General features: G+C 67.2%; 60 protein-coding genes (2 of these 60 running past the window's edge). 19 read left to right on the top strand and 41 right to left on the bottom strand.

All coding sequences use genetic code 11. The features are described from left to right. The 6 genes from SCA01S_RS13060 to trhO form a co-directional block, all read right to left on the bottom strand. Positions 1-277: the 5' portion of a UxaA family hydrolase gene (locus tag SCA01S_RS13060; protein WP_062786221.1), read on the bottom strand. 950 nt of this gene lie to the left of the window's left edge; only the first 277 of its 1,227 coding nucleotides appear in the window; it begins with the start codon at positions 275-277; its stop codon lies beyond the left edge, outside the window. Then, a complete protein-coding gene (locus SCA01S_RS13055) occupies positions 277-603 on the bottom strand; it encodes a UxaA family hydrolase (protein WP_062786218.1) in 327 nt (108 codons plus the stop codon). The genes SCA01S_RS13060 and SCA01S_RS13055 overlap by 1 nt, the downstream gene beginning before the upstream one ends. Further along, the gene (locus SCA01S_RS13050) at positions 584-1,408 is read right to left on the bottom strand and encodes an amidohydrolase family protein (RefSeq protein WP_062786216.1); all 825 of its coding nucleotides are present in this window, start codon (positions 1,406-1,408) and stop codon (positions 584-586) included. The genes SCA01S_RS13055 and SCA01S_RS13050 overlap by 20 nt, the downstream gene beginning before the upstream one ends. Then, positions 1,405-2,409, bottom strand: a complete 1,005-nt coding sequence (locus SCA01S_RS13045) for an aldo/keto reductase (protein WP_062786213.1) — start codon at positions 2,407-2,409, stop codon at positions 1,405-1,407. Before SCA01S_RS13045 ends, SCA01S_RS13050 begins: the two co-directional genes overlap by 4 nt. Positions 2,410-2,514: 105 nt before the next feature. Next, on the bottom strand, positions 2,515-3,324 hold the full coding sequence (locus tag SCA01S_RS13040; protein WP_028657493.1) for an IclR family transcriptional regulator: 810 nt from the start codon (positions 3,322-3,324) through the stop codon (positions 2,515-2,517). Positions 3,325-3,405: 81 nt separating this feature from the next. Continuing rightward, positions 3,406-4,266, bottom strand: a complete 861-nt coding sequence (gene trhO, locus SCA01S_RS13035; RefSeq protein WP_084390988.1) for an oxygen-dependent tRNA uridine(34) hydroxylase TrhO — start codon at positions 4,264-4,266, stop codon at positions 3,406-3,408. A 98-nt stretch (positions 4,267-4,364) separates the two neighbouring features. On the opposite strand from trhO, the gene SCA01S_RS13030 reads away from it, so the two are divergent. Further along, positions 4,365-5,339, top strand: a complete 975-nt coding sequence (locus SCA01S_RS13030; protein WP_062786210.1) for a glutaminase — start codon at positions 4,365-4,367, stop codon at positions 5,337-5,339. On the opposite strand, the gene SCA01S_RS13025 is transcribed toward SCA01S_RS13030, so the two are convergent. From SCA01S_RS13025 to SCA01S_RS13015, 3 genes are all read right to left on the bottom strand, one after another. Beyond that, positions 5,331-5,735 (bottom strand): hypothetical protein, encoded by a 405-nt coding sequence (locus tag SCA01S_RS13025; RefSeq protein WP_148291613.1) that lies wholly within the window; start codon positions 5,733-5,735, stop codon positions 5,331-5,333. The two genes, SCA01S_RS13030 and SCA01S_RS13025, sit on opposite strands and share 9 nt — an antisense overlap. Before the next feature lie 71 nt (positions 5,736-5,806). Next, complete coding sequence (locus SCA01S_RS13020; protein WP_062786207.1) at positions 5,807-7,000, bottom strand: CaiB/BaiF CoA transferase family protein; 1,194 nt, start codon at positions 6,998-7,000, stop codon at positions 5,807-5,809. Then, a complete protein-coding gene (locus tag SCA01S_RS13015; RefSeq protein ID WP_054130661.1) occupies positions 6,997-8,178 on the bottom strand; it encodes an acyl-CoA dehydrogenase in 1,182 nt (393 codons plus the stop codon). Before SCA01S_RS13015 ends, SCA01S_RS13020 begins: the two co-directional genes overlap by 4 nt. 103 nt (positions 8,179-8,281) lie before the next feature. Here SCA01S_RS13015 and SCA01S_RS22280 point away from each other — a divergent pair, with 103 nt between their 5' ends. Next, positions 8,282-8,488, top strand: coding sequence for a hypothetical protein (locus SCA01S_RS22280; protein ID WP_133816473.1), 207 nt, complete (start codon positions 8,282-8,284; stop codon positions 8,486-8,488). Positions 8,489-8,514: 26 nt separating this feature from the next. Here SCA01S_RS22280 and SCA01S_RS13010 read toward each other — a convergent pair whose 3' ends face one another. The 15 genes from SCA01S_RS13010 to hisB form a co-directional block, all read right to left on the bottom strand. Then, complete coding sequence (locus tag SCA01S_RS13010; protein ID WP_062786204.1) at positions 8,515-9,057, bottom strand: J domain-containing protein; 543 nt, start codon at positions 9,055-9,057, stop codon at positions 8,515-8,517. Between the two features lie 121 nt (positions 9,058-9,178). Continuing rightward, positions 9,179-9,700, bottom strand: a complete 522-nt coding sequence (gene pal / locus SCA01S_RS13005) for a peptidoglycan-associated lipoprotein Pal (RefSeq protein ID WP_054130901.1) — start codon at positions 9,698-9,700, stop codon at positions 9,179-9,181. An 88-nt stretch (positions 9,701-9,788) separates the two neighbouring features. After that, positions 9,789-11,192: a Tol-Pal system beta propeller repeat protein TolB gene (gene tolB, locus SCA01S_RS13000; protein WP_062786201.1), complete on the bottom strand. Its 1,404-nt coding sequence runs from the start codon at positions 11,190-11,192 to the stop codon at positions 9,789-9,791. Beyond that, a complete protein-coding gene (tolA, locus tag SCA01S_RS22275) occupies positions 11,189-12,190 on the bottom strand; it encodes a cell envelope integrity protein TolA (protein WP_171800875.1) in 1,002 nt (333 codons plus the stop codon). The genes tolB and tolA overlap by 4 nt, the downstream gene beginning before the upstream one ends. A gap of 44 nt (positions 12,191-12,234) precedes the next feature. Beyond that, a complete protein-coding gene (tolR, locus tag SCA01S_RS12990) occupies positions 12,235-12,750 on the bottom strand; it encodes a protein TolR (protein ID WP_054130665.1) in 516 nt (171 codons plus the stop codon). Positions 12,751-12,753: 3 nt separating this feature from the next. Continuing rightward, complete coding sequence (gene tolQ / locus SCA01S_RS12985; protein WP_062786195.1) at positions 12,754-13,464, bottom strand: protein TolQ; 711 nt, start codon at positions 13,462-13,464, stop codon at positions 12,754-12,756. Beyond that, positions 13,461-13,931 (bottom strand): tol-pal system-associated acyl-CoA thioesterase, encoded by a 471-nt coding sequence (ybgC, locus tag SCA01S_RS12980; RefSeq protein ID WP_054130667.1) that lies wholly within the window; start codon positions 13,929-13,931, stop codon positions 13,461-13,463. Before ybgC ends, tolQ begins: the two co-directional genes overlap by 4 nt. A 71-nt stretch (positions 13,932-14,002) precedes the next feature. Beyond that, positions 14,003-14,380, bottom strand: coding sequence for a histidine triad nucleotide-binding protein (locus tag SCA01S_RS12975; protein ID WP_054130668.1), 378 nt, complete (start codon positions 14,378-14,380; stop codon positions 14,003-14,005). A gap of 76 nt (positions 14,381-14,456) precedes the next feature. After that, on the bottom strand, positions 14,457-14,780 hold the full coding sequence (locus SCA01S_RS12970; protein WP_022675796.1) for a phosphoribosyl-ATP diphosphatase: 324 nt from the start codon (positions 14,778-14,780) through the stop codon (positions 14,457-14,459). A 134-nt stretch (positions 14,781-14,914) separates the two neighbouring features. Beyond that, positions 14,915-15,676, bottom strand: coding sequence for an imidazole glycerol phosphate synthase subunit HisF (gene hisF, locus SCA01S_RS12965; RefSeq protein ID WP_022675795.1), 762 nt, complete (start codon positions 15,674-15,676; stop codon positions 14,915-14,917). 30 nt (positions 15,677-15,706) lie between these two features. Further along, complete coding sequence (hisA, locus tag SCA01S_RS12960) at positions 15,707-16,432, bottom strand: 1-(5-phosphoribosyl)-5-[(5-phosphoribosylamino)methylideneamino]imidazole-4-carboxamide isomerase (RefSeq protein ID WP_062786192.1); 726 nt, start codon at positions 16,430-16,432, stop codon at positions 15,707-15,709. Between the two features lie 149 nt (positions 16,433-16,581). After that, the gene (locus SCA01S_RS12955; RefSeq protein WP_062786189.1) at positions 16,582-17,742 is read right to left on the bottom strand and encodes a glycoside hydrolase family 130 protein; all 1,161 of its coding nucleotides are present in this window, start codon (positions 17,740-17,742) and stop codon (positions 16,582-16,584) included. Beyond that, positions 17,739-18,518: an SDR family oxidoreductase gene (locus SCA01S_RS12950; RefSeq protein WP_054130670.1), complete on the bottom strand. Its 780-nt coding sequence runs from the start codon at positions 18,516-18,518 to the stop codon at positions 17,739-17,741. Before SCA01S_RS12950 ends, SCA01S_RS12955 begins: the two co-directional genes overlap by 4 nt. 118 nt (positions 18,519-18,636) lie before the next feature. After that, positions 18,637-19,266, bottom strand: coding sequence for an imidazole glycerol phosphate synthase subunit HisH (hisH, locus tag SCA01S_RS12945; protein ID WP_174544800.1), 630 nt, complete (start codon positions 19,264-19,266; stop codon positions 18,637-18,639). After that, positions 19,259-19,852 carry an imidazoleglycerol-phosphate dehydratase HisB gene (hisB, locus tag SCA01S_RS12940; protein ID WP_062786183.1) on the bottom strand — a complete coding sequence of 198 codons (594 nt, stop codon included), beginning with the start codon at positions 19,850-19,852 and terminating at the stop codon, positions 19,259-19,261. Before hisB ends, hisH begins: the two co-directional genes overlap by 8 nt. Before the next feature lie 83 nt (positions 19,853-19,935). Here hisB and SCA01S_RS12935 point away from each other — a divergent pair, with 83 nt between their 5' ends. The 6 genes from SCA01S_RS12935 to SCA01S_RS12910 all read left to right on the top strand — a co-directional run bounded on the left by SCA01S_RS12935 (position 19,936) and on the right by SCA01S_RS12910 (position 25,247). Then, positions 19,936-20,445, top strand: coding sequence for an SspB family protein (locus tag SCA01S_RS12935; protein ID WP_062786180.1), 510 nt, complete (start codon positions 19,936-19,938; stop codon positions 20,443-20,445). 78 nt (positions 20,446-20,523) lie between these two features. Next, positions 20,524-20,970, top strand: coding sequence for a hypothetical protein (locus SCA01S_RS12930; protein WP_062786177.1), 447 nt, complete (start codon positions 20,524-20,526; stop codon positions 20,968-20,970). 99 nt (positions 20,971-21,069) lie between these two features. After that, a complete protein-coding gene (gene gmk / locus SCA01S_RS12925; RefSeq protein ID WP_062786174.1) occupies positions 21,070-21,741 on the top strand; it encodes a guanylate kinase in 672 nt (223 codons plus the stop codon). A 4-nt stretch (positions 21,742-21,745) separates the two neighbouring features. Next, positions 21,746-22,615, top strand: a complete 870-nt coding sequence (locus SCA01S_RS12920; RefSeq protein ID WP_062786171.1) for a metallophosphoesterase — start codon at positions 21,746-21,748, stop codon at positions 22,613-22,615. Positions 22,616-22,688: 73 nt separating this feature from the next. Next, on the top strand, positions 22,689-23,780 hold the full coding sequence (locus tag SCA01S_RS12915) for a Zn-dependent alcohol dehydrogenase (protein WP_062786168.1): 1,092 nt from the start codon (positions 22,689-22,691) through the stop codon (positions 23,778-23,780). Between the two features lie 84 nt (positions 23,781-23,864). Further along, on the top strand, positions 23,865-25,247 hold the full coding sequence (locus tag SCA01S_RS12910; RefSeq protein ID WP_245652603.1) for an alginate export family protein: 1,383 nt from the start codon (positions 23,865-23,867) through the stop codon (positions 25,245-25,247). Positions 25,248-25,253: 6 nt separating this feature from the next. Here the strand turns inward: SCA01S_RS12910 and SCA01S_RS12905 are convergent, their stop codons facing one another. The 5 genes from SCA01S_RS12905 to SCA01S_RS12885 form a co-directional block, all read right to left on the bottom strand. Beyond that, the gene (locus SCA01S_RS12905) at positions 25,254-26,939 is read right to left on the bottom strand and encodes a S10 family peptidase (RefSeq protein ID WP_062786167.1); all 1,686 of its coding nucleotides are present in this window, start codon (positions 26,937-26,939) and stop codon (positions 25,254-25,256) included. Positions 26,940-27,105: 166 nt separating this feature from the next. Beyond that, the gene (locus SCA01S_RS12900) at positions 27,106-27,393 is read right to left on the bottom strand and encodes a hypothetical protein (RefSeq protein WP_022677432.1); all 288 of its coding nucleotides are present in this window, start codon (positions 27,391-27,393) and stop codon (positions 27,106-27,108) included. A 237-nt stretch (positions 27,394-27,630) separates the two neighbouring features. Continuing rightward, on the bottom strand, positions 27,631-29,004 hold the full coding sequence (locus tag SCA01S_RS12895) for a class II 3-deoxy-7-phosphoheptulonate synthase (RefSeq protein WP_054130678.1): 1,374 nt from the start codon (positions 29,002-29,004) through the stop codon (positions 27,631-27,633). Positions 29,005-29,176: 172 nt separating this feature from the next. After that, complete coding sequence (locus SCA01S_RS12890) at positions 29,177-32,080, bottom strand: M16 family metallopeptidase (RefSeq protein WP_062786165.1); 2,904 nt, start codon at positions 32,078-32,080, stop codon at positions 29,177-29,179. 82 nt (positions 32,081-32,162) lie between these two features. Continuing rightward, the gene (locus tag SCA01S_RS12885) at positions 32,163-32,804 is read right to left on the bottom strand and encodes an FKBP-type peptidyl-prolyl cis-trans isomerase (protein ID WP_167542900.1); all 642 of its coding nucleotides are present in this window, start codon (positions 32,802-32,804) and stop codon (positions 32,163-32,165) included. Positions 32,805-32,920: 116 nt separating this feature from the next. Here SCA01S_RS12885 and SCA01S_RS12880 point away from each other — a divergent pair, with 116 nt between their 5' ends. The 6 genes from SCA01S_RS12880 (at position 32,921) to SCA01S_RS12855 (ending at position 36,800) form a co-directional block, all read left to right on the top strand. Beyond that, a complete protein-coding gene (locus SCA01S_RS12880) occupies positions 32,921-33,496 on the top strand; it encodes a NifU family protein (RefSeq protein WP_062786162.1) in 576 nt (191 codons plus the stop codon). Positions 33,497-33,513: 17 nt separating this feature from the next. Next, positions 33,514-34,185, top strand: coding sequence for a tRNA (adenosine(37)-N6)-threonylcarbamoyltransferase complex dimerization subunit type 1 TsaB (tsaB, locus tag SCA01S_RS12875; RefSeq protein ID WP_054130681.1), 672 nt, complete (start codon positions 33,514-33,516; stop codon positions 34,183-34,185). Continuing rightward, the gene (locus SCA01S_RS12870; protein ID WP_245652601.1) at positions 34,185-34,649 is read left to right on the top strand and encodes a GNAT family N-acetyltransferase; all 465 of its coding nucleotides are present in this window, start codon (positions 34,185-34,187) and stop codon (positions 34,647-34,649) included. Before tsaB ends, SCA01S_RS12870 begins: the two co-directional genes overlap by 1 nt. A gap of 175 nt (positions 34,650-34,824) precedes the next feature. Next, entirely contained in the window at positions 34,825-35,280 is a 456-nt protein-coding gene (locus tag SCA01S_RS12865; RefSeq protein ID WP_022674704.1) for a Ros/MucR family transcriptional regulator, read from the top strand. 234 nt (positions 35,281-35,514) lie between these two features. Continuing rightward, positions 35,515-35,937, top strand: a complete 423-nt coding sequence (locus SCA01S_RS12860; protein WP_062786156.1) for a Fur family transcriptional regulator — start codon at positions 35,515-35,517, stop codon at positions 35,935-35,937. An 8-nt stretch (positions 35,938-35,945) separates the two neighbouring features. Next, a complete protein-coding gene (locus SCA01S_RS12855; protein WP_062786153.1) occupies positions 35,946-36,800 on the top strand; it encodes a lysophospholipid acyltransferase family protein in 855 nt (284 codons plus the stop codon). Here the strand turns inward: SCA01S_RS12855 and SCA01S_RS12850 are convergent. From SCA01S_RS12850 to SCA01S_RS12820, 7 genes are read right to left on the bottom strand one after another with little or no spacing between them, the layout of a single operon-like run. After that, the gene (locus SCA01S_RS12850; protein WP_062786150.1) at positions 36,797-37,255 is read right to left on the bottom strand and encodes a type II secretion system protein M; all 459 of its coding nucleotides are present in this window, start codon (positions 37,253-37,255) and stop codon (positions 36,797-36,799) included. The genes SCA01S_RS12855 and SCA01S_RS12850 overlap by 4 nt on opposite strands. Beyond that, a complete protein-coding gene (locus SCA01S_RS22270; RefSeq protein ID WP_062786147.1) occupies positions 37,252-38,334 on the bottom strand; it encodes a hypothetical protein in 1,083 nt (360 codons plus the stop codon). The genes SCA01S_RS12850 and SCA01S_RS22270 overlap by 4 nt, the downstream gene beginning before the upstream one ends. A gap of 1 nt (position 38,335) precedes the next feature. Continuing rightward, a complete protein-coding gene (gspG, locus tag SCA01S_RS12840; protein WP_062786144.1) occupies positions 38,336-38,794 on the bottom strand; it encodes a type II secretion system major pseudopilin GspG in 459 nt (152 codons plus the stop codon). 3 nt (positions 38,795-38,797) lie between these two features. After that, positions 38,798-40,006 carry a type II secretion system F family protein gene (locus tag SCA01S_RS12835; protein WP_062786141.1) on the bottom strand — a complete coding sequence of 403 codons (1,209 nt, stop codon included), beginning with the start codon at positions 40,004-40,006 and terminating at the stop codon, positions 38,798-38,800. Continuing rightward, positions 40,003-41,478: a GspE/PulE family protein gene (locus SCA01S_RS12830; protein WP_062786138.1), complete on the bottom strand. Its 1,476-nt coding sequence runs from the start codon at positions 41,476-41,478 to the stop codon at positions 40,003-40,005. The genes SCA01S_RS12835 and SCA01S_RS12830 overlap by 4 nt, the downstream gene beginning before the upstream one ends. Beyond that, positions 41,478-43,646: a type II secretion system secretin GspD gene (gspD, locus tag SCA01S_RS12825; protein WP_245652599.1), complete on the bottom strand. Its 2,169-nt coding sequence runs from the start codon at positions 43,644-43,646 to the stop codon at positions 41,478-41,480. Before gspD ends, SCA01S_RS12830 begins: the two co-directional genes overlap by 1 nt. A gap of 26 nt (positions 43,647-43,672) precedes the next feature. Next, positions 43,673-44,494: a type II secretion system protein N gene (locus tag SCA01S_RS12820; RefSeq protein WP_167542899.1), complete on the bottom strand. Its 822-nt coding sequence runs from the start codon at positions 44,492-44,494 to the stop codon at positions 43,673-43,675. A gap of 122 nt (positions 44,495-44,616) precedes the next feature. On the opposite strand from SCA01S_RS12820, the gene SCA01S_RS12815 reads away from it, so the two are divergent. Then, positions 44,617-45,102, top strand: coding sequence for an NUDIX domain-containing protein (locus SCA01S_RS12815; RefSeq protein ID WP_062786132.1), 486 nt, complete (start codon positions 44,617-44,619; stop codon positions 45,100-45,102). 3 nt (positions 45,103-45,105) lie between these two features. Here SCA01S_RS12815 and dinB read toward each other — a convergent pair whose 3' ends face one another. Then, positions 45,106-46,245: a DNA polymerase IV gene (dinB, locus tag SCA01S_RS12810; protein WP_062786414.1), complete on the bottom strand. Its 1,140-nt coding sequence runs from the start codon at positions 46,243-46,245 to the stop codon at positions 45,106-45,108. A gap of 93 nt (positions 46,246-46,338) precedes the next feature. Here dinB and SCA01S_RS12805 point away from each other — a divergent pair, with 93 nt between their 5' ends. Then, entirely contained in the window at positions 46,339-47,607 is a 1,269-nt protein-coding gene (locus SCA01S_RS12805) for a multidrug effflux MFS transporter (protein ID WP_054130690.1), read from the top strand. A 7-nt stretch (positions 47,608-47,614) separates the two neighbouring features. On the opposite strand, the gene SCA01S_RS12800 is transcribed toward SCA01S_RS12805, so the two are convergent. The 3 genes from SCA01S_RS12800 to apaG form a co-directional block, all read right to left on the bottom strand. Beyond that, positions 47,615-49,615 carry a putative bifunctional diguanylate cyclase/phosphodiesterase gene (locus tag SCA01S_RS12800; protein ID WP_245652598.1) on the bottom strand — a complete coding sequence of 667 codons (2,001 nt, stop codon included), beginning with the start codon at positions 49,613-49,615 and terminating at the stop codon, positions 47,615-47,617. Between the two features lie 149 nt (positions 49,616-49,764). Then, complete coding sequence (locus SCA01S_RS12795; protein ID WP_054130691.1) at positions 49,765-50,589, bottom strand: LysR family transcriptional regulator; 825 nt, start codon at positions 50,587-50,589, stop codon at positions 49,765-49,767. Positions 50,590-50,615: 26 nt separating this feature from the next. Further along, on the bottom strand, positions 50,616-51,014 hold the full coding sequence (gene apaG, locus SCA01S_RS12790) for a Co2+/Mg2+ efflux facilitator ApaG/CorD (protein ID WP_022676260.1): 399 nt from the start codon (positions 51,012-51,014) through the stop codon (positions 50,616-50,618). A 105-nt stretch (positions 51,015-51,119) separates the two neighbouring features. Between apaG and recO the strand changes: the two genes are divergently transcribed. Genes recO through SCA01S_RS12775 form a run of 3 tightly spaced genes read left to right on the top strand, consistent with a single transcriptional unit; the run spans position 51,120 to position 53,963 of the window. Continuing rightward, positions 51,120-51,758: a DNA repair protein RecO gene (gene recO / locus SCA01S_RS12785; RefSeq protein WP_062786409.1), complete on the top strand. Its 639-nt coding sequence runs from the start codon at positions 51,120-51,122 to the stop codon at positions 51,756-51,758. Between the two features lie 13 nt (positions 51,759-51,771). Next, complete coding sequence (gene leuB / locus SCA01S_RS12780; RefSeq protein WP_062786130.1) at positions 51,772-52,827, top strand: 3-isopropylmalate dehydrogenase; 1,056 nt, start codon at positions 51,772-51,774, stop codon at positions 52,825-52,827. A gap of 11 nt (positions 52,828-52,838) precedes the next feature. After that, a complete protein-coding gene (locus tag SCA01S_RS12775; protein WP_022676770.1) occupies positions 52,839-53,963 on the top strand; it encodes a glycosyltransferase in 1,125 nt (374 codons plus the stop codon). Positions 53,964-54,190: 227 nt separating this feature from the next. On the opposite strand, the gene SCA01S_RS12770 is transcribed toward SCA01S_RS12775, so the two are convergent. Further along, positions 54,191-54,733: the final stretch of a phospholipid carrier-dependent glycosyltransferase gene (locus SCA01S_RS12770; RefSeq protein ID WP_062786127.1), read on the bottom strand. 825 nt of this gene lie beyond the right edge of the window; only the last 543 of its 1,368 coding nucleotides appear in the window; its start codon lies off the right edge, out of view — the gene reads right to left on this strand; it ends in the stop codon at positions 54,191-54,193.

The following is a 54,733-nucleotide window of genomic DNA, read 5'->3' as shown; positions in this document are numbered from 1 at the left end:
CCAGAGTCTGGCGGTCAAAGCCTTCGCAGCCCAGCGAAATCACCAGCACGCCGCCCACATTGGGGTGGGTGGCGATCGCCGCCATCATCTGCGCGGCATAGCTGTTGGGATAGCAGCCGGGAAAGCCGGCCAGTTGCACATCGGGATCGTCGATCGCGCTGACGATGCGCCGCGCTACATGGTGGGCGCATTCCACCAGATAGGCGACCAGCACCACATTGCGCACGCCCTTGCGTCCATCGGCACGCAGGAAACCCTGGATGGGGTGATGCTGCATCACTTGCTGCCTTTCGTGCTGGCATCGCGGCCATGGGCGGGAATGTAATCGCTCGCCAGGTTGTGGGAATGAACGTGGCCGCCGCGCGGGGTCGCTGCCTTCATGCTGCCGATCGGCGCGCCATAGCGCAGCACCTTGTCGCCCACGGCCAGGTCATGGCGGGCAATCTTGTGGCCCAGCGGCACGGCCTGGGGCAACGGCATGGCCACGCCATCGATCGTCACGATCTCGCCGAGCGCGGCATCGCGAATACACACCAGCACATTGTCTGCCGGGTCCAGCAGCAGGAACGCCTCCTGCGCCGGCTCAACTTGTGGCGAGACCATAAAACCCAACCCCGTTGTGCAGGAAAACCTGCGCCTGTTCCGTTTCATTGAAACCCGAAAGCAGCCGGCGGCACTGCGCCAGCCAGTCGTGATAGTCCCCGGCCAGATGCAGCACCGGCCAGTCGCTGCCCCAGATCACGCGATCCGGGCCAAAGCAGGCCAGGATGTGATCGACATAGAGCGCGATCGTGGCGTCGTCGGTCTGGCCACCCGCCTCGGTCCACAGGCCAGACAGCTTGCACCAGACATTGCCATGGCCAGACAGCGCGGCCAGATCATTGGCCCAGGCAGCATAGCCATGGCTGGCAATATCGGGCTTGCCCGCATGATCGAGCGCGATGCGCAAAGCAGGATGGCACGCGGCCAGCTCGGCAATCACCGGCAGTTGCGGCGCCCGCACCAGCGCATCGAGGCACAGCCCATGCCGGGCCATGGCATCGAGGCCATCGCCCACCTCGCCCCGCAAGATCCAGCGTGGATCGTCGAGCCCCTGCAACATCGGGCGTAAACCCTTGAGCAGTGGCTCCTGCGCCAAGGCGGCAATCTGCGCAGGCGCATCGGGCGCAGCAAGATCGGCCCAGCCGACCACGCCACGCACCAGCGGATGATCCTGTGCCAGGCGCAGCAGCCACGCAGTTTCGGCGCGATCGGGCGCGGCTTGCACAAGTATCGTGCCCCAAACCGCTGCGTCTGCGGGAAAATCGGCCGGCAGAAAATCGCGATGGATCGGCGCGAGATCGGCCGTGGGCCAATCCGTGAATGGATTGGCCAGTGCCCAGAAATGCTGGTGGCCGTCCAGGATCATGCCAGAGCGCCCTGCCCGCGTTCGGCAACGGGCACTGGTGCTGCGGGATCGAGCAGCCCTTGCGCCACCAGCTCGGCCCACAGCGCCAGCGGGATCGGCGTTGCCGCCAGGGCAAGGGCGCTGTGCACCTCGGCCGCGCTGGCCAGGCCCGGCAGCACGGCGGCCACCGCCGGATGCGCCTGGGGAAAGGCCAGCGCGGCAGCGGCCAGGCTCACCCCGTGAGCCTCACAGACCGCTTCGATCCGCGTCACGCGGGCAATCACTTCCGGCGCCGCCGGGGCATAGTTGTAATAGAACGGGCCAGGGCCGCGCGTGCCGCTAGCCAGGATGCCGCTGTTGAATACCCCGCCCAGCAGCACTTTGGCGCCATGATCCAGGCATTGCGGCAGGAACGCGTGCAGAGCCTCCTGCTCCAGCAAGGTATAGCGGCCGGCCAGCAGGAAACGGTCCCAGCGCCCGATGGCCATGGCCGCCAGGCACACGTCCCACTCGTTCACGCCCAGCCCGATCGCGCCCACAACGCCTGCCTCGCGCAGCTGCGCCAGCGCGCGATAGCCGCCCTCGGCCAGATCGCGAAAATGGCGGGCGGCGTCTTCGCCATGCGTCACTTCGCCGATATCGTGCACCAGCAGGATATCGATGCGGTCCAGCCCCAGCCGATCAAGGCTGCTTTCAAAGGCGCGCATCACCCCGTCATAGGAATAATCGAACCGCACGCGATAGGGCAGCGGGTCGGCAAAGCCGTGGCGTTCGGCCGCACCTGCCAGCGTGGCATCGTATTCCAGCAGGCGGCCGACCTTGGTTGATATCACATAGTCAGCACGTGGCTTGCCGCGCAGGAACGTGCCCAGGCGCTGTTCGGAAAGGCCCAGGCCGTAATAGGGCGCGGTGTCGAACAGGCGAATACCGCCATCCCATGCCGCGGCCAGCGTCGCCTGCGCCTGGTCATCGGGGATGGCGCGATAGAGATTGCCCAGCGCTGCGCCGCCAAATCCCAGCATCCCGCCCAAACTCCCACCGCCGCGCCATGGTGGCCAGCTCGTTCCTCTCACATACAAAAATAGCTTTCATATTTGCAAGGCCGATATTCACCGCCCGCCGTGCGTTCACACCCGGCTGTCAGCCGTGGACAGCAGCTCGGATATCTGCCGCGCGGTTTCCACCAGGTGGCCGGTCGCCTCGTCCATGGTCTTTTGCAGATTGCCATGGTGGATGAACGGCACGGTCAGCGCCGCCGCCGCGCGATCGCCGCGCATGATCGGGGCGGAAATGTCGCTGATGCCGTTCACGAACGTGCTTTGCGCCTGGGCGTGCCCTTGCGCGGCGGCAGCCTTGGCGGCCTTGACGAACGCGGCAATCTCGCCGCGATCGGTTGCAGGGGAAAGCTGCGCCAGCCAGGCCTGCTGGATATCGGCCGGCTGGTGGCCGAACAGCACCACGCCCGATACCGACCGGTGCAGCGCCAGGCGGTGGCCGATGCGCACCGAAAAGCCGATCTGCTCGTTCGATTCCATGCGCGCCACCACCACGATCTCACCCCGCGTGTGGAACACCAGATGGCACGACTGGCCGATGTCCATCGCCAGTTGGCGCATGCGCGGCAGCGCCACTTCCACCAGGTTCTGCGTGGGCGGCTGGCGCATCGCCATGGTGAACAACAGGTCGGTCAGGTAATAGCCGTCGTTGGCGCCGTCCTGTTCGACAAAGCCGCGCGCCTGCAGCACCTGCACCATGCGGAACATTTCCCCCTGCGAGCGGCCCAGGCGCTGGCAGATTTCGGTCATGGTCATCGCCCGGCCGGAATTGACCAGCAACTCGATCACGTCGAGCCCCTTTTCCAGCGCCGGCGCGCGATAGCGGTTGCCGGTGCCACGGCCTTCATCGTCGCCCTGCGGCATGCCCGGAATGTCGTTCAACTGGAAAGATCCTCAGCCCTGTTGCGGTATCATGCGATGCTATCGCCTGGCGGCACGGCTCGGCAAGGGGCGCAGCCACACTCAGGCGTCGGCGTCGGCGTCGCCGCTGCCTTCGCCATGGCAGGCCGGGCACGACACGCCCGCACGATAAAGCGGCGATCGCTGCCCCGCCGCATCGACCGGGCGCCCGCACGGCCCGCACAGCACGTGGCTGCCCGGCTTGAGGCCATGGCCGATCGCCACGCGCTCGTCGAACACGAAGCATTCGCCCTGCCACAGGCTTTCTGTCTCGGGCACCTTTTCCAGGTAATTGAGGATGCCGCCCTTGAGGTGATAGACCGCATCCACCCCTTCGTTCTTGAGAAAGGCGGTGGATTTCTCGCAGCGGATGCCCCCGGTGCAGAACATAGCCACGCGCGGCTGGCGCCCTTCACCCAGCAAGGCGTCGCGCTGTTGGCGAAACCAGGCCGGAAACTCGCGGAAACTGCGCGTTTGCGGGTCGATTGCCCCAGCAAAGGTGCCCACGGCCACTTCGTAATCGTTGCGCGTGTCGATCACGATAGTGTCGGGATCACTGATCAGCGCGTTCCAGTCGTGCGGATCGATATAGGTGCCAACGCTGGCCAGCGGATCAATCCCATCGACACCCATGGTCACGATCTCGCGCTTGAGGCGCACTTTCATCCGGGCAAACGGCATCGTCGCGGCGGTGGAATACTTCACGTCGAGCCCGGCACAATGAGGCAGGCTGCGCACATGCGCCACCACGGCGGCGATCCCCGCCGCGCTGCTGGCGATCGTGCCGTTGATCCCCTCGCCCGCCAGCAGCAGCGTGCCTTTGACGCCCTGCTCATCGCACAGTTGCAGCAGCGGCGCGCCCAGCGCGGCCGGATCGGCAAAGGGGGCAAACTGATAGAGCGCGGCAACAGTGATCGGGTCCATGGCGCGGCCCCCATAAACCCTTAAGCAGGGCGCTGGCTATCCCGAACTTGCCCTGGCCCCGCCTGGTGTGAAAGGGAGGCTGCCAAAGGGAGATTGCCATGCCCGACCTGGGCGCCATCGTGCACGAGATTGCCGCCGAAATGCGCAACCACCCCGAAAAGGGCACGGTGGCCGACTATATCCCGGCGCTGGCGACGGTTCCGGCCGATCGCTTCGGCATCGCCGTGGTCATGGCCGATGGCACCTGCCACATGGCCGGCGACGCGCAGGAAGCCTTTTCGATCCAGAGTATTTCCAAGGTCTTCGCCCTGACCATGGCGCTGGGCGCGGTGGGCGATGCGCTGTGGCAACGGGTGGGGCGCGAGCCTTCGGGCAGCGCGTTCAACTCGATCGTCCAGCTCGAAAGCGAGCACGGCATCCCGCGCAACCCGTTCATCAATGCCGGGGCCATCGTGGTCAGCGATATCCTGCTCGGCCGCTATGAACCGCGCGAGGCGATAGGAGAGATGCTGCGCTTCGTGCGCGCGCTCGCCGGCGATGACAGCATCGTGGTGGATGAAGAGGTAGCGCGCGGCGAGCAGGAAACCGGCTATCGCAACATGGCCCTGGCCAATTACATGCGCGCGTTTGGCAACATCCACCACCCGGTGGAAAAGGTGCTGGGCCTTTATTTCCACCAGTGCGCCCTGGCGATGAACTGCCGCCAGCTGGCCATGGCCGGGCGCTATCTCATGGCGCGGGGCTGCAATCCCGATACCGGGCGCAGCGTGGTGTCACCCCAGCGCGCGCGGCGCATCAATGCCCTGATGCTCACCTGCGGGCACTATGACGGATCGGGCGAATTCGCCTTCCGCACCGGCCTGCCCGGAAAATCCGGCGTGGGCGGCGGCATTCTGGCGATCGCGCCGGGGGTGGCCAGCATTGCCGTCTGGTCGCCCGGTCTCAACGCGCGGGGCAATTCGCTGGCCGGCACCCTGGCGCTGGAGCGGCTGGTGCAGCACACCGGCTGGTCGGTCTTCGAACCGGGCCTTGGCCAGGATCAAAGCCAGAGCCAGGGCAGCGCTTCAGAATGAAAACCGCAGGCCCGCCGCGCCATAGTGCTCGCCACCCTGCAGGGTCAGCTTGAACTTGGGCAGGATCGGAAAGGCCGCCAGGGCATAGGCCCGCACCTTTTCATGCGCCAGGCGCGCGCCCAGCCCCAGTTCGGCCACGGCCGGAATCGTGAACGTTGCCTCACCCTTGGCATAGATCGAGGTGCTGGCGCCGTCTTGCGTGGGAATGAATGCCCCAACCACCGGCCGCACGGTAAACGGGCCAAAGCCCATGCTGTAGCTCGCGCCCAGTTCGGCGCCCCATTGCCCATCGGCCTTGCCGCCGGTGGCCTCAACCCCCAGCCCCTTGGCCTGTGCCAGTGCCGGGCATGCCAGCAGCGCCAAAGCCAGCGCCGCACCCATTCCATATCGCGTCATCGCAACCCCATGCTCTTGCGCCCCCGCGCTATCCCCGTGCGCCGCAGAATCGGCGGTAATAGCACCAGCTGTCAATCACTTGGCCCGGCATTTTGCCGCACGAGGGAACCGCCCGGCAGATGGTTGCGGTTCATCTCGCCCAACTGCGGTGACGGGTGCGGGGTGGCCAGTGCCGAGCGGGAAAAGCGGATCGGCAGGGCAACGCCGGGTACCACATCGCCCTCGCCCCGCGGCATGGCCAGTTCCAGCCCGCGATGGCGCACCTGCGGATCGACAAAGGCCTGTGCCACGGTGTTGATCGGCCCGGCCGGCACGCCTTCGCGCTCCAGGGCGGCCAGCAGATCATCGCGCGCCCACGTGACTGTCGCTGCATCGATCGCGGCGGTGAGCGCAGCGCGATCGGCCAGCCGGCCAGGGTTGTTGGCCCAGCCCGGCTGCATGGCCAGGCCCAGCACCGCGCAAAGGCGGGCAAACTGCCCATCGTTGCCCACCGCCAGGATCAGCCAGCCATCGGCGGCCGGAAAGACCGCATAGGGCACGATGTTGGGATGGGCATTGCCCATGCGCACCGGCGCCACGCCCGAGGCCAGATAATTCATCGCCTGGTTGGCCAGAACCCCGGTCATCACGTCCATCAGCGCCATGTCGATCATCTGCCCGCGCCCGGATCGCGCACGCTCTGCCAGCGCGGCCTGGATGGCGATCACGGCATAAAGGCCGGTCATGATATCGGCAAACGCCACGCCGATCTTTTGCGGCGGGCCATCGGGCGCGCCGGTCAGGTCCATGATCCCGCTCATGCCCTGGACGATGAAATCATAGCCGGCGCGCGCGGCATAGGGCCCGTCCTGGCCAAACCCGGTGATCGCGCAATAGACCAGCCCCGGATTGTGCGCGGCCAGGCTGGCATAATCCAGCCCGAACCGCGCCATGCCGCCCAGCTTGAAATTCTCGATCACCACATCGGCATCGGCCACCAGCGCGCGGGCCTGCGCCTGCCCCGCCGCGGTGGCAAGGTCCAGCACCAGCGAACGCTTGCCGCGGTTGGTGGCGTGGAAATAGGCCGCATCCTGGCTGCCATCGGGATTGGCGATGAACGGCGGCCCCCACGCGCGGGTATCATCGCCGCCCGCGCTTTCCACCTTGATCACCTCTGCCCCCAGGTCCGCCAGGATCTGCCCCGCCCAGGGCCCGGCCAGCACGCGCGCGAATTCGATCACGCGCAGGCCGGCGAGCGGCGGCGCCGCAGCGGCCGTGCCGGTCAAAACGCCGCGATCCCGGTAATCGCCCGGCCCAGGATCAGCGCATGCACATCGTGCGTGCCTTCATAGGTGTTCACCGTTTCCAGGTTCACCATGTGGCGGATCACCTGATATTCCCCGGAGATACCGTTGCCCCCGTGCATGTCGCGCGCCATGCGGGCGATATCGAGCGCCTTGCCCACGTTGTTGCGCTTGAGGATCGAGATCACTTCGGGCGCAGCGCCGTCTTCATCCAGCATGCGGCCCAGCCGCAGCACGGCCTGAACACCCAGGGTGATTTCGGTGAGCATGTCGGCCAGCTTTTTCTGATAGAGCTGCGTGGCGGCCAGTGGGCGGCCGAACTGGTGGCGGTCCAGCCCATATTGCCGCGCGGCGGCAAAGCAGAACTCGGCCGCGCCCATCGCCCCCCAGGCAATGCCATAGCGCGCGCGGTTGAGGCAGCCGAACGGGCCTTTCAGCCCCTCCACCCCCGGCAGCAACGCCTCTTCGGGCACCAAGACCTGGTCCATCACCACTTGCCCGGTGACCGAGGCGCGCAGCGACAGCTTGCCGCCGATCTTGGGCGCGGAAAGGCCGGGCATGCCCTTTTCCAGCACGAAACCGCGAATGGCGCCGCCGTGGGCATCGCTCTTGGCCCAGATCACAAAGACGTCGGCAATCGGCGCGTTTGAAATCCACGTCTTGGTGCCGCTCAGCAGATAGCCACCATCGACCTTCTGCGCGCGGGTGCGCATGCCGGCCGGGTCTGATCCGGCATCGGGCTCGGTCAGGCCAAAACAGCCGATGGCCGCGCCGCTGGCCAGCCGAGGCAGATACTTTTCCCGTTGCGCGTCAGAGCCATAGGCATGGATCGGGTGGATCACCAGGCTCGACTGCACGCTCATCATCGAACGATAGCCGGAATCGACCCGCTCCACTTCGCGCGCGGCCAGGCCGTAGGCGACATACGAGGCCCCCGCCCCGCCAAACCGTTCGGGCAGCGTCACGCCCAACAGGCCCTGCGCGCCCATTTCGGCAAAGATCTCTGGATCGGTGGTTTCAGCGGCAAAGGCATCGATCACACGCGGCTGCAGCCGGTCCTGGGCAAAGGCGCGCGCGGCATCGCGCACCATCCGCTCATCTGTGGTCAGCTGGCTGTCCAGCCCCAGGGCATCTTCCCAATCGAAACGAACCTTGGCCATGCGCGCTCTCCTTGCCCTCAGGATTGGCAGGGCTGGCCGATCGCGTCAAAGCACTTTACACCATTGCTGACGGGCAAGCATGATGCCACCTCGGAGACAGAGCATGCGCAACAATAAGACGGCCTGGTTGGCATTAGCAGCGGCGTTGGGGCCACTTGGTGTAGCCCTTGCCAAGGCTGGCGTGATTGGACCCAACCCCGCAACGTTCTTTGCCCTTGGCTTTCTAGCCTGTCTCTGCCTTGGCGGCATCGCCTATGGCATTACCGAGGGCCGGCGCACGGCACGCGAAGGCCGCAGAATCGAAAACTGAGGCCGTATCCTGCGCCCCAGAGCAGGCTAAATCCCCGACCCCTTCCACGTGCGGCGCTCTTCGGCGGCGCGCAGCACTTCGTAGGCCAGTTGCAGCTTCTGGAATTCGGCAGCGGCCTGGGCATCACCCGGGCGCACGTCGGGGTGCACTTCCTTGGCGCGAGTGCGCCAGGCCTTGCGCACGTCTTCGAACGCGGCATCGGGATCGAGGCCCAAGGCTTCCAGCGCGCGCAGTTCGTCGCGGCTGCGGCTGCCATCGCCAGGGCCGGCCCAGGCCTTCCACGACGAATCGCTATAGCCTTCGTTGGTGCGGCGCTCCGCCTGCTCGCGCGCGGCGGCTTCTTCCTTGTCGAGCCCTGCGAAATAGTCCCAGCCGGCATTGTATTCGGCGGCATGCTTTTCGCAGAAATACCAGCGGTCAGGGCTGTTGGGCGATTTCGGCGCCGGGCAATTGCCAGGCTCGTTGCAGCCGGCGCGATCGCACAGGCGCACGTTCACGGCCTCGCGCGCGCTGCCATAGCCGCGCCAGCGGGGAAAACCCCAGTCGCTTGATCGCCCTTGCCGTGCCATCGGCCTTGCCACTTTCTCCTGACGCGGATGGGGCGCCATGCACGGCCGTTGCCGCACAAGGCGCCCCCTCTAAGACGGATTCGCTCTTAACCACCGGCGGCCCCCCGGCGCAAGCTGTCCCTTACTGTACGGTGACAGTCACCGCGCGGCGGTTCTGTGCCCAGGCGGCTTCGTCAGAGCCGAGGGCGATCGGGCGTTCCTTGCCATAGCTGACCGTGCTGATGCGGCTGGCATCCACGCCCAGGCTGACCAGGTAGTTCTTGGCCGCATTGGCGCGGCGTTCGCCCAGGGCGATGTTGTAGTCACGGGTACCGCGTTCGTCGCAGTGCCCTTCGATGGTGACACGCTTCATCGGATAGCGGGCCAGCCACTGCGCCTGGCTCTGCAGGATCGTCTGGCTCTGCGCATCGACGTTGTAACGGTCGGTGTCGAAGTGGATCGTGTCAGACTGCACCGAAGCCACGAAATCAGCCTGGCTGCCAGCAGCCGGGCCGCTCGGCGGCGGCGGCGGGGTGGTGGTGGTCGACGAAGCCGGTGGCGGCGGCAGCTCGGCGGCCGTGCGATTCTTCGCCGAGTTCGACGAACAGGCGGCCAGCGAAATGCTGCCTGCCAAAAGCGTTACGGTAAGAAGCGTGCGTTTCATCATATTCTCCTCAGGGCGGATGAGAAAGTTTTGCACTGCACAAAACGTCGGGGGGCTGAGAAATGGTGCAGCCACCAGGCTGCACCGGTTACGGCAAGACAGGACCCCAAGCCGGGTCAGAAGCATCGACCGGGGTATTGAGCTTGCGTTCGTTGAGGCCGGTCAGATCGACCTGCCAAATGGAGGTATGGCCCGTGTTCTTTTCCGTGCGGAAGAACTGCACGATACGGCCATTGGGAGACCAGGTGGGCGCTTCATCCTGCCAGCTGTTGGTCAGGAAGCGCATGTCGCCACCGCTCGGGTTCATCACGGCCACGCGCAGGTTGCCGCAGATGCAGGTAAACGCGATCTGGTCGCCGCGCGGGCTCCATTCCGGCGTGGCCGCGCGGCCGCCGAAGAAGCTGATGCGCTTCTGGTCGGCGCCATCGGCGTTCATCACATAGACCTGCTGGCTGCCCGAGCGATCGCTTTCAAACACGATGCGCTTGCCATCGGGGCTGTAGGAACCTCCCACGTTGATGCCCGGCGTATTGGTCAGCCGCACCGGTTCACCGCCGGTCGCGGGAATGCGATAGATATCGGTGTTGCCGCCAATCGCCATGGAGAACAGCAAAGACTTGCCATCGGGCGACCAGCGCGGCGCGAACGTGGGGTTGCGGCTTTGCAGCACGAGATGCTGCGTGCCCGATCCGATATCATAGACATAGATGCGCGGATTGCCGTTGAGATACGACAGATAGGCGATCTGCTGGTAATCGGGCGAGTAGCGCGGCGTCAGCGCGGTGGCCTGGCCATTGGTGATGAAGCGGTGGTTTGCACCATCGGAATCCATGATCGCCAACTGCTTGCGCCGGTGATCCTTGGGGCCAGTTTCGGCGATGTAGGCGATCTTGCTGTCAAAGAACGGGCTCTCGCCCGACAGGCGCGAATAGACCATGTCGGCGCACTTGTGCGCGGCGCGGCGCCAATCGCCGGGCTGGACGACATAGCCCTGGCGCGCCAGTTCGCTGCCCAGCCCCACGTCATAGAGATAGCAGCCTACCGTCAGCCGGCCATCGGCGGCGGCGCGCACAAAGCCCTGCACCAGCATTTCGGCAGAGCGCGCACGCCAGCCGCTGAAATTGGGGGCGGCCACTTCCTGATAGCCGATGCCCGGCAGCGCATCAGGGCCGGTCGGCTTGAACAGGCCATTGTTCTTGAGATCATTATAGACCACCCGCGCCAGGTTCTTGCCCAGCGCGGCCGTGTTGCCACCATCGGCCGCCGTTGGCACGGCGTTGTCGGTGGGGAACGCCGGAATGGCCACGCCCAGATCCTGCCAGGCGCCCTCGCCGGTAACCGAGCCGGTCAAGCCGCCGTCATCGGGCGCGGCGGTGGTGGGCGCTGCCTGCGGCGCGTTTGAGGCTGGCAGGGTTTGTTGCTGGGCGATAGCGGAGCCGGCACCCAGGCCAGCTAGCAAGACACCAAGAAGAGCGGATGAAATACGCTTCATTGTGACAGCTTCCAGTCAAAGCGAAACGCGGAAACGCGCTTCCAGCTGTTGTAGTACTGCGGCGGCAAATTGAACGGCGCGGCCAGTTCCACCGCACGGATCGCCAGTTCGGCATGGCGATGGGCCTGGGCACGATTGGCGTCGGTAATCCCGCTTTGCGATACGATCACCGGCTTTCCAGCCAACGACCCGTCAGGATTGAGGTTCCAGGCCACCACGGTGACGAGCTTGTCCACCTCGACGCCAGACGGCCCTTGCCAGTGCGGCTTGATCTGCCGCGACAGCGCCATGCCCAACGACGCGCGCACGTCGGGTCCGGCGGTCTGCGCGGGGGGATTGCGCGAGGCGCCGGGGTTGCTGTTGCTGGGCACGCCAGCGAGGAAATCCTTGCCGATGCGATCGCCACCCTGGGGCGCCTTGCGCGGCGGGGTGGGCGCTGGCTTGTCCCGCCCTGGGGCATGCTCGGCCTGGCGCGGCGCCGGCTTTGCCGGGGAATGCTCAGGAGCCGGACGAACTGGAGCCGGACGGGGTGGCGCCGGGCGTGGAGGTGCTGGACGGGCCGGCGCGGGCTTGGGCGGTGGCGGCGCGGGCCGGGGCTGCGGGCGCGGTTCCGGCCGCGGCTCATGCCGCACCACCGGCTGCGGCTTGGGCTGGGGCTTGGGTGGCGCAGGCCGGGGCGGCTCGGGCCTGGGCTGCGGCCGTTCCACCGGCGCCGGCGGCGGAGGGGCAGGCTGAACCTTTTCCACCGGCGCGGGCGGCGCCGTTTCCGGCTCGGCGGCTTGCTGCTGCTCGCCGAGCGCGGGGGCCACGTCGGGCGCGGTCTGGGCGTTGGGCTCGGGCGAGGTGGCCTTGTCGGCCACGTCGTCGGCGATCGTCACCACCATGCGCTGGGGCGGCGGCTTGATCGACTTGCCCGGCGGCGAGAGCGTCAGCGCGGCGATCAGCGCCGCGTGGGCCACCACCGCCACGCCCAGTGCCAGCTTCTCTTCCCGGCGCAAACCAGCGGGAGATTGGTCAAGAGGATCGCGCGTGGCCATGGGCGTCAGGGCTGACCCTGCGCCGGTGCGGCGGCGGCTGGGGCAGCGGGCGCCGGAGCAGCCGGTTCACCGCCACCACCCACGCCATTGCTGACCAGCGATATCTGCTTGAAACCAGCGGCGTTCAATTCGCCCATCACCGCGATCACGCGGCCATAATCGAGCGCCTTGTCTGCCCGCAACGTGACCAGCGGCGCCTCGCCATTGGGGCGCTGCACGGCGGCCAGCCGATCGGCCAGTTCACCTGGGGCCAGTTCCTGGTCATCCAGGAACAGGCGACCCTGGCCGTCCATGCTCACCGTGATCTCGTTCTTCTTTTCCTGCAGCGCCTCGGCCTTGCTGTCTGGCAGGTCGATCGGCACGCCGGCGGTGAGCATCGGCGCGGTCACCATGAAGATGATCAGCAGCACCAGCATCACGTCGACCAGCGGCGTCACGTTGATTTCGGCCATCGGGGCCCCACGCGAACGACGCCGCCGCCCCCCGCCTCCGCCGCTGCTCTGGCCCAGGTTCATGGCCATGGCTTACTGCTCCAGTTCGCGGCTCAAGGTGGCGTGGAACCGGTCGGCAAAGCGGAACAGGCGCGCCTCGAAGCGGTTCACCGTGTTGCTGAAGCGGTTGTAGGCGATGACCGAGGGGATCGCCGCGACCAGGCCGATCGCCGTGGCAAACAGCGCTTCGGAAATACCCGGCGCCACCACCGCGAGCGAGGAATTGGCCTGCGCGCCGATGTTGAAGAAGCTGTCCATGATGCCCCACACCGTGCCGAACAGACCCACGAACGGCGCGACCGAACCCACCGTGGCAAGGAAGTTCAAGCGGCCCGACAGGCGGTCGGTCTCGGCCGCCACGGCGCTGTCCATCGCCACTTGCAGGCGCTGGCGCGTGCCTTCGCGGTCGACATTCTTGCCGGCGGTGGAGCGGCGCCATTCGGCCAGCGCGGCGGTCACCACGCGGGCGGCGGGCACGTCGCCCTTGCCGTTTTCCTTGTGGTAGGCATCGATATCGCGCGCTTCCCAGAAACCCTGCTCGTAGCGGGTGGAGCGACGCGACGCGCCGGCCATGCGCAGGCTGAACGACACGATGATCATCCACACCCACACGCTGGCGAGAACCAGCGCGCTCATCACGAGCTGCACGACGATATCGGCATGCAGGAACAGGGCAACAGGATTAAGCCGGGTAGGAGCGCCGGCAGTCACGCTTGCTGCGGCGGCTAGAAGGGCCAAAGTCATGGGAAGGCTTTCTCAAGGTCCATTGCTGGATCGATCAGGGCGGCAAAGGCATCGCGCCAGGACGGCGGCAGACGGCGTGGTCGTCCGCCTGGCGTGACAAAGGCGACGCGAACCCGCGCGGCGCACAAAAGGCTCTGGTGCCTGAACGCCTGCTGAAGCAGCGTGCAGCTGGCACCTTGCAGTGCAGAAAGGCGCGATTCGACCACGATGCCATCGTCCAGGCGGGCCGGGCTGGCATAGCGCAGGGCCATGTCGGCCACGGCAAAGGCGCCCTCGCCCGCTTCGTGGGCGGCGCGCTGATCAATGCCGATCAGGCGCAACAGATCGGATCGCGCGCGTTCGAACCAGCGCAAGTAATTGGCATGATAGACAACGCCGGAAAGATCGGTGTCTTCGTAATAGACCCGCACGCCCAGGCGATGGACCGTGCCGTTAAGACAACCAGAGGGAATTTCCGGGCCGATCATAGGCGAAACGTGCCTGCCTTGCGACGGAATGACACGATTGTGTTACCCTATCTTGCTGCGGTGCGAAAGGATTAACGCGCCAGCATCGGGCCAAGCGGCGCGCCACCGAACAGATGCACGTGCAGATGCGGCACTTCCTGCCCGCCGTGCCCGCCGACATTGCCCAGCAGGCGATAGCCTGGCTCGACCAAACCGAGATCGCGCGCCACCTTGCCCACCGCGCGCACGAAGCCGGCGATCAGATCGGCCGGGGCATGGGCGGAAAAATCATCCCAGCTGACATAGGGGCCCTTGGGAATGACCAGCACGTGCACCGGCGCCTGGGGCGCAATATCATGGAATGCCAGGGCAAAATCGTCTTCATAGACCTTCTTTGACGGGATTTCCCCGCGCAGGATCTTCGCAAAGACGTTCTGATCATCATAGGGCAGCGTGGCATCGATCGGCATGGGACAGTGCTTTCGATAAGGGGCTGGGAATCAAGGCCTTCACGCTGGTGAAAAGTTCACAGCAGCGAAGCGACCCTCAATCGCGCGGACGCGCGGCCTTTTCGGCGAGGCCCGACAGGCCTTCGCGGCGGTCAAGCTCGGCCAGCACGCGGGCCAGCGGCACGTCGCGCGCGCCAAGCAGGACCATGAGGTGGAACAAGAGGTCGGCTGCCTCGCCCACCAGTTCATCGGCGCTGCCCGAAAGCGCGGCGATCACCGTTTCCACGCCTTCTTCGCCCACTTTCTGCGCGATCTTGCCCAGCCCCTTGGCATGGAGGCGCGCAACATAGCTGGCATCGGGATCGGCGCTGCGGCGGGCGGCGATGGTCGCCTCGAGGCGGGCAAGCGTGCTCTGGTCCATGGCACGCGGCATGGAACGGCGCGGGCCGAGGGTCAAGCCTCTTGCCCCGCCCCTCCACCAGCCTGCGGCTGGTCCCCCTCCCCATGTCATGGGGAGGATCAGATCCTCCCCGCCTGGCGGAGGGGCAGAGGTGCTCAGCCCCGCGCGGGCAATCCGGCCGCGCGCAACGCGGCGTGGGCCTGGGCGATGGAATAAGTGCCGAAGTGGAAAATCGAGGCAGCCAGGACCGCGCTGGCATGGCCCTTGGTCACGCCATCGACCAGGTGATCGAGCGTGCCCACCCCGCCGCTGGCAATGACCGGAACCGGTACGGCATCGGCAATCGCACGGGTCAATTCCAGGTCATAGCCGGCCTTGGTGCCATCGCCGTCCATCGAGGTGACAAGCAGTTCGCCCGCCCCCAGGCTCGCCAGCCGCTCGGCATGGACCAGGGCATCGATGCCCGTGCCCTTGCGCCCGCCATGGGTGAAAATTTCCCACTTGCCTGGCCCCACGCGCCGGGCATCGACCGAGCCGACCACGCATTGCGCGCCGAATTTCTCGGCAATCTCGCGCACCAGTTCGGGCCGCGCCACCGCCGCGCTGTTGACCGCCACCTTGTCGGCGCCGGCCAGCAGCAGCGCGCGGGCATCCTCCACCGCACGCACGCCGCCGCCCACGGTCAAGGGCATGAAGCACACCTCGGCCGTGCGGGCGACCACATCGAGCAGCGTGCCGCGCCCTTCGTGCGTCGCGGAAATATCGAGGAAGCACAGCTCGTCAGCCCCGGCCGCGTCATAGGCGCGGGCCTGTTCCACCGGATCGCCAGCATCGCGCAGGTCGACGAAGTTGACGCCCTTGACCACGCGGCCTTCGGCCACATCGAGGCAGGGAATGACACGGACGCGGACGGTCATGACACAGGCGCCTTTCGTTGGTGCAAGTCTTTAGCGTTCCGCGATCTGGATCGCGGCGGCCAGATCGAGCCGCCCGTCATAGAGCGCGCGGCCGGTGATCACGCCTTCGATGCCATCGGCTTCATGCACCTTGAGCATGGCGATGTCATCGATGCCTTTCACGCCGCCGCTGGCGATCACCGGCAGCCGCGTGGCGCGCGCCAGGTTGACCGTCGCCTCGATGTTGCAACCCTTGAGCAGGCCATCGCGGCCCACGTCGGTGAACAGCAGCGAGGCGACGCCGGCATCCTCGAACCGGCGAGCCATGTCGGTGATCGACACGTCAGACACATCGGCCCAGCCAGCCGTGGCCACCATCCCATCGCGCGCGTCCACCGCCACGACGATGCCGCCGGGATAGGCCTTGGCCATATCCTTGACGAACTGCGGGTCTTTCAGCGCGGCGGTGCCGATCACCACGCGCGAGACGCCCAGATCGAACCAGCCGTCGACCGCGCGGGCATTGCGGATGCCACCGCCCAGTTGAACGTGGCCGGGAAAGGCCTTGAGAATGCTTTCCACCGCGCGGGCATTGCGCGCCTCGCCGGCAAAGGCGCCATCAAGATCGACCACATGCAGGTATTGCGAACCCGCCTGGGCAAACAGCCCGGCCTGGTGCGCGGGATCATCGCCATAGACAGTGGCACGATCCATATCGCCTTCTGCAAGGCGGACGACCTGACCTCCCTTGAGGTCGATGGCGGGAAATACGATCATGGCCGCGCGCCTAGCATCGCACGCGGCCATGTCCAACGGGTTTTGCGTGGCTAGCGCTTGGCGCCCTTCGACAAGCTCAGGGCGAACGGCGGCAGGACCAATTTCAGCGAAGTCCGTTCGGGCTGAGCCTGTCGAAGCCTCTTTGCCACCTACCCCAACGCATCCTTGGGCACATGGGTGATGCGGCAGGCCAGATCGGCCTCGCCCGAGGCGATGATGAAGCGATCGCCCTGGTCGATTACCCCGGTGGTGAAAACCACATCGCGCAGATAGAGCAGGTCTTCGAGCGGTTGGGTCAGCGCCGGTTCGGGCTCGAGCAGCGGCACCTCTCCTTCCGCCAGGATGCGGGTGGGATCGGCTTCGTCGAGCAAGCTCCAGAACGTGCGGTAGATGCCGACGATTTCCTTGGGCTCCACCCCGTGCCACAGGCTGAGCCAGCCGCGCTGGCCCGCCACCTCCGTCAGGATCGGCGGCGCGCCGCCGCCCATCCGGGCCGTGGCCGGGCGATCGACGCGCGGGCGGATGTGCGGCGCGAGGTGTGGCTTCCAGTGCCGGCCATCGGGCGATGTTGCCAGATTGATCGACGGGCCGGCGCGGAACGGGCTGCCCGGCGGATAGGCGAACCACAGATCGCCCAGGGGCCGCGTCTGGGCCCAATAGGCCCCATCGACCAGGCCTTCGAAAATCAGCATGTCCTTGTTCTGGTGATCGAGCACCAGGCCTTCGAACGTCCAGTCGAGGCCATTGGCAGAGCTGTAGAGCGTGGTGGAATGCCGTTCCGGGCTGACCGAGCAGGTGGTCATCAGATATTGCTCGTCGGCCACGCGGGAAATGCGGGCGTCTTCCACGCCATAGCAGGCCCACGGCCCGGCCGGCGCGATCGCCTTGTCATAGTGGATCGCCACGATTTCCATGGCATCGGGCGTCATTTCCACCGGCAGCAGCCATGATAGCGAGGTGAGCGCCATGACTTTCCAGCCGCCGCCGGGCACCATGAACTTGCGCGGATCGCGGGTATCGGCCAGTTCCAGTGGCCAGGCATCGAGCACGAAGCGCCCGAACGGCTGACCGCCGACAAGCCGGCCATCGCCATCCCAGCGGATCGCGTGCACCTTGCCATCGCGGATCGGCTCGCGCAGCGCCTCGGCCACGCGCACCATGAGGAGGACGTTGCCATTGGGCAGCGTGGTCATGCCGGGGTTGAACGCCCCCAGCACAAAGGTTTCCGCATCGAAATGGCCCGCCAGCGGCGAGCGCGACAGATCGATGACGTGGGGGGTGATGACCAGTCGGTCGTGGGGAAATTTCATTCTTCGTTGACCCTGGGAACAATGACCAGCTGCTGCACGACGGTGCGGCGCGGCTGGGTGAGGAAATAGTGGATGCCCACGGCGATATCTTCGGCGCGCAGCATCTTCTCGTCGGCGATCATCGCGCGCTGCTTGTCTGCGGGGATATCGGGATATTGGAAATCGGTGCCGACCAGGCCCGGCTCGACCAGGCCGACCCGCACGCCCTTGCCGCCCATTTCGCGGCGCAGCGCCTCGGCAAAACCGGCGATGCCGGCTTTCATCCCGGCATAGACGGTGGAATGGCCACCAAGGACGTGCGCGCTCATCGAGCCGACCAGCACGATGTCGCCATCCTTGCCCGACAAGGCTGCGGCTGCCCGCCAGGCCGAGACGAGATAGGCGGTGAAATCGGCCGCGATGGCATAGCGCAGCGCCGCCTCGTCCATCTCGGTCAGTCCTGAGGCCGGCACCGCCGCGTTGATGACCGCGACGTCGATCCCGCCCATTGCCTGCTCGGCGGCGCCGAAAAAGCGATCGACCGCGCCTTCATGCGCCAGATCCAGCGCCAGGCCGTCGATCGTGCCGCCAGCATTGCGCACGGCGGCAAGGCAATCGCCCAGGTGCTCAGGATCGCGTCCGCAGGTAAAGATTTGCGCGCCTTCACCGGCCAGCAAAAGTGCCGTGGCGCGCCCAATGCCGGTGGTGCCGCCAGTGATGGCGATGCGCCGTCCGGTCAACGGGGTTTGCGCGGTATGCCCCGCTGCCCCGCCAGTTGCCGCGTAACCTGTTGCCATGATGCGTCCTTTTCCTGCCGGTGTCAGGAAAGGGAAAGCCTCGCGGCGCGGCTGGTTCCGCGCCCTGCCCCTTTGGCGGGGCTGTGCGGCTCAGGCTGGGTGGCTCAGGCTTTTCGGCTCAGGGCTGCCAGCCGAGGAAGCGCGACAACAGGCCAAGGCCATAAGCCTGGCTCTTTTCCGGGTGGAACTGCACGCCCAGGATATTGTCGCGCGCCACGGCCGCGACCAGGCCGCCGCCATGGTCGGTCATCGCTGCCACATCCGCGCCGTCATCAGCAGCGAAGTGATACGAGTGCAGGAAATAGGCTTCACCGCCGCGGATCAGGCTGGCGCCATCGCCGTGGTGCATGGGCGACACATCGTTCCAGCCCATGTGCGGCACCTTGATCGCCGGATCGGTCCGCTCGATCAGGCGCACCTCGCCCGCGATCCAGTCCAGCCCCTCAGTCACGCCATGCTCCACCCCGCGCGAGGCGAGCAATTGCATGCCCACGCAGATGCCCAGGAACGGCACGGCATCGGCGAGCACACGCTCTTCCAGCGCGTCGATCATGCCGGTCACGCCGCGCAGCGCCGTGGCACAAGCGCGATAGGCACCCACACCGGGCAAGACGATGCGATCGGCGCGGCGCACCACATCAGGATCGGCGGTGACGATGACGTTTTCCGCGCCAGCCACTTTCAGCGCATTGGCGACAGAGCGCAGGTTGCCGGCGCCATAGTCGATCAGGGCCAGCCGTTCAGCCACCGAGCATGCCCTTGGTCGAGGGAATGGCATCGGCCTTGCGCGGATCGATGGCGATCGCCTGGGCCATGGCGCGGGCAAAGCCCTTGAAGATGCCCTCGATGATGTGGTGGTTGTTGGTGCCATAGAGGCACTCGATGTGCAGCGTGATGCCGGCGGCCTGCGAGATCGACTGGAACCAGTGCTCGAACATCTCGGTGTCCATCGTGCCCAGGCGCGGCTGGCTGAACGCGGCCTTCCACACCAGGATCGGGCGACCGGAAATGTCGAGTGCGACACGGGCCAGCGCCTCGTCCATCGGGGCATAGGTCGAACCGTAGCGGGTGATGCCCTTCTTGTCGCCCAGCGCCTGGCCGATCGCCTGGCCCAGCGCGATCGCGCTGTCTTCCACGGTGTGGTGCTCGTCCACGTGAAGATCGCCCTTCACGAACAGCGTCACATCGATCAGCGAATGGCGCGAGAACTGCTCGATCATGTGATCGAGAAAGCCGATGCCGGTGTTCACGTCATAGACCCCGGTGCCATCCAGGTTGACGCTGACCTTGATATCGGTTTCGGCGGTGGTGCGGGTGATCGATCCGGTGCGCATGGGCCATGCCTATACGCCCGGATATGCGAGAATCAATCACTCCCTCTTGACCCGCGCCCGTGCCAGCGCCAGTTGTGCTGCATATGAGCGAAACGCCCGACAGCCTGATCCCCTATGACGAAATCGTGCAGGAAGCCCTGCGCGCCGTGGTAGGCCGCGTCCTGGGCCAGGTGGAGGCATCCGGCGGGATGCTTCCCGGCCAGCACCATTTCTACATCACGTTCCGCACCGGGGCACCGGGGGTATCGATCCCCAACCGGCTGAAAGAACGCTTTCCCGACGAGATGACCATCGTGCTCCAGAACAAGTTCTGGGACCTGAAGGTCGAGGAAGATGCCTTCTCTGTCGGGTTGAGCTTCAACCAGGTGCCGTCAACGCTGGTCATCCCGTTCCGCGCGATCACGGCCTTTGTCGATCCCGCGGTGGATTTCGGCCTGCAGTTCCAGGCGGCCGACGAGATGGACGATGACATCCACGAGGACGCGGAAAACGATTCTTCCGCCAACCCCGGGGAAACTTCCGACAAGCCCGCCGTTGAACGCAGCGACGACGGCTCGAATGTCGTCACGGTCGATTTCGGCCGCAAGAAGTAACCGCCTGCGCCAGACCTGATCCCGGCCCAGTCCGATCGCGTTTGCCGCAGGCCATCAAGGTACACGGGGCACCCGCACATGGTTTCCAAGGGCAAAGCGGCGAAGTCGGAACAGGATATCAACGAGGACGGCACCCAGGCCGTGCCGGCCAAGGCAGAACCGGGCAAGGCTGCGCCGACCCAGTCTGCGCCGGCCAAGGACGATCAGCCGCTCAACAGCCCGCTGACCACCCTGATCCTGACCGACATCGCGATGAGCGCGGGCAGCGCCCTGCTGGCCCGCGGCGTTGCCGGCAAGGGCCTGGCTGGCCGCGTGCTGGGCAAGGCATTGCCGGTGCGCACGCCCGGCGGGCTGATCCGCGGCCCCTCGCTGGTGGGCAGCCTGGTCGGCACGGCGATTGCCCGCGTCGCCACGCGTTCGGTGCCCGGCGCGATCGTGGTTGGCGGCGGCCTGGTCGCCAAGGCGCTCTATGATCGCCGCAAGACCCGCCGCGCCCGCGCCGCGGTGAAAGCCAAGCCGCGCTGACCCCGCAGCGCCTGCCCCTTTGTGGCAGAGCCTGGCAAACCTTCCCGGTGCCACAAACTGCGGCTTGACCGGCAGGGCGGCCATGGTCCATCTGCGACCATGGCCGACAGCGCATTGCCCCCCACCCTGCCCGTTTCCCGTGCCGATGCGCTGCATCGTCGCGGCCTTATGCTCATCCTCTCTTCGCCATCGGGCGCGGGCAAGACGACGATCGCCAAGCGCCTGTTGGCGCACGATTCGCAGATCGAGGCATCGGTTTCGGCCACCACGCGCCCGATCCGCCCCGGCGAGGTGGATGGCAAGGATTACCACTTCGTCAACCGCGCCACGTTCGATGCCATGGTCGAAGCCAACGAATTCTATGAATGGGCCGAAGTCTTCGGCAATTGCTATGGCACGCCCAAGGCCCATATCCGCGCCCGCCTCAAGGAAGGCGGCGACACCCTGTTCGACATCGACTGGCAGGGCACGCAGCAGCTCTATCAAAAGGCCGAGGCCGACGTGGTGCGCGTGTTCATCCTGCCGCCGAGCATCGAGGAACTGCGCCGCCGCCTGACCGGGCGCGGCACCGACAGCGCCGAAGTGATCGCCGCGCGCATGGCCCGCGCCCAGGCCGAAATCAGCCACTGGGACGGCTATGACTATGTCGTGGTCAACGACGATATCGATGCCTGCTATACCCAGATCTGCCAGATCCTGGCGGCCGAACGCCTCAAGCGCGCGCGCCAGACCGGTCTGATCGGCTTTGTCCGCGAATTGACCCGGCACTGATCGCGTGGCGGCCGTGGAGATCGAGCCATCGCCGCCAAGCCATCGCCGGATGTGGTGGGCCTGGACTCTCCTTGCCCTGATTCTGGCCGGGCTGGCCTTGCTGGGCTGGGGCTATTGGGTGGAAACCTGGCCGCCGCTGGTGCGCCGCGCGGTGATCGTGTTCGATACCCCGGCCATGGCCGGCCGCAAGATCGACGTGGCGCTGGTTTCCGATATCCATGTCGGCAGCCACGGGATGAGCGCCGCCCGGCTGGACCGCGTGGTGGACCAGATCATGGCGCAGCACCCCGATGCCATCCTGCTGGCCGGCGATTTCGTCAATGGTGACCGGCGCAACGATCCGGCGGTGCATCTGGATTTGCTGCCCGAGGCACTGGCGCGCCTGCATGCCCCGCTGGGCGTCTATGCCGTGCTGGGCAATCATGACGAATGGACCGATCCGCACGCGGTTACCGCGCTGCTGCGCCGCGCCGGGATCACCGTGCTCAACAACCAGAGCCAGGGCGTGGGGCCGATCACGCTGCTGGGCCTGGCCGATACGCCCCGTGCCCGGCTGATCGCCGCGCCGCTGCTGCCCGCCGCGCGCGCCGCGGGCAAGCCGGTGATCGTGGTGGAGCACGTGCCGCGCGTGATCCCCGGCGTGCCGCTGATCCTGGCCGGCCACACCCATTGCGGCCAGATTCACCTGCCCGGCATCAGCATCGCGGGCAACCCCATCACCGGCAATCGCTATTACGATGCGCGGTTTCGCTGTGGCATCGTGCACTGGCAGGACCAGATCGTGTTGATCGGCAGCGGCGTGGGATCGGGCAGCTTTCCCTTGCGCATCGGCACGCGGCCCGATTTCTGGATGATCACCCTTACCGGGCGTTGACCGGCCGCGCATTTGCGCGAATGAACCAGCGCAGCCGCGACGCGATCCGCCGGCGCCACGAAGAGGACCACCGATGAAAGCTGCCGTTCTCGAACAAGCGGGCCAGCCGCTGACCCTGGCCGATCTGGTGGTTGACCGGCCCGGCCCGCATGAGGTGCTGATCCGCACGGTGGCTTGCGGCCTGTGCCATTCCGACCTGCACTTCATCGACGGCGCCTATCCCCACGCGCTGCCCGCCGTGCCGGGGCACGAGGCCGCCGGCATCGTCGAGGCCGTGGGCGAGGAAGTGCGGCGGGTGAAGAAGGGTGATCGTGTGGTCACCTGCCTTTCGGCCTTTTGCGGCACCTGCGAATTCTGCCTGTCGGGCCGCATGGCGCTGTGCCTGGGCAGCGGCACCCGCCGCGCGCGCGGCGCGGCGCCGCGCCTTGCCCGGCCAGACGGCACGCCGGTGCAGCAGATGCTCAACCTGTCGGCGCTGGCCGAAATGATGCTGGTGCACGAAAACGCCTGCGTCGCCATCCGGCCCGACATGCCGCTCGATCGCGCGGCGCTGCTGGGCTGCGCGGTCACCACCGGGGCTGGCGCGGTGTTCAATGCCTGCAAGCCGACGCCGGGGGACAGCGTGGCGGTGATCGGCTGCGGCGGCGTGGGCCTGGCGGCCGTGAACGCCGCGCGCATTGCCGGGGCCGGCCGCATCATCGCCGCCGACCCTTCACCCGAAAAGCGCGCGCTGGCGCAGGAAATGGGCGCGACCGACACGATCGACCCCAGTGCCGACGATGCCGCCGGCGCGATCGTGGAACTGACGCGCGGCGGCGTGGAACATGCGATCGAGGCCGTGGGCCGCCCGGCTTCGGCCGATCTGGCGGTGCAGGTCTTGCGCCGGGGTGGCACGGCGACGATCCTGGGCATGATGCCGCTCGATCACAAGGTCGGCCTTTCGGCGATGGACCTGCTGTCGGGCAAGACGCTGCAAGGCGGGCTGATGGGCATGAACCGCTTTCCGATCGACCTGCCGCGCCTGGTTGATTTCTACCTCGGTGGGCAGCTCAAGCTCGACACCATGCTGACCGCGCGGATCACGCTCGATCAGGTCAACGATGGCTTTGCCGCGCTGCGCCGTGGCGATGGCGCGCGCGCGGTGGTGCTGTTCGACGGCGCGTAGTTCCGCTTAAGGCCGCTTTCACGCCGGCTTGGCCGGCGCGGCGCTAATCCCGGTGGCATCGCTGTGCCACGAGGGAAACCGCCGATGCCCGCCATTTGCCACCGTGCCCGCCTGCCGGGCGCCGCCCTGCTTGCCGCAATGGCCCTGGCAGCCGCCCCGCCGGCGCTGGCAGGAGAGGCACGGCCGGCCGATGGCCTGGCCATTTCTGGCCAGATCCGCCTGCGTTATGAAGCGATCGATGGCCAGGCGCGGCCCAACGCCAACCGCACCGACCAGCTGATCAACACCCGCGCCACGATCAAGGCCGCGTGGACCAAGGGCCCGTGGCAGGTGGTGGGAGAGTTGTGGGACGCGCGCGTGTTCAACGACAATCCCGGCACGCCGATCACCACCGGAGAGATCAACGCTTTCGAGCTGGTGCAAGGCTATGTCGGGTTGGACCTGCCCGGCCGCCTCGGCAAGGGCAGCAAGCTCAATGTCAGAGTGGGGCGCGAAACGCTCAACATCGGGTCACGCCGCCTGATCGCGGCCGACGATTATCGCAACACCATCAACAGCTATACCGGCCTGCATGCCGAGGCCCAATGGCCCAGCGGATGGCGCGCGTCACTGGTCTTCACCCTGCCCGACCAGCGCCTGCCGCTGGACCGGCGCGGCATGCATGTCCACCGCTTTGCCTGGGACCATGAGGGCTTTGACCTGATGCTGTGGGGCGGCTTTGTCGGCAAGGTGATATCGGTCAAGGGCGCGCCGGTCACCTTGATCGAGGCCGGGCTGCTGCACCTTGGCGAACGCGACCGGCCCGATACCCCGACGCGCGACCGCTCGCTCAACACCTCCAGCCTGCGCCTGGCGGCAGAGCCCGCGCCGGCGCACCTGGATTACGAGCTGGAAGGCAATTACCAGTGGGGCGAGGAAGCCATGGTCATGGCGCCCAATGCGCCGCTGCTGCCCGTCAGCGCCAGCAACCTGCACGTGCGCCTGGGCTATACCTTTGCCGACAGGGCGAAAACGCATCTGACGGCAGAGCTGGACTTTGCCACTGGCGATACGCCCGGCGGCACGATCACCCGCTATGATCCGCTCTACGCCACGCGGCGCAACGACTTCGCCCCGGCCGGGCTCTATAACGTGCCCTATCGCGCCAACATCATCGCCCCCGGATTGCGGCTGGAAGGCGCGCCGTCCAAGCGGTTTGACTATCTGCTGACGTGGCACCCGATGTGGCTGGCCAATGCGCACGATATGTTTGGCAGTTCGGGCGTGCGCGATGCGGCGGGCACCAGCGGCACCTTTGCCGGGCACCAGTTCGATTCCCGGCTGCGCTATTGGGCGGTGCCCCGCCGGCTGCGCCTGGAATTCGATGGGGTCTATCTGGCCAAAGGTGGCTTCATGCAGACCGCGCCCAATGCGCAGCCGGGGCAATCCACCACCTATGGTTCGTTCAACGTGACCGCGTTCTATTGAACGGGATCAGTGCTTGCCGCTGTTGCGGGCGATGAAGGCCGCCGTGGCATCGTGGAAGCCCTTGAGCGAGGCTTCGTTGGCATAGACCATGTGGCCTGACGGGTAATAGGCAAAGCTGATGTTGCCCTGCAGCGATTGCGGCATGGGCAGGTGGCGCGTTTCGAACAGGCCTTCGAAATAGGGCGTGGCGAGATCGTAATAGCCGCCGGCCAGCAGCACCTTGAGCTGCGGGTTCTGCTTCATCGCGTTGGCCAGGTCAGGCATCACGTTGAGCGGGCCGCTTTCCGACCGGCTGCCATCGGGCAGGCGGTGGGTCATGTCCCATTCGGTCAGCCCGGCAAACGGCTTGTAGGTCGCCTGCGTGGCATAGTGCAGGCTGTCGCGCGCATAGGCGTTGAAGGCCGAGATATAGGCCGAGCTGATTGCCGCGCTCTGCGGGTCATAGCCGGCTTCCTTGGCCGTGGGATCGAGCGTCGGGCCCGAAAAGCGCGAATCGAGGCGGCCGGTGGTCAGGCCCTGTTCTTCCTGCAGGTGCTGCATCACCTGCCCCACGTTGAGCCGCAGGTTGGAGCGCAGCCAGTATTCGGCGGGAATGCCGGTATAGCCGGCCAGGCGCTTGGCCATTTCCTGGCGCTGGGCGTCGGGTAGCGTGCTGCCCTGCATCAGGGCCATGGCATAGTCGGTGGTGGCAAAGTGCTCCACCTCGCGCAGGAAGGTTTCCAGGTCAGCCGGGCGCGTGCCGGGCAGGCGGTTATGATACCATGCCGTCGCCGCCACGGTCGGCAGGCTCACCACATAGGCGCTGTCCACGCCCGGGTTGTGTTCCGGGCCATCGGCCGAAAGATCGAAGTTGAGGATCGCCGAAAGCAGGACAACCCCGTTGAAATCGACCGAATCGTCCGATTGCAGCGCGTTGACCAGGGCCGAGGCGCGCGGCGTGCCATAGCTTTCGCCCAGCAGGAACTTGGGCGAGTTCCAGCGGCCATGGTCCGACAGGAACGCCTTGATGAATTCGCGGAAGGCATGGACATCCTGGTCCACGCCCCAGAACGCCTTTTCCTTGTTCTTGCCGGCAATGCGCGACCAGCCAGCGCCCGGTGCATCGATGAACACCAGGTCCGATGCGTCGAGCAGGCTATAGGCGTTGTCCACCAGGTTATAAGGCGCGGGCGGAGTGTGGCTGTCGTTGGCAGTGATCACCCGGCGCGGGCCGAACGCGCCCATGTGCAGCCAGACCGTGGCCGAACCGGGGCCGCCATTGAACAGGAACGTGATCGGCCGATCGGCCGACGGGGCACCCTTCTTGAAATAGGCGGTGTAGAACATCGAGGCTTCGGCCGGGGCGTCCTTGGCCTCGTCCTTGGTCTTGCCGGCCGCAGCGGTTTCGCGCCAATCGGTATCGTCCCAATCGGCCTGGTGCACCACCACGGTGCCGGCTTCGGCGGTGTAGTCAATCTTCTGGCCGCCCACCGTCACCATGCCGGACGAAAGCACCTTACGCGGCTTGAAGAAGCGCGTGGTGGTGGCACTGTCGGGATCGGGCACGCCATCGGGATCGTTGCGCGCCGCGTCAGACTTGGCGTCCTTGTCGGCCTTGTCCGCCTTGGCGGCGTCATCAGGCTTGGCCAGGGCCAGCACGGGGTTGAGAGCAAGCAGGGATACGGCAGCAGCAAGCGACAGGGCGGAGCGCAAGGGTGAATTCCTTTACAGGCGAAACCGGTTTGGCGGCCGCATCGAACGCGCGCGGGCGCGATCGTGTCAAGCAAAGGTTCCCACCCGTTCGACGAACGACAAACCCGCGCCGATCAGCGTTATACTATATCCGCCAGGCCGCCTTGGGCGCAGACCGCGGTGGGTTTCAGCCCCTGCCGATCTGCGCGTTCGTCAGGTTGGCAGTAAAGGCCGGCGAAATCCGCCGCTCCATCGCGCGGCAGGCGTCCGCATGGGCGATCAAGGCCTTGCTCGCCCGCTCCAGCACGCGCGGATGCAATGGCTCCGCGCCCGAAAGCAGCGCGGCCATGCCCAGTTCGCTTTCCCCGATCGCCTGGCCAGCGGCCTTGATCCCGCCGAGCAGGTCCACCGCCCTGGCAAACAGCGCGCGTTGGGCAAGCGGGTCCATGGGCTTTTGGGCGTTGGGCTGGCTCATGCCCGCCACTGTGCGCGATGGCGTGCGCGGGGGGAAGTGGCGCCGTGGGGTTGTGCCCGGAAATGTGTGCTCATCAGCAAGCGGGACCCCGGATCAAGTCCGGGGTGACGTTAAACTGACGTTACATGGCTCGTCACCCCGGACTTGATCCGGGGTCCCGCTTGTTCGGGATTTAGCGCTCGGCTTCACACCACCCCCAACCCCCTCCTCTGAAGAGGAGGGGGCTTTTTGGTAGTCTCAGGCCGCTTCGGCTTTCTTGTCGGCGTGTTCCAGGTTGAGCATTTCGGCCAGCAGGAACGCCAGTTCGATCGACTGCGCGGCGTTGAGGCGCGGGTCGCAGTGGGTGTGGTAGCGGTCGGCCAGGCTTTCCTGGGTGATCGCCACGGCGCCGCCGGTGCATTCGGTCACGTCGCGGCCGGTCATCTCGATATGGATGCCGCCCGCATGCGTGCCTTCGGCGCGGTGCACGGCGAAGAAGCCCTTCACTTCGGCCAGGATGCGGTCGAACGGCCGCGTCTTGTAGCCGTTGTCGGCCTTGATCACGTTGCCGTGCATCGGGTCGCAGCTCCACACCACCGGGTGGCCTTCGCGCTTCACCGCGCGCACCAGCGCGGGCAGGCCGGCTTCCACCTTGTCGTGGCCATAGCGGCTGATCAGGGTGATGCGGCCGGCTTCGCGCGCGGGGTTGAGCGTGTCGAGCATGCGCAGCAGCGCGTCGGGCGTCAGGCTGGGGCCGCACTTCATGCCGATCGGATTGCCCACGCCGCGCAGGAATTCGACATGGGCCGAACCTTCGAAACGGGTGCGATCGCCGATCCACAGCATGTGCGCGCTGGTATCGTACCAGTCACCGGTCAGCGAATCCTGCCGCGTCATCGCCTCTTCATACTGCAGCAGCAGCGCTTCGTGGCTGGTATAGAAGCTGGTGCCCTGCAACTGCGGGACATTCGACGGGTTGACGCCGCAGGCCTCCATGAAGTCCAGCGCTTCGCCGATCTTGTCGGCCATTTCGCCAAACTTGGTGGCCCAGGGGCTCTTGGCGATATGGTCGAGCGTCCAGCCGTGCACCTGGCGGAGGTTGGCATAGCCGCCGCCGGCAAAGGCGCGCAGCAGGTTGAGCGTTGCGGCCGCCTGGCTATAGGCGCGCAGCATGCGGTCAGGATCGGGGATGCGCTGTTCGGGCGTGAAATCGATCCCGTTGATGTTGTCACCCAGATAGCTGGGCAGTTCCACATCACCCTGGCGCTCCACCGGCGACGAGCGCGGCTTGGCGAACTGGCCGGCCATGCGGCCAACCTTCACCACCGGCTGCTTGCTGGCAAAGGTGAGGACCACGGCCATCTGCAACAGCACCCGGAACGTGTCGCGGATGTTGTTGGGATGAAATTCGGCAAAGCTTTCGGCGCAGTCCCCGCCCTGGAGCAGAAAACCCTTGCCCGCCGCCACCTGGGCCAGATCGGCCTTGAGCGCGCGTGCCTCGCCGGCAAAGACCAGCGGCGGAAAGCTGCCAAGGGTGCCTTCCACCGCGTTCAGCTTGTCCGCGTCGGGATAGACCGGCAGATGCCGCGCCTCTTGATCCCGCCAGCTCTTTGCATTCCAGTTCTGTGCCACTGTCCTCATTCCTTTCAAGACCGGCGGACATAGGCGCACGCGCGCAGGATTGCAAAGAAAGCCTTTCGCATAGTGTGATCGACATTTTGTTGCGTGGGGGGAAGAAAAACACCCCCTCCGGCGGCCTGTGGCCGCCACCTCCCCCCGCTTTGCGGAGGGAGGATCCTGCACGTTATTTCTTAGCTTCGGGGACGACTTCGACGCGCCATGAGCGATCGTGCTGGAGATAGCGGGCGGCGAGCGCCTGCATCGCCTGGGGCGTGGTCTTGCTGTAATCTACCAGGATCGAGCGGATATCGTCGAACTTGCCCGGTTCCTGCGCTCCGCCTTCCAGCAGCGACATATAGAAGGCGTTGCCCGTGCTGGCCCGGGTGATCAGCTGCTTGAGCGGCTCAGTCACGCGCTCGATTTCATCGGGCGTAGGCGGCGCAGCTACCAGATCGGCGGCGATCTTGTCCGTCGCGGTAAAGAACGCGGGCAGATCCTGCGGACGCAGTTGCACCGTTGCGCCAAGATAACCGCCCGAGGGCAGATCCATCGGCCAGACGGATTCGACCTGCGGGGCATAGGACGCGCCGATCTTTTCGCGCATCTCGTCGAACAGGCGGTTGTTGACGATCTGCGCCAGGATTTCGAGCTGGCGCGATTCGTGCACGCCGGTGCGCCCGCCACCGGTGGGCCAGGCCACCATGGCGGCGGCGGTATTGGCATCGCCCGTGTGGGTCAGCACCACCGGGGTTTCATTGTGCGCGGGCAGATGCGGATCGAGTGGCGGCGGATTGGCCGCAGTGCGGGCCGGCAGCGCGCCGAACGTGGTGTTTAGCGCATCGAGCGCCTGCTGCCGCGTGAAATCGCCGAACATGTCCACCTCGATCGGCCCCTGCGCCAGCAGGGGTTCCCACACGCGGCGGAAATCGGCTGGCGTCACGGTATCGAGCGCGGCCGGATCGGGCACCTTGTAGCGCGGGTCCTTGTCCTTGAGCAGCCAGCCCATTTCCCGCTGCAACACCGCCTGGGGCGAAGAGCCACTGGCGGCATATTGCAGCTTGGCCGCTGCCACCGCGCGCAGGATCGGGTTGGTATCCCAGCGCGGCTCGGCCAGCTTGGCGGCGAAGAGGTAGAGCTGGTCCTTGAGATCGGACGGGCGGGTGTCGGCCGAAAACTCGAACGCGGTATCGTCAAGCTTGAAATTGAGGTTGAACTTGCGGCCCGTGGCCAACTCGTCCAGCGCGTTGCGGTCCACCTTGCCAAAGCCGGTTTCCATCAGCGCCATATCGCCCAGCGAGGCATAGACCGCATCCTTGGGCGCGATCGCGGCAAGGCCGCCGCCAAAGCGAATGCGGATGATGATCCGCCCCGGTTCGGCATCATTGGCCCACAGCAACGCCTTGACCCCGTTCGACAGGGTGAGCCGCTCGATCCCCAGCACGCCGGTGGGCTGCGCCCGGGCGACGGTGCCCGGCGTGCCGATCGGCGGCAACTGGGCAAAGGTCAGCTTGTCGGTCGGCAGGCGGACGCTGCCGGTTGGCACCGGCTTGGCAATGAGCGCGGCGCGCACATCGGCCGCCGTCGCGCCGATATCGCGCGGCGTGGTCAGCATGCCGCGCACGACCGTGCCCTTGAACAGCGCGCGGGTATGCGCCAGCACGGCCTGCGGGGTGAACAGCGGCACCGACTTCTTGAAGATGGTATAGACCGTCTCGGGGTTGGCCACCGTCTCGCGGATATCGACCGCCTGGGTGATATCGTCGGCCAGGTCCGATCCGGCCTGGGTGCGCTGGGTTTCGACCGGCACCTTGAACGACAGGTCGAACTCGGCCACCTCGCGATCGATATCGGCCTGCGAGGGCGGCGAGGCCAGTGCATCGTCGATCACCGAACGCACATCGGCCACGGCGGCCTTCCAGTCATCACCCAGCGGCGTGACCGACACCAGCGTGGTATCGGCTGAGCGGGCATAGTTCTGCTGGTCGATCGAGGCCGACAGGAAACTGCCACCGGCCCGCGCGCGGACGGCCAGGCGGCGGTTGATCAGCGCCATGGCCAGGCGGTCGATCATCAGCCCCTGGTTATAGGCGATGGTATCGGCATGCCGCTTCCACGGCCGCACCACGGCATAGTTGAACTGCATCGGCACGCTGGGTTCCACCAGCACGCGGGCGCCATCGACAGGATTGGCCGGATTGGCCCCCTTGGGCGCCACCGGCTTGCCGAAATCGACCGGTGCGGGCTTGGGGCCATTGCCGGTCCACGGGCCGAACCACTTGGTGATCTGCGCCAGCATCGCCTGGGGATCGGCATCACCGGCCACCACGATAATCGTGTTGTCGGGGCGATACCACTTGTCGTGGAAGGCCTTGATGCTCTCGGGCGTGGCCGCCTGCAGCGTTTCGACCTTGCCGATCGGCGAGCGCGTGGCGGCCGGCTGGCCGGCAAAGAACAACTCGCGCGTGGCGTCCATCACGCGGGTCTGCGGGCCGGAGCGCTCGCGCATTTCGGCCAGCACGATCGGCACTTCGGTTTTCACCCCCTGCGGCGTGAAGATCGGTGCGGCGATCATGCCCGACAGCAGCTTGAAGGTTTCATCCAGCTTGGCCGGCGTGGCATCGGGCAGGTCGAGCTTGTAAACGGTTTGGGTGCCGCTGGTTTCGGCATTGGTATCGCTGCCGAACGTGGCGCCCAGGCGCTGCCAGGTGGGGATCGCCTCACCCGACTTGAGATACTTGGAATCGCGGAACGTGAGGTGTTCGATCAGGTGGGCAAAGCCCTGCTGGGCATCGGTTTCATAAAACGATCCGGCATCGACCAGCACGCGCACCGAAACCTGATCGGGCGGCACGCCATTGTGGCGCACGGCATAGCGCAAGCCATTGGGCAGGCGGCCAAAGATCCATTCCTTGTCCTGCGGCACGTCGCTGCCGACGTAGAGCCAGTTCTGCGCCGTGTTGTCCACGGCCGTCGCCGCCGGGGCGGCTCTGGCCTGCGCCGCTGCCGGAATGCCGGCGGGCGCCGTGGTGGCGAGCAGGGAAAGAACGAGAAAAGCGAAGCGCCGCGAGCGCCAGGTGTTCGATCGCATTTCCCATCTATAGGGAGGGGGTTTGTGAAGGGCCAGTGAATAGACCGGCCCTTCACCACGTTCATATCGCTTAATTACGCCATTACGGCTTGGGCGTGGTGGCGGGGGCCGGCGTGGCAGGCTGCCCATCGGCGCCCGGCTGGCCTGCAGCGGCGGCAGCGGCGCGCATCTTTTCGACGTCGGCGGCGGTCTTGTAATCGACCAGTTCCACCTGGAATACGAGATCGGCATTGGCCGGGATGGTCTCGCCCGCCCCTTGCGCGCCATAGCCCAGCGTGGCCGGCACGCAGAACCGCCAGGTGCTGCCCTTGGCCATCAGTTGCAGGCCTTCGGAAAAGCCGGGGATCACCCCTTCGACCGGAAAGGCAGCGGCGGTGTTCTGGTCGAACACGCGGCCATCGGCGGCAAGGTAGCCGATATAGTTGACCAGCACATAGTCACCCTTGGCCGGATGGGCGGCATCGGCCGACGGCTTGAGCGTCAGCGTGCCCAGGCCCGAAGCGGTCTTGGCGCTGCACTGGCGCTGGCCGGCCGGCACCACCGGCATCAGCGGCACCGGCAGGATGGCGGTGGACAGCGCCGCAGCGGCGGCAGCCGGGCGAGCGGCCGGTGCCGCCCGCTTGACCGGGGCGGCAACAACCGGCGCGGCCAGGGCCGAGGCGGCGAGCACGGCAGACGAAACAAGCATGGCGAAGCGCGCAGCGCGCGAAGGAGCAGTCATCATGGCCCGGTTCATAGCAGCCAGGCAGGCCCATTCCAGCGAAATACATGGCCGATCACGGCCTGCCGGCCCTTCTCGCCCCTTGACCCCTGCCCCCCCCAGTCCTAAATGCAACAATCATGTTCATCGAAACCGAAACCACGCCGAATCCGGCCACGCTCAAGTTCCTGCCGGGCGAACGGGTCATGACCAGCGGCACGCGGTCGTTCACCTCGCCCGAAGAGGCAGAGGTCTCGCCGCTGGCGCAGGCGCTGTTTTCGCTGGGCGACGTGACCGAAGTTCTGTTCGGCCAGGAATTCGTCGCGGTGACGATTGCGCCGGGCGCGCAATGGGCCGATGCCAAGCCGCAGGTGCTGGCGATCCTGCTCGATCATTTCGTGTCGCAGGCGCCGCTCTTTGCCGCTGGCAGTGCGGCAGGGATCATGGTGCCCGGCGAGGACGAGGATTTCGGCGATGATCCGGCTGACGCCGATATCGTCGACCAGATCAAGGACCTGATCGAAACCCGCGTGCGCCCGGCCGTGGCCAACGATGGCGGCGACATCATCTACAGGGGCTTTCGCGAAGGCGTGGTCTATCTCAAGATGCAGGGCGCCTGCTCGGGCTGTCCTTCGTCGACCGCCACGCTCAAGCACGGCATCGAAAGCCTGCTCAAGCACTATGTGCCCGAAGTGACCGAAGTGCGCGCGGCCTGATCGGAACGGGACTCGTCGTGCCCCAGGCTGCCCCTTTTTCCCGCCGCCGCCTGGTGATCGATAGCGCCACGGAAAGCTGTTCGGTCGCCCTTTACGAAGACGATGCGCTGATCGCGGGCGAATGCCTGATGCTTGGCCGTGGCCATGCCGAACGGCTGGTGCCGATGATTGCTGCGCTGCCTGACAAGGGCCGCGCCGCCACGATCCTGGTCGACAGCGGGCCGGGCAGCTTTACCGGCATTCGCGTGGGGCTGGCCGCGGCGCGTGCCCTGGCGCTTGCCTGGAATGCCCATGTGCTGGGCTATCAGAGCCTGGAACTGGTGGCAGCCATGGCGCGCGCGCAGCAGGGCGGGCCGGCGCCGCAACCGGTCGACGTGGTGATGACCGGCGGCCACGGGGAATGGTTCTTCCGCCCGTTCGATGCGGCCGGCCGGCCCACCGCGCCGCTTGCCTCGCTGTCACCCGACCTGGCGCTGGCGCGACTGACCGCGCCGCTGGTGGCCGGCAGCCAGGCCGCTGCCTGCGCCGCCGCGCGGCCAGATGGGCACGCCCCCGTGCAGGTCTGCCCGCTGTGGCCCGATGCCCGCAGCGCCCATCTGCTCGATTCATCAGCCCTTACCGATGGCGCCGCGCCTGCCTATGGCCGCGCGCCGGACGCCCGGTTGCCAGGCGGCGCCTTGCCGGCGTGATGGAGCAGATCGAGGATCTCGACCGCATCATGGCCGTGATGACCACGGCCTTTCCGCCCGACTATGGCGAAGCCTGGAACCGCCGCCAGGTGGGCGACGCGCTGCTGATCGGGCGCACCCGCTATGGCCTGATCGGTGCCGATGGCGGCGAGCATCCCCAAGACCTCGCCTCGACTGCCGGATTCTTCTTGTCGCGCAGTATATTCGACGAAGAAGAACTGCTGCTCTTCGCTGTTGCACCGCAATATCGGCGGCAGGGTCTGGGCGACTCGCTGCTGGCACGATTCATCGCCCAGGCGCGCAGTTTGGGCATGGCGCGGTTGTTTCTGGAGATGCGCGAAGGCAATCCTGCCGGGAACCTCTACCGCAAACACGGATTCCAACCCATTGGAATTAGGCCCGGTTACTATCGCAGCACCACTGGCGAAAGGATTGCGGCAATTAGCCAGGAACTTAAACTGTGATTTGAAATTTCGGCAAATCAGCTGTTTATGAAATTTCGGTCATTTTATCGAATACCGCATCTTCCCGCGGTTGTTTATCGAATATAAAAGCGTATAGACAACCGACGCTCCCGACAAAGCGGGATGTCGTCTAAAAACGTGTCGCACAGCAACATAGAACGAAAGCCGGATCGCAATGAGTGATATCGAAAACGATATGCGTGAAACCCTGATCACGCTGACGTCGGACATCGTGGCCGCCCACGTGAGCAACAACAGCGTTGCGGTGGGTGACCTTCCGGTGCTCATTTCCAATGTCTATTCGGCGCTCGCCGGGCTCAAGCCGTCTGAACCGGTCGCTGAACCCGCGCCCGAACCGGCAGTATCGATCCGCGCTTCGGTCAAGAATGACCACATCGTTTGCCTGGAAGACGGCAAGAAGCTCAAGATGCTCAAGCGCCATCTTGCCACCCGCTACAATATGACGCCCGAACAGTATCGCGCACGCTGGAACCTGCCGGCCGACTATCCGATGGTCGCCCCGGCCTATGCCGAAAAGCGCCGTGAACTGGCCAAGAAGATTGGCCTGGGCCGCAAGCCCGCCGCTGCCCCCGCCAAGCGCGGTCGCGGCAAGGCTGCCGCATCGGCCTGATCAGGCGCGCTGGCGCATAGGGAGCAATCCCGGCGCGCCGCACCTGCATATTCGGCCCGGCAGGCGCTATGCTTGCCGGGCCTTTGCATGCCCGATCGGCGTGATGCCGTGGGCCTTGGCCCGGTCATCCACAGCGCCGTAGCCTCCCTGTGGTTTCGCCGCGTCTGGCCGGTTAACAAGCCACGCCAATTCGCCTATATTGGGCACTGACCTTTCCAGAATGACGAGAACAGCGTGCACCGAGTGATCGATCTCGAAGCCCTTTGCGCCGAACGCGGCCTGCGGATTACCGACCAGCGCCGCGTGATTGCGCAAGTGCTGTCGGAAAGCAGCGACCACCCCGACGTGGAAAAGTTGCACGAACGCGCCGCGGCGCGCGACCCGCGCATCTCGATCGCCACGGTCTATCGCACCGTGCGCCTGTTCGAGGAGGCCGGCATCCTCGATCGCCACGATTTCGGCGATGGCCGCGCCCGCTATGAAGCCACGCCCGAGGCGCACCATGATCACCTGATCGACGTGGAAACGGGCCGGGTGATCGAATTCGTCGATCCCGAACTCGAACAGTTGCAGCGCCAGATTGCGGAAAAGCTGGGCTATCGCCTGGTCGATCACCGCATGGAACTCTACGGCGTCAAGCTCGGCTGGGAAAGCTGAGCACCACCATGGTCCGCCAGCGCAGCGTCGGCCCCGAGCGCGATGCCCCGATCAGCCTGCTGGGCAAGTTCCGCGTGTTCTGGCGCGCGGTGGGCATTCTGCTCGCCCTGCTGATCTGCGTGCCGCTGCACTATGTGTGGCGCACGGTGCACTATGGCTCGCCGCTGCCGCGCGTGTTCCTTTATCTGGCGGCACGCCTGTGTGGCGCGCGCGTGCGAGTTCACGGCACGCCGCTGCGCCGCGATGTGTTCTACATCAGCAACCACCTGTCGTGGGTGGATATTCTGGCCCTTGGCGGCGCCAGCGGCACGGCCTTTGTGTCCAAGTCTGAAATCGGCCAGGCGCCGGTGGTGGGCTGGCTGTCCCGGCTCAACCGCACGGTCTTCGTCAGCCGCGAAGACCGGCTGGGCGTGGCCGACCAGATCAACCGCCTGCGCGAGGCATTGGCTGACAACTGGGCCATCACCGTCTTTCCCGAAGGCACCACCACCGACGGTCAGTCGCTGCTGCCATTCAAGACATCGATGCTGCGCGTGCTCGAACCTCCGCCACCGGGCGTCCTGGTGCAGCCGGTCGTGCTCGATTACGGCGCCGTGGCGGAATGGATCGGCTGGATCGGCACCGAGGGCGGCATCGCCAATGCCTTGCGCATCCTGGCGCGGCGCGGTTCTTTCCGGCTCGACATCCACTTCCTCGATCCGTTCGATCCGCGCGATTGCCCCGGCCGCAAGGCCATCGCCGCGCAGGCCCGCAACCGCATCGTGCCGGCGATGGAACGCAACCTCGGCAAGCCGCTGCGCCCGTTCCACCTCGACGTGCCGCAAGTGGGCTATACCCGCAGCAAGGAAGACCGCGCCGCCTAGGGCGCAACTATCACGCGTACGTCCACGCTCACGCCGCCTTCGGGCAATGGTGCAAGCGTGATCTGCTGCACGATCAGGCCCTGCCCGCGCAGGGATTCCAGCCAGGCGAGCACCGCACTGCTCGATCCCTGACCCACCAGCCGCACCGATGCCCCCTGCGCCTCTGCCGGAGCGAGGCTGACCCCGCCCTTCACCGCCAGAGCCAACAGGCGGCCAGGATCGATCTTGGCTGGCGCGCCCGCGCCGTCTTCCAGATCGGCAAGCCGGCGCAGCAGGTGCGCGCTGCGTTGCGCGGCTGCCTGATGCTGCGCGCGGGCCGCCTGCCAGGCCTGGGCCAGCGGTACCAGCACGCCCTGCGCCAGGGCGAAAGCCATGGCCAGGCCAACCGCCAGGCTGACCATGCCGCGTTCGCGCGCGGTCAGTGTGGCGAGCCACGCCTGCACCCGCGCCATCATGGCGCCCGCATCGTGATAGTGGCGACAATGCCGGCGCCATCGCGTACCGGCGCCGGTGGCTGGGCCAGGCGCCAGCCATCGCGCTGCAAGGCCAGCAGCACCGCATCGACCGGCGCGGTCTCCCGTGCCGCGAGGGTGAACCGCAAGCTACCCTGCGCCGTGTGCTGCAGGCCGGCGAGGCGCACTCCCGGCGCTGCCCGCAGCGCCTGCCACAACGCGGCAGTGGGCGGCGCCCAGCCATCGGCGCCGGCCTGCGCCCGCAGGCGCGCCGCATTGACCGCCTGTTCTGCGCTGGCCAGATCGGTGACGGCGGGAAAGCGCGCGCCCACTTGTGCTACGCTGGTCGCCGCGATCCGCGCCGCATCCACGCGCCAGCGCATGATCTGCGCCACGGGCACGGCCAGCGCCAGCACGCTGACCAGCACTGCCAGGCGCGCCAGCCGGCGTACCGGCCAGGGGGCGTGCCCCGCCGCGCCACCCTGCATGTCGAGCCAAGGCGCCGCATGTACCTGCAGCAGGCGCGGGCCAAGGTCACCCTCTGCCCAATCCACCACCTGGGCGCCATCGGGCACGAGCGCCTGCCACAGCGGCGCTTCGGCAACAAAGGCCGCCTGGTCGGTGCGCGCCAGCACCATTCCGCGCCCCAGGCTGGCGCGGTGGACCGTGCCCGCTGGCGGCGGCGGCAGCAGCAATCCGGCTGGCAGCAATGCATCGGCACTGCGGCCAATCAACGCTACAACCTGCGCCTGCCAAGCGGTCAGGGCCTGCTGCGCAACCAGCGTCGTCACGACCTGCCCATCGTCCCGGCCCGCCACCGCCGTGCTGCCGGGCGCCAGGGCATGATCCTGCGCCGCCAGCCGCGCCACGGCCAAGGCCTGGTCGGCGGTGGCGGTTTCCTGCGCGGTCAGGGCCAGCACGGGTGCCTGCGCGGCGGGAACCAGCGCGGTGATGCGGCCGCGCCAGCCCGCCAGGTCTTGCCCAGGCGGCAAGGCATCGATACGCCCATCGGCCACGCACCATGCGGCAACCGGCGGCCCGCCGGTTTCGGCCAGCAACAGGATCAGGCCGTGATCCGGCACCTCAGCCGCCCTGCCCCTGCGCCATGATATCGGCATTGGCGCCGGTGCCGCCGGGCTGGCCATCGGCACCCAGCGACATCAGCGCAAACGGCGCGCCATCGCGGCCAGGCACACGATAGAGATAGGGCCTGCCCCAAGGGTCTTTGGGCAAGCGCTGGATATAGCCCCCCTTGCGCCAGGTTTCCGGCACGGCGACATCGGGCGGCGCCTCACGCAGCGCAGCCAGCCCCTGCGCCTGGCTGGGATAGCTGCCCTGGTCCAGCCGAAACATCTCCAGCGCCTGCTCCAGCGTGGCGATATCGCTTTGCGCCTTCACCGCCATGGCGCGATCCTGGCTGGGCATCACGTTGATCAGCACCACCGTGGTCAGCAGGCCCAGGATGAAGATCACCACCATCAGTTCCACCAGGCTGAACCCGTTGGGCGCGGGGCGACGGGGGTGGGCATGCACGACAGCCATGGCTCAATTTCCAACAAGGGTTTGCAATTGCAGGATCGGCAGCAGGATCGCGAGGATGATCAGCGCCACGATCGCCCCCATCACCACGATGATCGCCGGCTCCAGCAGGGCGAGCGCGGTGGCGGCAGTGGCCTCGAACGCGCGATCCAGCGCGTCGGCCGCACTTTCCAGCAGGGGGCCAAGCTGGCCCGATGCCTCGCCACTCGCGGCCATCGCCACCAGCAGCGGCGGAAACAGCCCGGCCTGGGCCAGCCCGGTGGCCAGCGAACCACCCTCGCGCACGCCCTGCGCCACTTGCGCCAGGGCACGGGCATGGCTGTGGTTTGCCGCCGTGCGCGCCGACAGGCGCAAGCCTTCAAGCAGCGGCAAGCGCGCCGCGATCATCGTCGCCAGCGTGCGCGCCAGGGCAGCGGCCTGAGCATCGCGCCACAGCGGCCCGAGCACGGGCAGGCGCAACAGCGCATGATCCACCCGCGCGCGAAACGGCAGCCATGCCAGCGCGCGGACAAACGCCAGCCCGCCCAGCACGATCGCCAGCAGCATGGCCCAGCCCCAGGTGGCGAGAAAGCCCGACACCGCGATGACCGCGCGCGTCAGCCATGGCAGTTGCCGGCTGGCCGCGTCGAACTGCTCCACCACGCGCGGCACCACGGCTACCATCAGGCCGGTAACCACCGCCACGGCCACCGCTGCCAACGCCAGGGGATAGGCCAGCGCACCCGCCAGGCGCGCGCGCACCTGCGCCTGCCGCTCGGCCAGATCGGCCAGGCGCGTGGCGATCTGCGGCAGGCGGCCAGCGCTTTCCCCCGCGCCGATCATCGCGCGATAGACCGGCGGAAACGCGCGCGGCGCGCGGCCCATCGCCTCAGCCAGGCCAAGCCCCTCGCACACTCCGGCGTGGACCGCGCCGATCACCGCGCCTTCCCGCGTGGCGCCGGCCTGGCGCAACATCGTGCGCAACGCCTCTTCCACCGGGCTGACGGCGACGAGCGCGGCCATTTGCCGGGTGAGCAGCGCGCGCCGGGCCAGGCCCAGCCGCAGCCGGGCAACCGGCCGCACGTCGCGCGGTTGTGCAGGATCGACGCGCAGCACATGCCAGCCACGCGCCGCCAGGTTCTGCCGCGCCGCCGCCGGATCGGGCGCGGCCAGGCGGCCCTGCCGCTCGCGCCCCTTGCGATCGAGCGCGCGATAGGTGAACGCCGTGCGGCTCATCCCTCGTGCTGCCGCAAAATTCGCGCCGCCTCTGCCGCGCCGACCGTGCCGGCCAGGACCAAGGCCCGCGCCGCATCGGCCAGGCGCGGGTTGGTGGCAAAGGCATGGGCAACCAGCGCGTCCTCGCCGGCGTCATCGTGAATCAGGAGGCGCAGGCTGTCATCAGCCCACAGCGCCTCGAACACGCCGACGCGGCCTTGGTGCCCGCTGTCGCCACAAGCCGCGCAGCCTGGGGCATCGCTGACCATCGTATCCACGGGCAGGCCCAGCGCCGTGGCAAGGCGCGGCGGCGCGGGCACCGAAACGCGGCATTGCGGGCACAGCCGCCGCACCAGCCGCTGCGCCAGCACAGCGCGCAGCGTGGCGGCCAGCAGGAACGGCTCCACCCCCATGTCGCGCAGCCGGGTAACGGCGCCAACCGCATCGTTGGTATGCACCGTTGCCAGCACGAGATGCCCGGTCAGCGCAGCCTGCACGGCAATCTGCGCGGTTTCGGCGTCGCGAATTTCTCCCACCATCACCACGTCAGGGTCTTGCCGCAAGATCGCGCGCAACCCGGCCGCGAAGGTGAGGCCCAGGCGCGGATTGACCTGGGTTTGCCCAACGCCATCGACGGCATATTCCACCGGGTCTTCGACCGTGAGGATATTGCGCGCGCCATCGCCCAGCAGGCCAAGCGCGGCATAGAGCGTGGTGGTCTTGCCCGAACCGGTTGGCCCAGTGACCAGCACGATGCCATTGGGCTGGGCCAGCGCGCGGCGCAGCACGGCATCGGCCGCCTGATCCAGCCCGAGTGTGGCCAGATCGATGCCAGCGCGCGCCTTGTCGAGCAGTCGCAGCACGACCCGCTCTCCCGCGCGCGAGGGCAGCGTGGACACGCGCACGTCCACCAGCCGGCCGGCCAGATCGAGCGCCATGCGGCCATCCTGGGGCAGCCGCCGTTCGGCAATGTCCAGCCGCGCCATGACCTTGATGCGGCTGGCGAGAAGCGGCGCGACATGCGCGGGCAGGCGCAGCATTTCGGCGAGTTGCCCATCACGGCGCAGGCGCACGACCAGCGCCTGTTCATAGGGTTCCAGATGGATATCCGATGCGCCCTGGCGTAGCCCTTCGGCCAGCAGGCCATTGATCAGGCGAATTACCGGGGCATCGTCGGTGCTGCCCAAGAGGTCTTCGGCGCTGGGCAGATCGAGCGCGGCGGGTGCTGTATCATCGCGTGCCAGCGCATCGGCGGCGGCCATGGCACCATCGGCATAGACCTGCGCCAGCAGCGCCTCGAACGCGGGGGGCGGCACGCGGCGCCAGCTGGCGATCGGCCCGCCCAGCCGCCGCACGTCGAGCAGCGTCAGCGCGCTGGCTCCTTCGCGCAAGACCACGGCCAGCCCGCCTGGCTCGCGCCCCTCCACCAGCAGGCCCATGGTGCGGGCCGCAGCGTAATCGGGGCGCCAGGTGGCGGTGTCCTCCACCGGCATCACGGCTGCACCCCGGTTTGGGCTACCGCCGGACCGGGCGGACGGATCACCGTGTCGCTGGCCCCGCTTGCTGCTGGCCGTGCCGTTCCCAGGTAATCGCGGACCAGTTCATCGATCGACGGTTCCTGCCCCGGGGCATAGGCCACCTGCGCGCCGCGCACGGCATCCATGCGCCGCGCCGTCAGCGCCGCGCGGCCCGCCCCGTCGCGCAGGATGGTGGGGCGAATGAACACCATCAGGTTGGTTTTCACATGGCTTTTGCTGCGCGAACGAAACAGTTCGCCCAGCAGCGGCACATCGCCCAGCAACGGCACCTTTTCCAACGTGCGCCGCTCGGCATCGTCGAGCAGGCCGCCCAGCGCGATGATCTCCCCATCGCCGACAGTGACGGTGGTGCGGATCTCCCGCTTGTTGACCACCAGTTCGCTGTTGGTGGACGAGACCGGCCCCGCCACCGAACTGACCTGCTGCCGCAGATCGAGCCGCACGGCATTGCCGGCGTTGATCTGCGGCGTGACGTCCAGCTCTATCCCCACGTTCTGGCGCTGGATCGTACGGAATGCGCCGGTCAGCGAATTGGACAGCGCCTCTCCCGTCGCCACCGGGATTTCCTTGCCAAACAGAATGGAGGCCGGGACGTTGTTGTTGGTGACGATATGCGGGGTGGACAGCACGTTGGACTTGCTGTCGGCCCGCACGGCATCGATCAGGGTGCCGAAAAAGCCCGATCCGCCCAGGCTGGTCGCCCAGCCGGCAATGCCGCCGCGCGCGGCAAGCGCAGCCTGCGCGGCATTCTGGCGCAAGAGATCAGCCGTGGCGCCAGAGGTGCTGGTGGTGACAGTGGCGCCATTGATCACCGTGGTCGTCTGATCCAGCCGATCGGCATAGAGGCCGCCGGCTAGATCGAGGATATTGGCCGCGCCGTTGGAAAAGCTGGTGACGGCAAAGGGCGCATCCTTGCCGCCGACAAGCAGTTGCACACCCAGTTTTTGCGCCACATCGTCAGACACTTCGACGATGATCGCCTCGACCAGCACCTGCTGCTGCGGCAGATCGAGGGCATGGACCAGATCGGCCAGGCGGCGCTGTTCATCGGCCGGGGCGGCAATGATCACGGCATTGGCACCGGGATAGCGGGTGATCGTCGCCGTGCCGCGCCCGCCATCGAGGCGGATGGGGCCATTGCCCAGGCCGCCGGTGGTACCGCCGGAGGGATTGGCCGGCACGCTCGCCTCCTGGCCCGGCGCACTGGCGCTGCCCGCAGCGGCGCTGGCCCCAGCGCTACCCATGTTGCCCAGCGACACCGGCGCGGCCGATCCGGCGCTGGCCTCTGCGCCGCTGCCGCCCACCAGCCGTTCGAGCACGGGCACGAGCAGCGCGGCATCGGCATGGTCGAGCCAGATGACCCGGATTCCCCCACCCTGCCCGGCGCGCACATCGAGGCGCCGCGCCACATCGGCGAGCCGCGCCAGGGTGGCCGGATCGCCGCGCAGCACCACGGCATTGGCGCTGTCCACGGCCACCACGCTGGCCGGGCTGCGCCCGCCTTCGCCTGCGGCCATCAGTTGGGCCAGGGCGCTTGCCACCTCGCGCGCGCCGGCATGGGCCAGATCGAGCGTGAGCACGGCGGCGCGGTCCTGGTCAATCTGGCGTACCAAGGCGCGAATGCGAGCGAGGTTGTCGGCATAATCGACCACGACCAGCGAATTGCCCGCCTTGTTGGCCGTGAGCGCGCCGTCCTTGCTGACCAGCGGGCGCAGTGTATCGAGCGCCTGAACCGCATCGGCAGCGCGCAGGCGCACGATTTCGGTGACCATCTGGTTGCGCGCTGCCATGCCCCGCCCGGCAGGCGCGGCGGTGGGCTGGCTGGCCGCACCCTCCACCGGCTGGATGCGAAACGCGCCGTTGCCGGTGGGTACGGCAACCAGGCCGTTGGCACGCAGCGTGGCCAGGAACACCTCGAAATATTCGCTGGCGCTCAAGGTCCGCTCACTCGCCACGCTAACTTTGCCGGCAACCCGCGCGTCGACGATGAACGTGCGGCCAGTCACTTCGGCGGCATCGGCGATGAAGGCGCGCATATCCGCTTCGCGCACGTTGAGGCGATACTGCGCCTGCGCTGCCAGCGGCCAGGCCAGCGCGAGCGCTAGTGCGGCGAGCCTGGGCAAGCCCTCACACTTCAAAAGCCGCCCCATCATTGTCCCCCGCCGGCCGGGCCAAGCGAGAGCGCCAGATCGTGCCCGGCGCGGCGCACCGTTACCGCAACGGCCTGACCGGCCGCCAGCATGGCCTCGATCTGCCGGGCATCGCGTGCGTCGCGCACGGGCTTGCCGCGCAGCGCCACGATCCGGTCTCCAGGCAAAAGGCCCAGGGACTGCGCCTCGCCCACTGCGCCAGACGCTACCAAACCTGGCGCGCCGTGCGCGGCATCGGCAACACGGAAGCGGGGCGCCGGTGGCTTGCCGCCGGTGCTGTCAGCCGGCCGACCATCCTGCGCGGCGAGGCGCAGCACCAGCGTGCCCCCGGCGCGCTGCAGCACCACATGATCGAACGCCACCTGCACCAGCCGCACGCCAGGCGCGATGTCCGCCCCCTGCGGCACCGCGCGCTGCACCCCGTCGGCGCCGACCAGGATCGCGCCGCCGCCCTGCCCATCGACCGTCGATCGCGTGCCGAGCAGAGTGAACGGCAGCGCGGCACCCGCCGCACCGCCCCCGCCACCGTCACCGCCATCTGGCACATCGCGCGCAAATGGATCGAATTGGGCAAAAAGCGCGGCGCGCGCCGGGGCGTCAAGCACCACCAGGCCGGCGTTGTCGCCCGCCGTCGCCGGCCTGAGCGGCGCCAAGAGTACCCAGCCGAGCATGGCAAGCAGCGCCGCCACACTGCCCAGGAGCGCCACTTCGGCAAGGAGCGCGACCAGCGGTGGTCTACCAAAGCGCGGTGAGGCCATGCGCCAGCGCCAGTCTGGCCAGCGCCACAAGGCCTGCCCCGCCAACGATGCCGATCCCGCCATGCCCTGCGCCTGCTTGCCCATTGTCTGCCCCACCCATTGCCGCAGCCAGGGTAAGCCACAGGCCCGCGCGCAGGATGCGCGAAAGGCTCGATTTCGGTGGCTCTAGCCGCTAGGCCAAGGGCATGCCCGCCTGGTTTCCATCTTCCTGGCACCGCGCCCTGCTGCGGCTGGCCCATCGGCTGCGCGTGGCCTGGTGGCGCTGGCGCCGCGCGCCGGTGCCCGGCTGCATGGTCGTGGCGCGCGATGCGCAAGGCCGCGTGCTGCTGGTGCGGCACAGCTATCACCACAGCCATGCCTGGATGCTGCCCGGCGGAGGCCTGGCGCGCGGGGAAAGCCCGGTGGCAACCGCCGCGCGCGAACTGGCCGAGGAAACCGGCTGCACGCTGCACGATGCGGTGCATTTTACCGATCACCTGCGCGATCGCGGCGGCTGGCTCAACCAGATCGCGCTGGTGGCGGGAACCGCGCTGGGCAGCCCGCGCGCAGATGGCCGCGAGCTACTGGAGGCAGCGTTCTTTCCGATCGACGCGCTGCCCGAAACCACCAGCCCGGCCACGCGCGAGATGATTGCCTTGTGGCAGGATCACGCGCGCCGGCAGCAGCGATAGGCATCAAAATGGCAGCTGCGCCTGCCCCGGCGGCGCGGCAACAGCGGCTGGCTGGCCCGGCTCTTCCAGTGCCGAGAGCGTTACCCCCATCAGCCGCACCGGCTGTGGCAGCGGCAAGACCTGGTCGAGCAGGCCGCGTGCCACATCGGCCAGTGCATCGCGGCTCGCCACCGGGGTTGCCAGCGAACGGGCACGGCTCATCGCCGTAAAGTCCTTGAACTTCAGCTTGAGCGTCACGGTGCGGCCAGTCACGTCGGCCCGTGCCACGCGATCCCACGCCAGGTCGATGATCGTTTCCAGCGTTTCACGCAGGACTGGGCCCGACGACAGGTCACGATCGAACGTGCGCTCTGCCCCCACAGACTTGCGCGGCCGATCGGCGGTCACCGCGCGCAGATCAATCCCCCGCGCGGCGCGATAGAGATAATCGGCCTGGGCACCAAAATGCTGGCGCAAGGTGGCCAGGCTTTGCGCGCGCAGGTCTGCTCCGGTGGCAATGCCCAGCGCCGCCATCTTTTCCGCGCCGCGCGGCCCCACCCCATGAAACCGGGCTACCGGCAGGCCGGCGACGAAGGCCGCCCCCTCACCCGGGCGGATCACGCACAGGCCATCGGGCTTGTTCTGGTCACTCGCCAGCTTGGCCAGGAACTTGTTGTAGGACACCCCGGCGCTGGCGGTCAGCCCGGTCTGCGCGCGGATGCGCTGGCGAATGAGTTCGGCGATACGCGTCGCCGATCCGATCCCGCGCAAGTCACGCGTGACATCGAGATAGGCCTCGTCGAGCGACAGCGGCTCCACATCGGGGGTGTAATCCAGGAAGATCGCGCGAATCTGTTGCGACACCGTGCGATAGACATCGAAGCGCGGCCGGCGGAAGATCAGATCAGGGCACAGCTGCACCGCGCGTGCCGAGGGCATGGCCGAACGCACGCCGAACTTGCGCGCCTCATAGCTGGCCGCGGCCACCACCCCGCGCGCGGCATTGCCGCCCACGGCCACAGGCTTGCCGCGCAGCTCGGGCGCGTCGCGCTGCTCCACGCTGGCATAGAAGGCATCCATGTCGACATGGATGATCTTGCGCAGGCCCGGCGCCTCATCGGCATCGGGCACGGGAAAAGGGGGCGAAGGCGGGGATTCGGACATCGGCATGAATGCGGCGTCCGTCATGCCACAAACAACGGTCAAGGGCTGCAACAAAACCTTGGATTGCCGCGCCCTGCCTGCCATAGGATCGTTATGCAACCTGACTATCCAGCCCGACGGCGCCCGATCAAGGCGCTGGGTGGGCGCGAATTCATTGCCATGATGGCGCTGCTCATGGCGCTTCAGGCGCTGGCCATCGATGCCATGCTGCCTGGGCTCGGGCAGATCGCCGCAGACCTGGGCGTCAGCGATCCCAATCGCCGCCAGCTGGTGGTGGGGATATTCCTGGTTTCGGCCGGCGTGGGCGCGCTGGTGCCTGGCGCGCTGGCCGATCGCCACGGCCGGCGCCCGGTGCTGCTGGTCACGATCGTGCTCTATGTCGCGCTGGCCCTGGGCTGCGCCATGGCGCCTGATTTCGATACCCTGCTGGTGCTGCGCGCACTGCATGCGGTGTCGAGTGCCGGTGTGGCGGTGCTGCCGGCCGCGATCGTGCGCGATCGTTTTGCCGGAGACCAGATGGCACGCACCCTGTCGACCGTCTCCACCGTGTTCATGGTCGTGCCGATGCTGGCGCCCAGTGTGGGGCAATTCGTGCTGCTGTTTGCCGGCTGGCGCTGGATCTTCGGGGTGCTGGCGGTGCTGGCAACGATCATGGGCGTGTGGGTGTTCATGCGCCTGCCCGAAACGCTCGACCCGGCCAACCGCCAGCCGATCATGCCGATGACCATCGCGCGCAACATGGCCCATTCGGCGATCGAGCGGTCTTCGGCCGGCTATGTCCTGGGGGCAGCGCTCGTGTTCGGGGCGATGTTCGGATACATCAACTGCTCGCAGCAACTCGTGGCGGAACACTTTGGCGCGGGGCACTATTTCCCGCTGATCTTTGGCGCCACGGCCCTGTCGCTGTCGTTCTCCAATTTCTTCAACGCCCGCATCGTCGAACGCTTTGGCGCGCGGCGCGTGTCGCAGACGGCGCTGCTGGCGTGCATCTGCCTCAGCCTGTTGCAGGTGCATTTCGCCTTCAGCCCGCACCAGACGCTGCTGCGCTTCATGCCGGTGATGGCCGCCAACATTTGCGCGATGGGCTTTATCGGCGCCAATTTCAGCTCGATCGCGCTGCAGCCCTTTGCCCGCACCGCAGGCGCGGCCAGTTCGATGCAGATGTTCATGCGCACGCTGATCGGCTCGCTGATCGGCATCGCCATCGGCCAGGTCTATGACGGCACGGCGCGGCCCTTGTCGCTGGCATTCGTCACCTGCGGGCTGCTATCGCTGTGCCTTGTGCTCTATTCCGAGCGCGGCCGCCTATTTCGCCGCCTGATTCCGCCGGGCGGGGAGCGGGTGCTGGTAGACGTGCACTGACCGGCGCTTAGGCGACGGCGCGGCCCATCGCGGCCAGGGCCACGTCGGCACGTTCCGGCCGGGCAAAGTGATAGCCCTGCATCAGGCGGATGCCGAGCGCACGGGCCGTGGCGACCTGCGCTTCATCCTCCACGCCTTCGATCATGCACTCGATGCCCAGTTGCCAGGCAAACGAGACGATCGTGCCCACGATCGCCCGCGCGCCCGGATCGCTGGACAGCGCGGCGGCCAGCCCGCGATCGATCTTGACCATGTCGAGCGGCAGATCGCGCAATTGCGACAGGCTTGACCAGCCCGCCCCGAAATCATCGAGCGCGAGGCGGAAACCCGCTGCCCGGAACGCCTCGAGCTGGGCGTGGGCGCGGCGCGGATCGGCGATCAGCGCCGCTTCGGTCACTTCCAGCATGAAGCGCGCGGGGTCGGCGCCGGCATCGCGCACCAGCCGGGCAAGGGAGTCGACCGCGCCCTCGCGCGTCACATCGCGCGGGGTCAGGTTGATCGCCACCGTCAGCCCCTGGCGCCAGGCATCGCATTCGGCCAGCGTCCGGCCAATCACCGCCTGGGTCAGTTCGCCGGTGCGGCCGGTCGCCGCGGCCAGATCGATGAACTCGCCCGGTGCCAGCCAGGTCTGGCCATCGGGCGACCAGCGGGCAAAGGCCTCGAACCCGACGACCGCCAGGCTGTCCACGTCATAATAGGGCTGGTAGAGCAGGCGCAGCCGATCATCCAACAGGCAATCGTTGAACTGGCGAGTCATCGCGCTGCGCTGCTGCAGGGCGGTTTCGTCGTCCGGGCCAAATAGCACGATGGCGCCCTCGCCCCGCTTCTTGGCCTTGTAGAGCGCGGCGTCGGCGCGTTCCAGGCAGGCGCCCACGCTAGGCCCGCGCACGCGATGAAGGCCGGTGGAAGCGTGCAGGCGCAGGCTGACTCCGTTGTGAAGCACCGGCGCGCGCACCGACTGCGCCAGGTCTTGCGCGGCAGCGGTAACGCCGGTGGCATCGAGCCGGCCATCAAACAGGATCGCGAATTCATCGCCGCCCAAGCGCCCATGCGCGAGGACGCCGGAAATCGCACCGATGCGCGTGGCCACCGCGCGCAGCACATCATCACCGGCGGCATGGCCATAGGTGTCGTTGACGTGCTTGAACCCGTCGAGATCGAGCAGGGCCAGCCACGGCGCCGCCAATTCATTCCGGGCCACATCCTGATCCAACCGCGCCAGGATTGCCCGGCGGTTGAGCGCCCCGGTCAGGGCATCGCGCGAGGCCTGTTCGAAATTCCTTTCCGCCAGCCGCGCCGCCAGGCGTTCGCGCCGCGCCAATTGCTGGCGTGACAACTCCAACCGCACGAAATCGGCATGGAAGCCGAATGTCATGGCCAGCACGGTGAGATTGGCCATGACCAGCAGCAGGACCACCGGCCACAAGTGCGCGCCATCCACCACGAGATAGACGGTGCAAGCCGGCACGGTGGAGGCAAATACCAGCCGCAGCGCCGCCGCCGGAGCATGCGCCAGCCCGAGCACCCCTGCCACGGAAATTACCGAGAGCAACACGCAGAGCAATGCGCGCTGCGCCTCGCCGCCGACACAATAGAGATAGAGGGCCCACAGCACCGCAAACAGCACCGAAAGGCCCACGCTGGTTGGCAGCGCATCGAGATCCTTGCGCCGCAGCGCCAGAGGCCGGCGCTCCACTTGCACAGGCAGCCAGTGCCACCCGCGCTCTGCCACGAACACCATCATGACAACGCCCGGCACCAGCACCGGCCACGGCACGGTGCCGGCCACCCGCATGATCACCAGCCCGACCGCCAGCAACGACAGCAACGACAGCAGCGGCAGCCGGCGGGAGAGATTGTGCGTATAGGCCGCGACCATCGCCTCCCCGCGGTACGCGCGCCGGTGGGCCCCATCCATGATCGCGCCCAACAGCGCCCCTATCACCCGGCTGCGGGCGCGCAGGCGCGGACGCAGCGGCAAGGATTCGGCCGCGATGGCAGCGACCATCCCAACCTGTTCCGCCTGAGGGTTTCCACTAAGGGGTTCCATCTCGCGGGCATAGGACCCAGGCGGTTAACAGGTGGTATGCGTGGCCGTTTCCACGGTTTGTTACAGCAGGTTGTCTGCCAACGCTGTCACGCCGGGATTGCGCGGATTCAGGCCTCCGCCAGGGCCGCAACCAGGGCCTTGACCTTTTTTTGGCGCCACTGCGGCAAGGGAGCGACCAGCCAATAGCCGCGCCGGCTGTTCTCCACCTCACCCAGGGCGACGACGCGGCCGGTCGAGAGGGCATATTCGGCCAGGAGCAGCGGCACGCGCGCCTTGCCCAGGCCCGCCGCAGCGGCACTGATCGCAGTGCCGGCGTCGCCCACGGAAAACGCCACTTCGCGCCCCTCGCCCGCCGGCACCGGATCACCGGGCCAGCCGATCCAGGCGCCATCGCCGTTTTCGCCGCTCACGTCGGCAAAGCCGGGCGCGGCGACAATCACGGTCTGCGGCGCGCCGAGCGGAATGCCTTCGAGTTCGCCCGGCCCTTCGGCCCAGCGCACGGCCAGATCGAGATTGGCCTCGGTAAAATCGATATCGCCATCGCCGCCGACCAGCGAAAAGCGCAATGCCGGGTTTTCGGCGCGAAACGCGGCCAGCCGCTGGCTGAACCAGGCGGCAAAGAAATCGCGCGGGCAGGCAATGGTATAGACATGGCTGGATTGCCCCGCCTGCATGGCCTGCACGCCTTCTTCAAAGCGCAGGAAGCCCTCGCGGATGGCATCGAGGCCGGCCGCAGCCTCGTCGGTCAGTTCCAGCCCCTTGGACGTGCGGCGAAACAGCACCACGCCGAGCAGGTCTTCCAGCGCGCGGATCTGCTGGCCAACGGCGGCGGGCGTCACCGCCAACTCGTCGGCCGCGCGGGTGAACGACAGGTGGCGTGCGGCCGCGTCGAGCACGCGCAGCCCGTTGAGCGGGAGATGGGTCCGCTTCATTGGTGGTATCGCCCTTCGCTTGGCGGTCAGTTGGCCGTGGCCGGGGCGGCCAGCGGAAAGAACGGAATGGCCACGTCGAACACGCTGCCATCGTCGCGGCGCATGGTATAGTGCCCCTCCATGCTGCCGGTGGGCGTGCCGAGCGGGCAGCCCGAGACATAGTCATGCGCCTGGCCCGGCAGCAGGCGGGGCTGTTCGCCCACCACGCCTTCGCCATCGACAAAGCTGACATGGCCGCGCCCATCGGTGATGCGCCAATGCCGGGTGATCAACTGGGCCGGCTCGGCCGAATCGTTCTCGATGCGGATATGATAGACCCAGAACCACTTGCCGGCCGCCACGCGCGATTGCTCCGGCAGAAAATTGACCGCCACCCGGACGGTCATTCCCTGCGTGATCGCGGCATGCTGGAATAGCTGCTTCATCCTTGGCAACCTAACGCACTTGCGCCTTTGTTCCAATGCCCGAAATGGACTTTCCCGGCAGGACGCTTGCCCTGGGCGACGCCACGCGGCACAGGCCAGCAGGTGATGGATGACGCAACGCCGCCTTCGCTTCCCGATGCCGGGCCAGTGCCGCAGATCGTCTGCGCGGTGCTGGCGCATGGCGAAACCGGCGCGGTGGTGCGCCTGCTGGGCAGCGAGACGGGCCTGGTCGCAGCCTATGTTGCCGGCGCGCGGGGCCGCACGCTGCGGCCCGTGCTGATCCCGGGCAACCTGGTGGCGGCAGACCTGGTGCGGCGCAGCGAAAGCCGCCTGCCCACCGCGCGGGTGGAACTGGTCACCAGCCGTGGCCCCTGGCTGGGCGAACCGCTGGCCAGCGCCGGCATCGCCTGGGCCTGCGCGCTGACCGCCGCCGCCCTGCCCGAAGGCCTGCCCCTGCCCGCGATCCACGGCGCATTGGCTGCGCTGCTCGATGCCATCTGCCTGGCGCCGTCGGCGCGCGGTTGGGCGCGGGCGCTGGCCGGCTATGAAGCGCTGCTGCTGCGCGAGGCGGGCCATGGCCTGGCCCCGGCGCGCGCCGCCACGGCGGATTGGCCCGGCCTGCTCGCCCTGCTCGATGCCCAGGGGCCGGCGATCGCAAGCCAACTGCTTGCCGAACGGCGGCGCGATGTTATGGCGGCCCGCGCGATTCTGCTCGACAGGCTGAAGCGCATCGGATCGGATTGAAAAGGCCTATACCATGAAAATTGCGGTTTTGCCCGGTGACGGCATCGGCCCCGAAGTGACGCGTGAAGCGGTCCGCGTGATCGAGGCGCTCGACCTTGGCATCGCGATGGACGAAGCGCTGGTGGGCGGCTGCGCCTACAAGGCCAAGGGCCACCCGCTGCCGGCCGAAACGCTCGACCTGGCGCGCACGTCCGACGCCATCCTGTTTGGCGCGGTGGGCGATCCCGATTGCGATGCGCTGGAACGCCACCTGCGCCCCGAACAGGCGATCCTGGGCCTGCGCAAGGAACTGACCCTGTTTGCCAACCTGCGCCCGGCCAAGGTCTTTGCCGGCCTGGAAAGCCATTCGGCGCTGCGCCCGGAAGTGGCCGGTGCGATCGACCTGCTGATCGTGCGGGAATTGAACGGCGACGTCTATTTTGGCGAAAAGGGCTTTCGCCAGAACGCCAAGGGCGAGCGCGAAGGCTATGACATCATGTCGTACAGCGAGAGCGAAGTGCGCCGCATCGCCCACGTCGCGTTCCGCGCAGCCATGGGTCGGGGCAAGCGCCTGTGCTCGGTGGACAAGGCCAACGTGCTGGAAACCTCGCAGCTGTGGCGCGACGTGATCGTGGAGGTGGCCAAGGACTATCCGCAGGTCGAACTCGAACACATGTATGTCGACAATGCCGCAATGCAGCTGGTGCGCGCGCCCGGCAAGTTCGACGTGGTGGTTACCGGCAACCTGTTCGGCGATATCCTGTCTGACCAGGCGAGCATGTGCGTGGGCTCGATCGGCCTGCTCGCCTCGGCCTCGCTGGGTGAACGCCAGACCGCGCACGGCACCTTTGGCCTCTATGAGCCGATCCACGGTTCGGCACCCGATATCGCCGGCAAGGGGCTGGCCAACCCGATGGCGACGATCCTGTCGGCCGCCATGCTGCTGCGCCATTCGCTGGGCCTGGCCCAGGCAGCAGACCGGATCGAGGCGGCCGTGGCAGCCGTGCTGGCCGATGGCGTGCTGGGCGGAGACCTGGGCGGAACGGCCGGGACTGCGGAAATTGGTGACGCGGTGCTCGCAAAGCTGTAAGCGCGCGCCCCATGTTGCAACTGGCAGTCATTCTCCCGACCTACAACGAGAGCAAGAACATTGCCTCGATGGTCGAACGGCTCGACAAGGCGCTTGCCGGCATCGCCTGGGAAGCGATCTTCGTCGATGATAACAGCCCCGATGGCACCGCCAATGTGGCGCGGGCCATCGGCCGCACCGATCCGCGCATCCGGGTGATCGAACGGATCGGGCGCCGGGGCCTGGCCTCGGCCGCGATCGAGGGGATGTGCGCCAGCGCCGCCCCCATCGTCGCGGTGATGGACAGCGACCATCAGCACGATCCGGCGCTGCTGCCGCAGATGCTGGCCGCGATCACCAGCGGCGAATGCGATGTGGCCTATGCCTCGCGCTTTGCCGAAGGCGCCAGCACCGAAGCCTGGGGCCGGCCCGACCGGGTCAAGGCATCCGGCTTGGCCAATGCCATCGCCCGCAAGGTGACGGGCGTGCAGTTGTCTGACCCGATGAGCGGGTTCTTCATGCTGCCGGCCGCCACCCTGCGCGCCGATGCGCATCGCCTGTCGGGCGTGGGCTTCAAGATCCTGCTCGACATTCTCGCCACGGTTGACGCGCCGTTGCGGGTAAAGGAATTTCCGCTGAACTTCGCCGCACGGGCCGAAGGCGAATCGAAACTGGATCGGACCGTCGTGTTTGAATTTCTCATCGGCCTTTACGACAAGTGGCTTGGCCGCATCATTCCCACCCGCTTTGCCCTGTTCGGCACGGTGGGGGCGCTGGGTGCGCTGGTCCACCTCGCCGTGCTCTATGTGGTGCTACACCTGTTCGGCCGGGAATTGGCGCTGAGCCACTATCCCAAGGAAACCGCGTTCATCGTTGGCCAGACCCTGGCGGCGATCACGGCGATGACCTTCAATTTCGTGCTCAACAACGAACTCACCTATGCCGACAAGCGCCTGCGCGGCTTCTTCCCGCTGGCGCGCGGCTGGCTCAAGTTTGCCGCGACCTGCGCGTTCGGCATGCTTGCCAATATCGGCGTATCCACCGCCCTTGTGCGCGTGGGCTTCCACCCGATCTCGGCCGCGCTGGTCGGCATCGTGCTGGCATCGGTGTGGAACTTCGCGCTGTCGAACAAGTTCGTCTGGGGCAAGTATGGCTGATCGCTTCGGCTGATTTCGCCTGGGTTTTCAAGGGCCGCCGTCGGAAACGATGGCGGCCTTTTTGCATCTGGCTCCCCCTCCTCTTCAGACGAGGGGGTCGGGGGGTGGTGGACACCTGGCGCAAGGGTTCCCACCACCCCCGGCCCCTCCTCTGAAGAGGAGGGGAGAATCACCCCCCGGTCGGGCTGACCTTGTCGCAGCCCCGTGCCGTCAGGACACAACGCCCATCATGACTTCCACACTGGCAGCCAGGTGAACAGCCGGAACGACTTGACGCCCGGCAGTGGCAGGGCGGCCAGGATCGGGAAGAAATAGACGAAGCCGACCAGCGTCAGCGCCACGCTGGCCCAGGTCGGCCAGCGCAAACCGCGCCGCCACAACTGCGCCAGCGCCAGGGCGAGCGCGGCATCGAGGAACACCGCGGCGAGCTGGTAGTGGTAATAGAACTGCACCGGCTTGCCATTGATCGCCCAGAAGAACAGCGCGCCGACATAAAGCAGCGCCGCCATGCCCGAGAGCGCGGAGAGCCGGTCGCGCCCGGTGGGCCACCACCGCCCCGGCAGGGCCAGGCCGCGCCGCAGCAGCGCCTGCACCCCATCGGCCGCGCACCACAGCAGCGCGGGCAGGCCCGCCCACATGCTGTAGGGATTGCCGATCATCAGCACACCGCGCTGCGCGCCGTCCCACTTTTCATAGAAGAACCAGATCGGCCGCGCGTTGAACATCCACTGGTACCAGTGGCTCATATAACGGTGTGGCTTCACCACGCT

The organism is Novosphingobium capsulatum NBRC 12533 (assembly GCF_001598375.1).
GTDB lineage: Bacteria > Pseudomonadota > Alphaproteobacteria > Sphingomonadales > Sphingomonadaceae > Novosphingobium > Novosphingobium capsulatum.
This window is presented reverse-complemented; position numbering and strand designations above follow the sequence as displayed.

What these genes read in the sequence shown, in the direction of transcription:
- SCA01S_RS13055 (WP_062786218.1), bottom strand. Translation starts at nt 603, where the DNA reads ATGGTCTCGCCACAAGTTGAGCCGGCGCAGGAGGCGTTCCTGCTGCTG.
- SCA01S_RS13050 (WP_062786216.1), bottom strand. Translation starts at nt 1,408, where the DNA reads ATGATCCTGGACGGCCACCAGCATTTCTGGGCACTGGCCAATCCATTC.
- SCA01S_RS13045 (WP_062786213.1), bottom strand. Translation starts at nt 2,409, where the DNA reads ATGCTGGGATTTGGCGGCGCAGCGCTGGGCAATCTCTATCGCGCCATC.
- trhO (WP_084390988.1), bottom strand. Translation starts at nt 4,266, where the DNA reads ATGGACCCGATCACTGTTGCCGCGCTCTATCAGTTTGCCCCCTTTGCC.
- SCA01S_RS13030 (WP_062786210.1), top strand. Translation starts at nt 4,365, where the DNA reads ATGCCCGACCTGGGCGCCATCGTGCACGAGATTGCCGCCGAAATGCGC.
- SCA01S_RS13025 (WP_148291613.1), bottom strand. Translation starts at nt 5,735, where the DNA reads ATGACGCGATATGGAATGGGTGCGGCGCTGGCTTTGGCGCTGCTGGCA.
- SCA01S_RS13015 (WP_054130661.1), bottom strand. Translation starts at nt 8,178, where the DNA reads ATGGCCAAGGTTCGTTTCGATTGGGAAGATGCCCTGGGGCTGGACAGC.
- SCA01S_RS22280 (WP_133816473.1), top strand. Translation starts at nt 8,282, where the DNA reads ATGCGCAACAATAAGACGGCCTGGTTGGCATTAGCAGCGGCGTTGGGG.
- SCA01S_RS13010 (WP_062786204.1), bottom strand. Translation starts at nt 9,057, where the DNA reads ATGGCACGGCAAGGGCGATCAAGCGACTGGGGTTTTCCCCGCTGGCGC.
- pal (WP_054130901.1), bottom strand. Translation starts at nt 9,700, where the DNA reads ATGAAACGCACGCTTCTTACCGTAACGCTTTTGGCAGGCAGCATTTCG.
- tolB (WP_062786201.1), bottom strand. Translation starts at nt 11,192, where the DNA reads ATGAAGCGTATTTCATCCGCTCTTCTTGGTGTCTTGCTAGCTGGCCTG.
- tolR (WP_054130665.1), bottom strand. Translation starts at nt 12,750, where the DNA reads ATGGCCATGAACCTGGGCCAGAGCAGCGGCGGAGGCGGGGGGCGGCGG.
- tolQ (WP_062786195.1), bottom strand. Translation starts at nt 13,464, where the DNA reads ATGACTTTGGCCCTTCTAGCCGCCGCAGCAAGCGTGACTGCCGGCGCT.
- ybgC (WP_054130667.1), bottom strand. Translation starts at nt 13,931, where the DNA reads ATGATCGGCCCGGAAATTCCCTCTGGTTGTCTTAACGGCACGGTCCAT.
- SCA01S_RS12975 (WP_054130668.1), bottom strand. Translation starts at nt 14,380, where the DNA reads ATGCCGATCGATGCCACGCTGCCCTATGATGATCAGAACGTCTTTGCG.
- SCA01S_RS12970 (WP_022675796.1), bottom strand. Translation starts at nt 14,780, where the DNA reads ATGGACCAGAGCACGCTTGCCCGCCTCGAGGCGACCATCGCCGCCCGC.
- hisF (WP_022675795.1), bottom strand. Translation starts at nt 15,676, where the DNA reads ATGACCGTCCGCGTCCGTGTCATTCCCTGCCTCGATGTGGCCGAAGGC.
- hisA (WP_062786192.1), bottom strand. Translation starts at nt 16,432, where the DNA reads ATGATCGTATTTCCCGCCATCGACCTCAAGGGAGGTCAGGTCGTCCGC.
- SCA01S_RS12955 (WP_062786189.1), bottom strand. Translation starts at nt 17,742, where the DNA reads ATGAAATTTCCCCACGACCGACTGGTCATCACCCCCCACGTCATCGAT.
- SCA01S_RS12950 (WP_054130670.1), bottom strand. Translation starts at nt 18,518, where the DNA reads ATGGCAACAGGTTACGCGGCAACTGGCGGGGCAGCGGGGCATACCGCG.
- hisB (WP_062786183.1), bottom strand. Translation starts at nt 19,852, where the DNA reads ATGCGCACCGGATCGATCACCCGCACCACCGCCGAAACCGATATCAAG.
- SCA01S_RS12935 (WP_062786180.1), top strand. Translation starts at nt 19,936, where the DNA reads ATGAGCGAAACGCCCGACAGCCTGATCCCCTATGACGAAATCGTGCAG.
- SCA01S_RS12930 (WP_062786177.1), top strand. Translation starts at nt 20,524, where the DNA reads ATGGTTTCCAAGGGCAAAGCGGCGAAGTCGGAACAGGATATCAACGAG.
- gmk (WP_062786174.1), top strand. Translation starts at nt 21,070, where the DNA reads ATGGCCGACAGCGCATTGCCCCCCACCCTGCCCGTTTCCCGTGCCGAT.
- SCA01S_RS12915 (WP_062786168.1), top strand. Translation starts at nt 22,689, where the DNA reads ATGAAAGCTGCCGTTCTCGAACAAGCGGGCCAGCCGCTGACCCTGGCC.
- SCA01S_RS12910 (WP_245652603.1), top strand. Translation starts at nt 23,865, where the DNA reads ATGCCCGCCATTTGCCACCGTGCCCGCCTGCCGGGCGCCGCCCTGCTT.
- SCA01S_RS12900 (WP_022677432.1), bottom strand. Translation starts at nt 27,393, where the DNA reads ATGAGCCAGCCCAACGCCCAAAAGCCCATGGACCCGCTTGCCCAACGC.
- SCA01S_RS12890 (WP_062786165.1), bottom strand. Translation starts at nt 32,080, where the DNA reads ATGCGATCGAACACCTGGCGCTCGCGGCGCTTCGCTTTTCTCGTTCTT.
- SCA01S_RS12885 (WP_167542900.1), bottom strand. Translation starts at nt 32,804, where the DNA reads ATGATGACTGCTCCTTCGCGCGCTGCGCGCTTCGCCATGCTTGTTTCG.
- SCA01S_RS12880 (WP_062786162.1), top strand. Translation starts at nt 32,921, where the DNA reads ATGTTCATCGAAACCGAAACCACGCCGAATCCGGCCACGCTCAAGTTC.
- SCA01S_RS12870 (WP_245652601.1), top strand. Translation starts at nt 34,185, where the DNA reads ATGGAGCAGATCGAGGATCTCGACCGCATCATGGCCGTGATGACCACG.
- SCA01S_RS12865 (WP_022674704.1), top strand. Translation starts at nt 34,825, where the DNA reads ATGAGTGATATCGAAAACGATATGCGTGAAACCCTGATCACGCTGACG.
- SCA01S_RS12855 (WP_062786153.1), top strand. Translation starts at nt 35,946, where the DNA reads ATGGTCCGCCAGCGCAGCGTCGGCCCCGAGCGCGATGCCCCGATCAGC.
- SCA01S_RS12850 (WP_062786150.1), bottom strand. Translation starts at nt 37,255, where the DNA reads ATGATGGCGCGGGTGCAGGCGTGGCTCGCCACACTGACCGCGCGCGAA.
- gspG (WP_062786144.1), bottom strand. Translation starts at nt 38,794, where the DNA reads ATGGCTGTCGTGCATGCCCACCCCCGTCGCCCCGCGCCCAACGGGTTC.
- SCA01S_RS12835 (WP_062786141.1), bottom strand. Translation starts at nt 40,006, where the DNA reads ATGAGCCGCACGGCGTTCACCTATCGCGCGCTCGATCGCAAGGGGCGC.
- SCA01S_RS12830 (WP_062786138.1), bottom strand. Translation starts at nt 41,478, where the DNA reads ATGCCGGTGGAGGACACCGCCACCTGGCGCCCCGATTACGCTGCGGCC.
- SCA01S_RS12820 (WP_167542899.1), bottom strand. Translation starts at nt 44,494, where the DNA reads ATGGCGGGATCGGCATCGTTGGCGGGGCAGGCCTTGTGGCGCTGGCCA.
- SCA01S_RS12815 (WP_062786132.1), top strand. Translation starts at nt 44,617, where the DNA reads ATGCCCGCCTGGTTTCCATCTTCCTGGCACCGCGCCCTGCTGCGGCTG.
- dinB (WP_062786414.1), bottom strand. Translation starts at nt 46,245, where the DNA reads ATGTCCGAATCCCCGCCTTCGCCCCCTTTTCCCGTGCCCGATGCCGAT.
- SCA01S_RS12805 (WP_054130690.1), top strand. Translation starts at nt 46,339, where the DNA reads ATGCAACCTGACTATCCAGCCCGACGGCGCCCGATCAAGGCGCTGGGT.
- SCA01S_RS12800 (WP_245652598.1), bottom strand. Translation starts at nt 49,615, where the DNA reads ATGGTCGCTGCCATCGCGGCCGAATCCTTGCCGCTGCGTCCGCGCCTG.
- SCA01S_RS12795 (WP_054130691.1), bottom strand. Translation starts at nt 50,589, where the DNA reads ATGAAGCGGACCCATCTCCCGCTCAACGGGCTGCGCGTGCTCGACGCG.
- apaG (WP_022676260.1), bottom strand. Translation starts at nt 51,014, where the DNA reads ATGAAGCAGCTATTCCAGCATGCCGCGATCACGCAGGGAATGACCGTC.
- recO (WP_062786409.1), top strand. Translation starts at nt 51,120, where the DNA reads ATGGATGACGCAACGCCGCCTTCGCTTCCCGATGCCGGGCCAGTGCCG.
- leuB (WP_062786130.1), top strand. Translation starts at nt 51,772, where the DNA reads ATGAAAATTGCGGTTTTGCCCGGTGACGGCATCGGCCCCGAAGTGACG.
- SCA01S_RS12775 (WP_022676770.1), top strand. Translation starts at nt 52,839, where the DNA reads ATGTTGCAACTGGCAGTCATTCTCCCGACCTACAACGAGAGCAAGAAC.